54 protein-coding genes (1 of these 54 running past the window's edge) are annotated in these 57,671 nt (G+C 61.4%); 19 read left to right on the forward strand and 35 right to left on the reverse strand.

Translation table 11 applies throughout. The features are described 5' to 3' along the window. Window positions 1–174: 174 nt before the first annotated feature. From J2Y41_RS14950 to J2Y41_RS14960, 3 genes are all read right to left on the reverse strand, one after another. A complete protein-coding gene (locus tag J2Y41_RS14950) occupies window positions 175–528 on the reverse strand; it encodes a helix-turn-helix transcriptional regulator (RefSeq protein ID WP_309929647.1) in 354 nt (117 codons plus the stop codon). After that, window positions 521–1,645 carry a tyrosine-type recombinase/integrase gene (locus J2Y41_RS14955; RefSeq protein ID WP_309929649.1) on the reverse strand — a complete coding sequence of 375 codons (1,125 nt, stop codon included), beginning with the start codon at window positions 1,643–1,645 and terminating at the stop codon, window positions 521–523. Before J2Y41_RS14955 ends, J2Y41_RS14950 begins: the two co-directional genes overlap by 8 nt. A gap of 222 nt (window positions 1,646–1,867) precedes the next feature. Next, window positions 1,868–2,713: a sigma-70 family RNA polymerase sigma factor gene (locus tag J2Y41_RS14960; protein ID WP_309929651.1), complete on the reverse strand. Its 846-nt coding sequence runs from the start codon at window positions 2,711–2,713 to the stop codon at window positions 1,868–1,870. A 100-nt stretch (window positions 2,714–2,813) separates the two neighbouring features. On the opposite strand from J2Y41_RS14960, the gene J2Y41_RS14965 reads away from it, so the two are divergent. Then, complete coding sequence (locus J2Y41_RS14965; protein ID WP_309929653.1) at window positions 2,814–3,797, forward strand: Lrp/AsnC family transcriptional regulator; 984 nt, start codon at window positions 2,814–2,816, stop codon at window positions 3,795–3,797. 75 nt (window positions 3,798–3,872) lie between these two features. Here J2Y41_RS14965 and J2Y41_RS14970 read toward each other — a convergent pair whose 3' ends face one another. Continuing rightward, window positions 3,873–4,301 (reverse strand): VOC family protein, encoded by a 429-nt coding sequence (locus J2Y41_RS14970; protein ID WP_224090433.1) that lies wholly within the window; start codon window positions 4,299–4,301, stop codon window positions 3,873–3,875. Window positions 4,302–4,388: 87 nt separating this feature from the next. After that, entirely contained in the window at window positions 4,389–4,847 is a 459-nt protein-coding gene (locus J2Y41_RS14975; RefSeq protein WP_309929657.1) for a VOC family protein, read from the reverse strand. Between the two features lie 206 nt (window positions 4,848–5,053). Here J2Y41_RS14975 and J2Y41_RS14980 point away from each other — a divergent pair, with 206 nt between their 5' ends. Beyond that, window positions 5,054–6,238 (forward strand): transposase family protein, encoded by a 1,185-nt coding sequence (locus J2Y41_RS14980; protein WP_309929659.1) that lies wholly within the window; start codon window positions 5,054–5,056, stop codon window positions 6,236–6,238. A 173-nt stretch (window positions 6,239–6,411) separates the two neighbouring features. On the opposite strand, the gene J2Y41_RS14985 is transcribed toward J2Y41_RS14980, so the two are convergent. Next, on the reverse strand, window positions 6,412–6,789 hold the full coding sequence (locus tag J2Y41_RS14985) for a VOC family protein (protein ID WP_309929905.1): 378 nt from the start codon (window positions 6,787–6,789) through the stop codon (window positions 6,412–6,414). A 131-nt stretch (window positions 6,790–6,920) separates the two neighbouring features. Here J2Y41_RS14985 and J2Y41_RS14990 point away from each other — a divergent pair, with 131 nt between their 5' ends. Both J2Y41_RS14990 and J2Y41_RS14995 read left to right on the forward strand, forming a co-directional pair. Then, window positions 6,921–7,310: a DUF3054 domain-containing protein gene (locus J2Y41_RS14990; protein ID WP_309929661.1), complete on the forward strand. Its 390-nt coding sequence runs from the start codon at window positions 6,921–6,923 to the stop codon at window positions 7,308–7,310. A 73-nt stretch (window positions 7,311–7,383) separates the two neighbouring features. Next, on the forward strand, window positions 7,384–7,662 hold the full coding sequence (locus J2Y41_RS14995; RefSeq protein ID WP_223932953.1) for an Lrp/AsnC family transcriptional regulator: 279 nt from the start codon (window positions 7,384–7,386) through the stop codon (window positions 7,660–7,662). Between the two features lie 17 nt (window positions 7,663–7,679). Here J2Y41_RS14995 and trpD read toward each other — a convergent pair whose 3' ends face one another. Beyond that, window positions 7,680–8,747, reverse strand: a complete 1,068-nt coding sequence (gene trpD / locus J2Y41_RS15000; protein ID WP_309929664.1) for an anthranilate phosphoribosyltransferase — start codon at window positions 8,745–8,747, stop codon at window positions 7,680–7,682. A gap of 148 nt (window positions 8,748–8,895) precedes the next feature. On the opposite strand from trpD, the gene J2Y41_RS15005 reads away from it, so the two are divergent. From J2Y41_RS15005 to J2Y41_RS15020, 4 genes are all read left to right on the forward strand, one after another. Then, a complete protein-coding gene (locus tag J2Y41_RS15005; RefSeq protein WP_309929666.1) occupies window positions 8,896–9,534 on the forward strand; it encodes a heme-copper oxidase subunit III in 639 nt (212 codons plus the stop codon). 87 nt (window positions 9,535–9,621) lie between these two features. Further along, the gene (locus J2Y41_RS15010; RefSeq protein WP_224090444.1) at window positions 9,622–10,410 is read left to right on the forward strand and encodes a c-type cytochrome; all 789 of its coding nucleotides are present in this window, start codon (window positions 9,622–9,624) and stop codon (window positions 10,408–10,410) included. Window positions 10,411–10,509: 99 nt separating this feature from the next. Continuing rightward, window positions 10,510–11,580: a ubiquinol-cytochrome c reductase iron-sulfur subunit gene (locus J2Y41_RS15015; RefSeq protein WP_224090445.1), complete on the forward strand. Its 1,071-nt coding sequence runs from the start codon at window positions 10,510–10,512 to the stop codon at window positions 11,578–11,580. Beyond that, window positions 11,558–13,231, forward strand: coding sequence for a cytochrome bc complex cytochrome b subunit (locus J2Y41_RS15020; protein ID WP_224164438.1), 1,674 nt, complete (start codon window positions 11,558–11,560; stop codon window positions 13,229–13,231). The genes J2Y41_RS15015 and J2Y41_RS15020 overlap by 23 nt, the downstream gene beginning before the upstream one ends. 100 nt (window positions 13,232–13,331) lie before the next feature. Here J2Y41_RS15020 and J2Y41_RS15025 read toward each other — a convergent pair whose 3' ends face one another. Further along, a complete protein-coding gene (locus J2Y41_RS15025) occupies window positions 13,332–14,120 on the reverse strand; it encodes a GntR family transcriptional regulator (RefSeq protein ID WP_224090447.1) in 789 nt (262 codons plus the stop codon). Window positions 14,121–14,284: 164 nt separating this feature from the next. On the opposite strand from J2Y41_RS15025, the gene J2Y41_RS15030 reads away from it, so the two are divergent. Next, window positions 14,285–14,578 (forward strand): HPr family phosphocarrier protein, encoded by a 294-nt coding sequence (locus J2Y41_RS15030; RefSeq protein ID WP_224090448.1) that lies wholly within the window; start codon window positions 14,285–14,287, stop codon window positions 14,576–14,578. A gap of 65 nt (window positions 14,579–14,643) precedes the next feature. On the opposite strand, the gene J2Y41_RS15035 is transcribed toward J2Y41_RS15030, so the two are convergent. The 5 genes from J2Y41_RS15035 to J2Y41_RS15055 form a co-directional block, all read right to left on the reverse strand. After that, window positions 14,644–15,045 (reverse strand): cytochrome c oxidase subunit 4, encoded by a 402-nt coding sequence (locus J2Y41_RS15035; protein ID WP_224090450.1) that lies wholly within the window; start codon window positions 15,043–15,045, stop codon window positions 14,644–14,646. After that, window positions 15,042–16,763 carry a cytochrome c oxidase subunit I gene (gene ctaD / locus J2Y41_RS15040; RefSeq protein ID WP_216925611.1) on the reverse strand — a complete coding sequence of 574 codons (1,722 nt, stop codon included), beginning with the start codon at window positions 16,761–16,763 and terminating at the stop codon, window positions 15,042–15,044. Before ctaD ends, J2Y41_RS15035 begins: the two co-directional genes overlap by 4 nt. A gap of 10 nt (window positions 16,764–16,773) precedes the next feature. Next, window positions 16,774–17,646, reverse strand: coding sequence for a cytochrome c oxidase subunit II (gene coxB, locus J2Y41_RS15045; RefSeq protein ID WP_224090452.1), 873 nt, complete (start codon window positions 17,644–17,646; stop codon window positions 16,774–16,776). 182 nt (window positions 17,647–17,828) lie between these two features. Further along, window positions 17,829–18,218 carry an iron-sulfur cluster assembly accessory protein gene (locus tag J2Y41_RS15050; protein ID WP_216925609.1) on the reverse strand — a complete coding sequence of 130 codons (390 nt, stop codon included), beginning with the start codon at window positions 18,216–18,218 and terminating at the stop codon, window positions 17,829–17,831. A gap of 198 nt (window positions 18,219–18,416) precedes the next feature. Further along, entirely contained in the window at window positions 18,417–19,889 is a 1,473-nt protein-coding gene (locus J2Y41_RS15055) for a dipeptidase (protein ID WP_309929676.1), read from the reverse strand. 118 nt (window positions 19,890–20,007) lie between these two features. Between J2Y41_RS15055 and J2Y41_RS15060 the strand changes: the two genes are divergently transcribed. Continuing rightward, entirely contained in the window at window positions 20,008–20,601 is a 594-nt protein-coding gene (locus tag J2Y41_RS15060; protein ID WP_224090454.1) for a DUF3043 domain-containing protein, read from the forward strand. A 113-nt stretch (window positions 20,602–20,714) separates the two neighbouring features. Here the strand turns inward: J2Y41_RS15060 and J2Y41_RS15065 are convergent, their stop codons facing one another. Then, complete coding sequence (locus J2Y41_RS15065; RefSeq protein WP_309929679.1) at window positions 20,715–21,794, reverse strand: quinone-dependent dihydroorotate dehydrogenase; 1,080 nt, start codon at window positions 21,792–21,794, stop codon at window positions 20,715–20,717. Window positions 21,795–21,862: 68 nt separating this feature from the next. On the opposite strand from J2Y41_RS15065, the gene J2Y41_RS15070 reads away from it, so the two are divergent. The 3 genes from J2Y41_RS15070 to J2Y41_RS15080 are packed head-to-tail and all read left to right on the forward strand — an operon-like array spanning window position 21,863 to window position 25,629. After that, complete coding sequence (locus J2Y41_RS15070) at window positions 21,863–23,542, forward strand: FAD-binding dehydrogenase (RefSeq protein WP_309929681.1); 1,680 nt, start codon at window positions 21,863–21,865, stop codon at window positions 23,540–23,542. A gap of 9 nt (window positions 23,543–23,551) precedes the next feature. After that, window positions 23,552–24,559, forward strand: a complete 1,008-nt coding sequence (locus J2Y41_RS15075) for an alpha/beta hydrolase (RefSeq protein ID WP_224090458.1) — start codon at window positions 23,552–23,554, stop codon at window positions 24,557–24,559. Continuing rightward, window positions 24,556–25,629, forward strand: a complete 1,074-nt coding sequence (locus J2Y41_RS15080; protein ID WP_309929684.1) for an alpha/beta hydrolase — start codon at window positions 24,556–24,558, stop codon at window positions 25,627–25,629. Before J2Y41_RS15075 ends, J2Y41_RS15080 begins: the two co-directional genes overlap by 4 nt. Window positions 25,630–25,642: 13 nt before the next feature. Here the strand turns inward: J2Y41_RS15080 and J2Y41_RS15085 are convergent, their stop codons facing one another. The 3 genes from J2Y41_RS15085 to leuA form a co-directional block, all read right to left on the reverse strand. Continuing rightward, window positions 25,643–26,467 carry an isoprenyl transferase gene (locus J2Y41_RS15085; RefSeq protein ID WP_224090459.1) on the reverse strand — a complete coding sequence of 275 codons (825 nt, stop codon included), beginning with the start codon at window positions 26,465–26,467 and terminating at the stop codon, window positions 25,643–25,645. A 2-nt stretch (window positions 26,468–26,469) separates the two neighbouring features. Beyond that, on the reverse strand, window positions 26,470–27,225 hold the full coding sequence (gene recO, locus J2Y41_RS15090; RefSeq protein ID WP_224090460.1) for a DNA repair protein RecO: 756 nt from the start codon (window positions 27,223–27,225) through the stop codon (window positions 26,470–26,472). 86 nt (window positions 27,226–27,311) lie between these two features. After that, a complete protein-coding gene (leuA, locus tag J2Y41_RS15095) occupies window positions 27,312–29,051 on the reverse strand; it encodes a 2-isopropylmalate synthase (RefSeq protein WP_309929688.1) in 1,740 nt (579 codons plus the stop codon). Window positions 29,052–29,302: 251 nt separating this feature from the next. Between leuA and J2Y41_RS15100 the strand changes: the two genes are divergently transcribed. After that, entirely contained in the window at window positions 29,303–31,255 is a 1,953-nt protein-coding gene (locus J2Y41_RS15100) for a M13-type metalloendopeptidase (RefSeq protein ID WP_309929690.1), read from the forward strand. 127 nt (window positions 31,256–31,382) lie between these two features. Here J2Y41_RS15100 and J2Y41_RS15105 read toward each other — a convergent pair whose 3' ends face one another. From J2Y41_RS15105 to J2Y41_RS15125, 5 genes are all read right to left on the reverse strand, one after another. Then, window positions 31,383–32,954 (reverse strand): LCP family protein, encoded by a 1,572-nt coding sequence (locus J2Y41_RS15105; RefSeq protein WP_309929692.1) that lies wholly within the window; start codon window positions 32,952–32,954, stop codon window positions 31,383–31,385. A 104-nt stretch (window positions 32,955–33,058) separates the two neighbouring features. After that, a complete protein-coding gene (gene era, locus J2Y41_RS15110; RefSeq protein ID WP_224164447.1) occupies window positions 33,059–34,021 on the reverse strand; it encodes a GTPase Era in 963 nt (320 codons plus the stop codon). Beyond that, window positions 34,005–35,336, reverse strand: a complete 1,332-nt coding sequence (locus J2Y41_RS15115; protein ID WP_309929694.1) for a hemolysin family protein — start codon at window positions 35,334–35,336, stop codon at window positions 34,005–34,007. The genes era and J2Y41_RS15115 overlap by 17 nt, the downstream gene beginning before the upstream one ends. After that, the gene (ybeY, locus tag J2Y41_RS15120; protein WP_309929696.1) at window positions 35,333–35,806 is read right to left on the reverse strand and encodes an rRNA maturation RNase YbeY; all 474 of its coding nucleotides are present in this window, start codon (window positions 35,804–35,806) and stop codon (window positions 35,333–35,335) included. The genes J2Y41_RS15115 and ybeY overlap by 4 nt, the downstream gene beginning before the upstream one ends. Next, window positions 35,803–36,888 (reverse strand): PhoH family protein, encoded by a 1,086-nt coding sequence (locus tag J2Y41_RS15125; protein WP_224090480.1) that lies wholly within the window; start codon window positions 36,886–36,888, stop codon window positions 35,803–35,805. Before J2Y41_RS15125 ends, ybeY begins: the two co-directional genes overlap by 4 nt. Before the next feature lie 422 nt (window positions 36,889–37,310). Here J2Y41_RS15125 and J2Y41_RS15130 point away from each other — a divergent pair, with 422 nt between their 5' ends. Next, window positions 37,311–38,183 carry a GerMN domain-containing protein gene (locus J2Y41_RS15130; RefSeq protein ID WP_224167532.1) on the forward strand — a complete coding sequence of 291 codons (873 nt, stop codon included), beginning with the start codon at window positions 37,311–37,313 and terminating at the stop codon, window positions 38,181–38,183. 43 nt (window positions 38,184–38,226) lie between these two features. Here the strand turns inward: J2Y41_RS15130 and J2Y41_RS15135 are convergent, their stop codons facing one another. From J2Y41_RS15135 to hrcA, 3 genes are read right to left on the reverse strand one after another with little or no spacing between them, the layout of a single operon-like run. Continuing rightward, entirely contained in the window at window positions 38,227–39,000 is a 774-nt protein-coding gene (locus J2Y41_RS15135; RefSeq protein WP_224164449.1) for a 16S rRNA (uracil(1498)-N(3))-methyltransferase, read from the reverse strand. A 2-nt stretch (window positions 39,001–39,002) separates the two neighbouring features. Continuing rightward, window positions 39,003–40,130, reverse strand: a complete 1,128-nt coding sequence (gene dnaJ / locus J2Y41_RS15140; protein ID WP_216925593.1) for a molecular chaperone DnaJ — start codon at window positions 40,128–40,130, stop codon at window positions 39,003–39,005. A gap of 49 nt (window positions 40,131–40,179) precedes the next feature. Continuing rightward, window positions 40,180–41,187, reverse strand: coding sequence for a heat-inducible transcriptional repressor HrcA (hrcA, locus tag J2Y41_RS15145; protein WP_224164450.1), 1,008 nt, complete (start codon window positions 41,185–41,187; stop codon window positions 40,180–40,182). Window positions 41,188–41,349: 162 nt separating this feature from the next. Here hrcA and J2Y41_RS15150 point away from each other — a divergent pair, with 162 nt between their 5' ends. Together J2Y41_RS15150 and J2Y41_RS15155 are read left to right on the forward strand one after the other, a co-directional pair. Further along, entirely contained in the window at window positions 41,350–42,213 is an 864-nt protein-coding gene (locus J2Y41_RS15150) for a DUF3097 domain-containing protein (protein WP_309929909.1), read from the forward strand. Window positions 42,214–42,349: 136 nt separating this feature from the next. After that, window positions 42,350–42,763: a DUF4870 domain-containing protein gene (locus J2Y41_RS15155; RefSeq protein ID WP_309929700.1), complete on the forward strand. Its 414-nt coding sequence runs from the start codon at window positions 42,350–42,352 to the stop codon at window positions 42,761–42,763. Window positions 42,764–42,793: 30 nt separating this feature from the next. Here the strand turns inward: J2Y41_RS15155 and hemW are convergent, their stop codons facing one another. Further along, on the reverse strand, window positions 42,794–44,023 hold the full coding sequence (gene hemW / locus J2Y41_RS15160; RefSeq protein ID WP_309929702.1) for a radical SAM family heme chaperone HemW: 1,230 nt from the start codon (window positions 44,021–44,023) through the stop codon (window positions 42,794–42,796). Then, entirely contained in the window at window positions 44,024–45,877 is a 1,854-nt protein-coding gene (gene lepA / locus J2Y41_RS15165; protein ID WP_216925590.1) for a translation elongation factor 4, read from the reverse strand. 183 nt (window positions 45,878–46,060) lie between these two features. Between lepA and J2Y41_RS15170 the strand changes: the two genes are divergently transcribed. Next, entirely contained in the window at window positions 46,061–46,615 is a 555-nt protein-coding gene (locus J2Y41_RS15170; RefSeq protein WP_309929706.1) for a type II toxin-antitoxin system PemK/MazF family toxin, read from the forward strand. A 167-nt stretch (window positions 46,616–46,782) separates the two neighbouring features. Continuing rightward, the gene (gene rpsT / locus J2Y41_RS15175) at window positions 46,783–47,043 is read left to right on the forward strand and encodes a 30S ribosomal protein S20 (protein WP_223932984.1); all 261 of its coding nucleotides are present in this window, start codon (window positions 46,783–46,785) and stop codon (window positions 47,041–47,043) included. 94 nt (window positions 47,044–47,137) lie between these two features. Here the strand turns inward: rpsT and holA are convergent, their stop codons facing one another. The 8 genes from holA to J2Y41_RS15215 form a co-directional block, all read right to left on the reverse strand. Further along, window positions 47,138–48,031, reverse strand: a complete 894-nt coding sequence (holA, locus tag J2Y41_RS15180; protein ID WP_309929709.1) for a DNA polymerase III subunit delta — start codon at window positions 48,029–48,031, stop codon at window positions 47,138–47,140. Then, window positions 47,991–49,871 (reverse strand): ComEC/Rec2 family competence protein, encoded by a 1,881-nt coding sequence (locus tag J2Y41_RS15185; RefSeq protein WP_309929710.1) that lies wholly within the window; start codon window positions 49,869–49,871, stop codon window positions 47,991–47,993. Before J2Y41_RS15185 ends, holA begins: the two co-directional genes overlap by 41 nt. Further along, window positions 49,864–50,727 (reverse strand): helix-hairpin-helix domain-containing protein, encoded by an 864-nt coding sequence (locus J2Y41_RS15190; protein ID WP_309929712.1) that lies wholly within the window; start codon window positions 50,725–50,727, stop codon window positions 49,864–49,866. Before J2Y41_RS15190 ends, J2Y41_RS15185 begins: the two co-directional genes overlap by 8 nt. Window positions 50,728–50,789: 62 nt before the next feature. Next, window positions 50,790–51,770: a DegV family protein gene (locus tag J2Y41_RS15195; RefSeq protein WP_224090513.1), complete on the reverse strand. Its 981-nt coding sequence runs from the start codon at window positions 51,768–51,770 to the stop codon at window positions 50,790–50,792. Between the two features lie 67 nt (window positions 51,771–51,837). Beyond that, window positions 51,838–54,366 carry a leucine--tRNA ligase gene (gene leuS, locus J2Y41_RS15200; RefSeq protein WP_309929715.1) on the reverse strand — a complete coding sequence of 843 codons (2,529 nt, stop codon included), beginning with the start codon at window positions 54,364–54,366 and terminating at the stop codon, window positions 51,838–51,840. Window positions 54,367–54,671: 305 nt separating this feature from the next. Then, entirely contained in the window at window positions 54,672–56,186 is a 1,515-nt protein-coding gene (glpK, locus tag J2Y41_RS15205) for a glycerol kinase GlpK (RefSeq protein WP_309929717.1), read from the reverse strand. Window positions 56,187–56,256: 70 nt separating this feature from the next. Then, window positions 56,257–57,009 (reverse strand): MIP/aquaporin family protein, encoded by a 753-nt coding sequence (locus J2Y41_RS15210; protein WP_224090521.1) that lies wholly within the window; start codon window positions 57,007–57,009, stop codon window positions 56,257–56,259. 185 nt (window positions 57,010–57,194) lie between these two features. Beyond that, window positions 57,195–57,671 carry the 3' end of a glycerol-3-phosphate dehydrogenase/oxidase gene (locus J2Y41_RS15215; protein ID WP_309929718.1) on the reverse strand. 1,305 nt of this gene lie beyond the right edge of the window, so only the last 477 of its 1,782 coding nucleotides appear in the window; the start codon falls outside the window, past its right edge; its stop codon occupies window positions 57,195–57,197.

Consider the following 57,671-nt stretch of genomic DNA (forward strand, 5'->3'; position numbering starts at 1 on the left):
ATTCCCGGAAGAACACCTTCATGGCCGCAGGCGCAGACCCCGCGGGTGCGCTTTGCCTGCTGATAGCAGTAGCCGCAAACGCCGCCGTCTGGCCAGCGCGCGACCGTTTGGTGGTGCTGGCCGCAGCGACTGCAGGGAACCGGCCAGCGGATCGGGTCCTCTGCTTTGCGTGGCCTACTCACCGTCTTCGGGAGCGACGAGGCGGACACGTCGTGCGATGGGGTTGCCTGGTTGGATGCCGAGGTCTTCACTGCGCTTCGGGGCGTTCGCTGTCGCCGCGGCGCGCATCTCCACGAATGGTTCGAACAGGTCGTTGGGTGTGCAGTCCAGGATGTCGCAGAGCGCCGCGAATGTCTTGGCCGGAATGCGCTCCGGCGTGGAGGTGACCAACCTGTAGACCTGGCTTTCGGAAAGGTTGATGCCACGGGATTTCAGGAGCGGCATCAGTTCGGTGGTCTTCCACAGGTTCTGCTTTGCCATCAGGGCTCGCAGGTTCCAGCGGTAGCCGATCCGGCGCTGTTCAGGCATCTGGGTCCTCCAAGTTCGCGATGCGGCGTGCAATCATCTGCTGCACGGATTTCTGCTTGAAGTCCGACGATACCGACGTGTAGAGCCCGGTGGTCGAGGCGTAGGAGTGCCCAACCTGAGTCTGCACGAAGGCCGCGTCATAGCCGGCTTCGATCAGGTGGGTCACATAGGAATGCCTGAGGCAATGCAGACCCAGCTCCTGGGGCAGACCGACGGCATCCCGCGCGGCTGCGAACGCATCCCCGAAAGAGCCCAGGGACATCCGGGCGCCACGCTCGCTCGGCCAAAGAGCCGAGGACCGTTCAGCGGTCGGAAACTGCTGCCGCAGCCCTCCGGATGTCCAGGTCTTGAGCTGGTCCACGACCCAGTCGAACTCCGGAACGGTCAACACTGTGCGCCGTCTGGGTCCTGAGCCTGCCGTGCCTTTAGCGAATCGAACCTGGAGGGCTCCGAACCGGCCGTAGTCACTGACGTGCGGGTTCGGGCCGAAGTCTTCCAGGTCCAGCATGGTCATTTCGCGGCGGCGAAGCCCGTAGGCGTAGCAGACCTTGAACGCCACCGAGTCGCGGAAAAGGGGCAGCCATCGTTTGCTGCCGGCGGCGTATTCCCGGTCGACAAGGTCATCGATGTAGTCGAATAGTCGCTGCAGTTCCGCCTTGGTGAAGGACCGCTTCTTCGCCGGGACGGCATCATCGGTGGTGTGCCGTGGCATGTTCCACTCGAAGCAGATCTGGCTCGGAATATCGCCGAAAGTCCGTTCGCAGAACTCGCCCCAGCCATAGCCAGGATGCGTCAAGTAAGAGCAGAACATCGCCACGGCGTTGCTGTACGAGCGCAACGTTTTCAGGCTGATTGGCTTGTCGCCCGAGCGCAGATCGGCCAGGAAATCATCGATATCGGCGGGACGCCATTGCCACGGAAATTCACCCGTGAAGCGCTGAAAACGCTCCAGCAGCTGGCCGCGCTGCTTGATGGTCTGAGTCGTGAGGCCGCGTGCCAGCATCTGCGCGCGCCAGCCATCGAGCATGGCAGTGAAAACCCGTTCATCAGCCCGGAACAGCCCAATGTCCGGATCCACCAGCATCCGCGGGACGAAACCCGGAACGGCATTACCCACCACGCCCCCTAAACCATGGAAACATGCATTAGATGCAGGAAACCTATAGCCATAAGCGATCCGAGGGCAAATTCAGTCGTTGGCGTGAGGAATGCGCGCGCCGGGCAAAGCCCGGCTGACCTGCGGAAACGCTGGATTCGTCATGGGGCGGGAGTTCTCGCAGCTGCTTCTACTCCCGTTGTTTTAACGCCGATAATCTACATTATGTAAAGTAAACGTTGATTACAGCACTCGCGCCCGTTTCATTCCTGACTGAACTTCCACCAACTCGGCCAACACCCCTGCGCAACGCAGGCAATCGTCCAGGTGCCGGCGAACTTTCTCCTGGGCGGCCTGGCGCACGGCATTTCGGACGTATTTACCGAAGTAGCGTGAAAAGTCCGTGCAGGGGTCCGCAGCTGATTCCTGCACGTGTTTTTGGAGGTACGCCTGCCGGAGACACTCCCGTGCGCGGATGAGCAATGACGACACAGCGTTTGGAGTCAGGTCCATGGCTTGTGCCGCTGCAGCCGGCTTCGAGTCTTCAACGTCCACGTGCCAAAGTACGGTCTGCCAGCGGGATGGAAGGGAACGGAAAGCCAGCATAAGGATCGTATTCTCGAAGTCTTTGAGCACAGGATCATCATCGATAACCACGACCTGACCCGCAACGCCTCTCACCGTCGTCGTTGCCCGTCCGACCTGCAGATTTCGGCGGTGCGACATTCGCCGAACGGTGGTCACGAGATAAGCCCTGAATGAGTCCACGGGTCCCCTGCCCGCCAGCAGGGATTCCAGGATCGATGCAAACGCCTCGGAGACCACGTCGTCGGCATCCATTGGATTATCCGATTCAGCCCGGGCAACATGGGTGGCAATGCCTTGGTACCGGCGGAAAAGTTCCTCGTAGGATCCAGAGTCGCCCCCACGCACGGAAGCGAGCAGGATTGTGTCACTCTCCCCCGCCGCCAACGAGTGTTGGCCCGCTCCCCTCCCCTGGTGACTTTGTGCAGGATTGGGAAGCACTTGTACTCGCTGAGCCGTCGACGAAGATTGGACGCGGCCGAACGGCCGGACGGGAGCAAGCATGGCTGCCTTCCGAAGTGCTTGAGCAATGACGCCTAGAATCTAGGCAGCAAGTGATTGGTCACACTCAAAACGCAGACAATTTGTTGGAAGTAGACGTTCCATGCAGGATTTCGACTTTGATGAACGGGACCTCAAACTCCTGCACGCCCTTCAAATCCGTCCCCGGGCACCATGGACGGCCTTGGCACCCGGGGTGGGTGCCGATGCAGTCACCTTGGCCCGACGCTGGAATTTTCTTTCTGCGGAAGGGCTGGCATGGGTAGCGACCTACCGTGGCATCGGTTCCAATGTCGCTTTTGCCCTGGTGGAAATTGAGTGCGCACCTGCCCACATGTCAGGCGTGACCGAAGAGCTTGACGCCGATCCGGACGTGCTCTCGATCGATCACACCGCAGGTGGCAGGGACATGGTCATCACCGTCGTGAGCCGCGATGAAGCTTCCCTCGCACGATTCGTTTTGGACCGCTTGCCAGCCATCAAAGGAATCCGCAGTACAAGAACGCATCCAGTCATCAATCTCCTGGCGGATGCGCGGAGTTGGCGGTTGCGCTCCCTGCAGGACCACGAGGTAAAACTCATAGAGCGCGAAGCACCTCAACCACGTGCGGCCGCGAAGGGCGCATCGGCAGATCTGGAAGAGCGGCTTTTTTGGATCCTTCGCGCTGATGGTCGAGCCTCGATAACTGAAATATCCCAAAAGTTGGGAATCAGCCCCCCGCGCGCGAAGAGCGCTTTGGATGCGGCCCTGGCCCAGGACCGGCTGGTGGTTCGTTTGGAAATCGCCCGTTCATTGTCCCCTTGGCCGGTCAACGTTTGGTATTTCCTCCGCGTACCAGCCACGCAGACGGAGGCAGTGGCGGGCCGGTTGGTGGGTCTCGGAGAAGTGCGTCTGGTAGCCACCACAGGCGGGCTGTATTCGATTGTGATGTCAGTCTGGCTGCGCCGTCTCGATGACATGACCATTCTCGAGCGGCAACTGGGTGAAAAGTTGCCCATGGTGGAAATCATGGACCGCTCGGTCGTACTGCGAACACCAAAGCATGTCGGCATCAGGCTGGATTCTTCCGGCCGCCGCATCATGTAAGGCCTTAATGGGAATGCCTCGTCCAACGCGTGTCGGACGAGGCATTCGCTTCTATTTTGCTCCGGGCTTGGTCTGCTACTGCCCCTGTTGCTCACCTGCAATATTGACCAACCAGGCGATGCCGAACTTGTCCACACACATCCCGAAGGTGTCGCCCCACGGTGCGCTTTCGAGCGGCATGGTGACGGTACCGCCGTCGGCGAGTTTGTCCCAGTAACCACGAAGTTCGGCTTCATCCTCGGACTGGCCGCTTAGCGACACCGAGATGTTGTTGCCCGGGTTGTAGTCCATGCTGTTCGGCGTGTCGGCAGCCATCAGCGTCAGGCCGTTGGGCGTTACCAGCATTGAGTGCATGACCTTCTCCGCTTCGGCGGGGTCTTCGCTTGCCTGATATTCGCCAAAAGTGCTGAGCGTCAGTTCGCCGCCGAAGACGGACTCGTAGAAGTTGATTGCGTCCCTGGCATTATCGCGGAACGAGATATATGGGTTGAGGCGGGTTGTCATTAGTCAGTTCTCCTCATGGTTGTAATAGGTGCGCACGTCACCGTGCGGTAATGCTGGCAGCGCCAAAGGCGCCTGTCCCCCGAACTTTCAGTCGCCGTCGTACGCCTTTTGCAGAACGTTGATGTCAAGCTTCCGCATCTTCAACATGGCTTCCATTGCCCGCTGGGAACCAGCCGGATCCGGACCATTCAACAGGCCCGGCATCCCAACAGGGACGATCTGCCACGACAAGCCAAACCTGTCCTTCAACCATCCGCATTGGCTTTCTTCTCCTCCTCCTTCCAAGAGCGCATTCCAGTAGCGGTCCACCTCGTCCTGCGAATCGCAGTTCACCACGAGGGAAACTGCCTCGTTGAAGGTGAAAGCTGGTCCCCCGTTCAGGGCCATGAACTGACGCCCTTCAATCTCAAAGTCGACCGTAAGAACGTCTCCGCCTGGACCCGGCATCGATGTCAGGATGGATGAATCATCAAATGTCGACGTGTAGAACTCCGCCGCCTCCGCCGCCCGGCCGTCAAACCACAAACAGGTGGAAATCTTCTGCATTCTGCAAGTCCTCCAGGATCGTGAGGAACCCCTTGTCCCCCGACTGAGGCTAGTCGCGTGGGTTCCACCACACAACGCCCCGCGTTGACTCATTGAAAACCTCCGCGTAGCCGGATACGTTGCCTCATTTGAAAACCTCCGCGTAGCGGCGTGGTTCGCAAGGGTGGCGGCGGTCGGGGGCTATGCCCGTTTTCATGGAGCTAACGATGGCCCAGCGGCAAGCTGTGACGAAGAAGAAAGCCCTCGCGTATAAGGGTGCTGATCGTGCCGGGAAGTCCCGGATCCTGAACGAACTGGTCGACCTGACCGGATGGCACCGCGACTACGCCCGGGCGGCCTTGCGGGATGCCCTGGTATTGAAGATCGTCAGGCCACGCCCGGGCAGGACCCCGGTGTACGGGCCTGATCTGCTGCCTGCCCTCATCAAATGCTGGGCCGTGCTGCGCGCCCCTGCCGGCAGGCTGCTGGCCCCGATGCTGCCTGTCCTGGTGCCGCTGCTGCGCCGGGACCGGGAGCTTGAACTGACCGATGGGCAGGCCGGTCTGCTGATCCGGATGAGCGCAGCGACCATCGACCGGAAACTCGCGGGCGAGCGGGCGAAACTTTTCCCGCGGGGACGGTCCCATACCAAGCCGGGCACGCTGCTCAAATCCCAGATCCCGGTCCGCACCTGGGCCGAATGGGATGACGCCGTCCCGGGGTTCGTGGAGATCGACCTGGTGGGCCACGAGGGAGGCAACAGCTTCGGCGAGTTCTGCTGCACCCTGACGGTGACGGACATCGCCACGGGCTGGACCGTGAACCGGTCGGTGCGGAACAAGGCCGCCAAATGGGTCTTCGAGGCGCTCGAACATGTCACTGCCGTGTTCCCGTTCCCCATCATCGGCATCGATTCAGACAACGGTTCCGAGTTCATCAACGAGCATCTGCTGGCCTACTGCCACGCGCACGAGATCACCTTCACCCGCTCCCGGCCCGGCAACAAAAACGACGGAGCCCACGTGGAGCAGAAGAACTGGGCCCGGGTCCGGGAACTGGTCGGCTACCTGCGCTACGACACCGCCGAGGAACTGGCCAAACTCAACGAGATCTGGGAGCTGGACCGTGTCTTCACCAACTACCTGCTGCCCCAGCAGAAACTACTCTCCAAGCAGCGGCACGGCGCGAAAGTCACCAAGAAACACGACGCCCCCGCCACACCCCACCAACGCGCGATCCGGCATGAACGGATGCACAAACGCCTGGTCATCCAGATGAACGCCGCCTTCAAAAGCATCAAGCCCGGAGCCCTCTCACGCCAGATCCTGGCGCTCACCGGACAGCTGGAAACACTGGCCCTGGCCAAGAAACCAGCACCCATCAAACCCGTAAACCGCGCCTGGAACCACTAGGCCTCCCGGAGGCACTTCACCGAGGCAACGAACCCACCCATCCGGAGGTTTTCAAATGAGGCAACGTATTACTCTTCCCGGAGGTATTGCAATGAGGCGACAGGCGCCCGACGGCGGTTGTCGCCGGATGCGTGATGCGCACCAGCCGGCGCGGCCGGCAGATCAAGCACGAGTTAGTCTCCTGCCGTCCTGATCCGGCTGACCAGGCCTACGGTATTGGCCTCGCTGTCCTCGATGAAGGCCATCCACTCCTCTGAATCGGCCGGTCCGAGGAGGTCATCCTCATGGGTGAAGATGATGTGCGGCTCCGAAATGATCTTCACACCCCTGCTCCTCATTGCCGCCACCGTGCCATGCAGGTCTCCAACCTCGAAATAGAGCAGGGATGATGGCGCTCCCTTCTCCAGCAGAAGCCGCACGCCACCGACGTCAAAGAAGAGGAGCCCGGGAGGGTCGTAGAAGGCCTTGGGATCGGCGCCCAGCAGTGCAGCGTAGAAGGCCGCCGCGCGCTTCAGGTCCTCGGCGTGCTGGGCTACTTGAACGAATCGCATGATCTCCTCCAGTAAGTGGGGTGCGTCCTTGTTCCTGTCAGTCATCGTGGACGCAGCAGAAACCAAGCGCAAGAGAGAACCTGCGGCCCGTCAACTTCGCGCCAGCACTTCCACCCGGATAATGTCAGAACATGCCATCATCGCCCAGATCCTGGATCCCTGCTGCCGCCGCCGACCTCGTATTGATTCTTGTCTTCGCCGCAATTGGCCGGGATGCCCACGCCCGGGGCGACATCGTCACGGGTGCCTTTGTCACAGCCTGGCCCTTCCTCGCCGGTGCCGGCGTTGCCTGGCTGGTCGCAAGGGTTTGGCGTGCGCCCTATGCCCTCTGGCCTTCCGGCGTTTCTGTCTGGATCGGTGCCGTAGTGATCGGCATGCTGCTCAGGGCGGTAACCGGCCAGACGGTGGTGTTGCCCTTTGTCATCGTGGCACTAATCAGCCTGGGTGTTTTCCTGCTCGGCTACCGCGCCATTCTCGCGCTAATTCTGCGTGCGTCACGAAAGCGCCACTCCAAGGCCTGAAAAGGTTCCCCGGCTTCTCCCATGTACTAGGCTGAAGTGCGTCCGCAATGAAGCTTTTCCGGAAAGGCCCCACGTGATCACCGCTTTCGTCCTGATCAAGACCGACGCTTCGCGCATTCCGGAAACCGCCGAGCAGATTTCGGCCATCCAAGGCATCAGTGAGGTCTATTCCGTCACTGGAGAATGGGACCTGATCGCTGTAGCCAGAGTGTCCAAGCATGAAGACCTCGCGGACGTCATTGCTGACCGCCTGTCGAAGGTGGATTCAGTGGTCCACACCACTACGCACATAGCGTTCCGTGCGTACTCGCAGCACGATCTCGACGCCGCCTTTGCCTTGGGATTCGAATAGGGCCAAGAACCCCTGGACTAGCCCTTGGAGGCCTGGCTAAGGGCAATCCACTTGGTCAGGACACCGGCGGCCTTACCTGAATCAACGGAGTCGGCTGCCAGTGTGAAGGCAGCCCGCATCCGATCCAAAAGGTCACCGTCGGCGTTCAGATCAACGGACACCAAGCCAGCGGCGGCATTCAAGAGGACAGCATCACGCACAGGACCTGTCTTGCCGTCAAGGACCTCACGCACAACCACTGCATTTGCAGCGGCGTCCCCGCCCCGCAGATCCGCAACGGTGGACGGTTCGATACCGAGCTCAGCGGGTGAGAAGACCTGTTCAGTGACAGTTCCGTTCCTAATCTCCCAGACGGTCGATGGGCCTGTGGGCGTCAATTCGTCCAGCCCATCGTCACCGCGGAACACGAGGCCGCGGCTGCCGCGACGGGCAAGGACTCCCGCTACCAGAGGAGCCATCCGGTCGTTGGCGACGCCGACTGCCGAGGCCTGGACATGAGCAGGATTGGTCATGGGGCCGAGAAAATTGAAGGCCGTGGGCACTGCCAGCTCCCGCCGGGGTACCGCAGTATGACGGAACGAGGGATGGAAAACCTGCGCAAAGCAGAATGTGATTCCCGCCTCCTCCGCATTCCGGGCAACCTGCTCAATGGAAAGGTCCAGGCGGACACCCAGGGCTTCCAATACATCAGCAGAGCCGGACGTAGACGACGCCGCCCGGTTTCCGTGCTTGACGACTTTCGCGCCCGCACCGGCCGCAACAAGGGCTGCCATGGTTGAGATGTTGACGGTGTTGAGCCTGTCCCCGCCCGTGCCCACGATGTCCAGCTTTTCACCGGAGATCTGTATCGGGTTGGCATTCTGGAGCATCGCCTCCACAAGACCGGCCAGTTCTTCCACTGTTTCGCCCTTAGCGCGAAGGGCAACCAGGAAACCCGCGATCTGGGCAGGAGTCGCTTCGCCGGCCATGATCGTGTTCATGGCCCACTCAGTGTTGCCCACTGAAAGGTCGTCGCCGTTGATCAGTGCTGAGATGAGCCCTGGCCAGGTATTGCTGGCTGCAGGTGCCGATGCCGGAGAAGTCACCCCCTGATGCTATCGACCGGGCTACGTCGATGACCAATGTGAACCTGACCGGGAACTTTTCCGCGCGATTTCGCGTCTTTGTAGAAAAAGTCTCCCGAATCGGTGGTTTGCATTGGGAACTCTGGACTTTTACAGACATAATGTCCTTGTGACATCTGCGACCCATGCCCCCAGTACCCCGGCGCACCCGACGCTGAACCGCCCCAATCTGGTTTCTGTTGGAACCGTTGTTTGGCTGTCCAGTGAGTTGATGTTCTTCGCCGGTCTCTTTGCCATGTACTTCACCCTGCGTTCCACATCGGGACTGATGTGGGCCGAGGAGTCGGCCAAGCTCAACTTCCCGTTTGCGCTCGTCAACACGATCGTCCTCGTGGCCAGTTCCTTTACTTGCCAGATGGGCGTCTTCGCCGCTGAGCGGCTTGAACCGCGCCGCACCGGCGGACGCCTGCAGTTCACCCGCTGGGGCATGAGCGAATGGTTCGTTCTCACCTTCATCATGGGTGCCTTCTTCGTGGCCGGACAGACAACGGAGTACGCCATGCTCGTCTCCGAGCACGTTTCCCTGTCATCCAATGCCTACGGTTCCGCCTTCTACATGACCACAGGCTTCCACGGCCTGCACGTCATCGGCGGTTTGATCGCGTTCCTGTTCATTATTGGCCGCGCGTTTGCCGCCAAGAAGTTTGGGCACTTTGAAGCGACATCAGCGATCGTCACCTCGTACTACTGGCACTTCGTTGACGTCGTCTGGATTGGCCTCTTCCTGGTCATCTACGTCCTGAAGTAGCCCGGCTTTGACTCTTTTTCTACAAGAGGCAGAATTTCAAGAAGCGGCTCGCGGAGCCGACGCAGGATCGAATAAAGGAACCACCACGTGAAGGCACTCTCGCAGAAGCGACGTCACCCACTGGCAGCCATTGCGCTGCTGCTGATGGGCCTCCTCCTCACTGGTGGGCTGTACGCCGTTGCCACATCTGTCAACCAGGCCAAGGCCGACACCACCAGCTACAGCGCAAGTGACGTAGAACAAGGCGGCAAATTGTTTGCTGCCAACTGCGCCACCTGCCACGGCATGGGTGCAAGCGGAACCAAGGACGGCCCCTCGCTGGTCGGCGTGGGTGCCGCAGCAGTTGACTTCCAGGTTGGCACCGGCCGTATGCCCATGCAGATGAACGGCCCCCAGGCGCAGAAGAAGCCCGTCCAGTTCAACGAGGAGCAGACCAGCCAACTGGCCGCTTACGTTGCATCGCTCGGCGCAGGCCCTGCGATTCCGGAAGAGCACCTCCTTGACGAAAAGGGAGATGCAGCCAATGGTGGCGAGCTCTTCCGAGTCAACTGCGCCATGTGCCATAACGCTGCAGCAGCCGGTGGCGCCCTGACGCGCGGCAAGTTCGCTCCGGCGCTGGCCGATGTCACTGGAAAGCACATCTACGAAGCCATGGCCACAGGCCCGCAGAACATGCCTGTGTTCAACGACTCGAACGTCTCCCCCGAAGGTAAGCGCGACATCATCACCTTCCTCAAGACCATCGAAGCCAACGGCTCGCCGGGCGGTGCCGATCTCGGCTCCCTTGGCCCCGTATCAGAGGGTCTCTTCGTCTGGATTGCCGGCTTGGGCGTCATCATCGCCTTCACCATCTGGCTGACGTCACGCACGTCATAGTCCGGACGAGACAACAAACTTCTGCTGCATGGTCAGCAGTTTCGAACTGAAAATTAACTCGGCTCAGGCCGAGACAACGAGAGAAGGATGAGGCGAATTATGGGCAACCATAGTGACGGCAGTCCGAACCACTCGGGCACCGTAGCTACGGCTGGTCAGAATGAGGTGGAGAAGTTCCAGGATCCTGGACTTCCTCCGCATCGTTTGCGCCTGGCTGACACGGACCCGGTAGCCGCAAAGCGAGCCGAACGTCAGGTAGCCATTTTGTTTGGCACCTCCGTCATTGGCACGCTGATCTTCCTGGTGGCGTACTTCGCCATCGATCTGGGCGACGATTCGACGATTGCAAACATCCGTACCCAGAACCTGCTCCTGGGCCTGGGTACGGCGTTCGCAATGCTCGGCATCGGCACTGGTATCGTGCACTGGGCCAAGGCCCTGATGCCCGATCACGAAGTGTCGGAGGAGCGCCACGCTATCCGTCATGAGGAAGATCGCCAGGCTGCAGTGCGTATCGTCGACGACATCGTCGAGGAAACCGGCATTAAGCGCCGCCCGCTGATCCGCAACACCCTTCTTGGTGCCGTTGCCCTTGCTCCGCTCCCTGCCCTCGCCATTTTCGGCGACTTGGGACCGCGTCCGGATGACAAGCTCGCACACACCATGTGGGCTCCTGAAGGTGGCAAGCTCAAGCGACTTACCCGCGACCCCGATGGCACTCCCATCAAGGCTTCGGATGTCACCATCGGTTCGGCCTTCCACGTCATTCCCGAGGGCCTCAACGAACTTCACGAGGGCAAGCTGAACGAAAAGGCCAAGGCCGTCGTTCTGCTGATGCGTTTGGATCCGAACTCGCTGAACCCTTCCGAGGGCCGCGAGGACTGGAGCTACAACGGCATTGTTGCTTACTCCAAGATCTGCACGCACGTTGGTTGCCCCGTTGCTCTTTACGAGCAGCAGACCCACCACCTGCTGTGCCCGTGCCACCAGTCCACGTTCGACCTCACGCAGGAATGCAAGGTCATCTTTGGACCGGCCAGCCGTCCGCTCCCCCAGCTGCCCATCGCAGTTGACGCAGAAGGCTACCTCGTCGCTACCAGCGACTTCAAAGAACCTGTAGGACCGAGTTACTGGGAGCGTGACGAGCATGAGCGCCTCATCAACAGCTGAAGCCCCCTTCGTAGCGAAGACCAAAGTTGGCCGTTTCACTGACTTCGTAGACGAGCGTGTAGGCGGTTCCGGCATCCTGCGCGAGTTCGGCCGGAAGGTGTTTCCTGACCACTGGTCATTCATGTTCGGTGAGGTGGCGCTGTACTCCTTCGTCATCCTGCTGATGTCGGGTACGTTCCTGACCTTCTTCTTCGACCCCTCGATGGCTGAAACCCACTACCAGGGTTCCTACACGCCGTTGTACAACGTCGAAATGTCGGTGGCCTACAGCTCATCGCTGAACATCTCCTTCGATGTCCGCGGTGGCCTCTTCATGCGTCAGGTGCACCACTGGGCGGCACTGCTGTTCGTGGCATCCCTTGGTGTCCACATGCTGCGTGTGTTCTTCACTGGCGCGTTCCGCAAGCCCCGTGAAATGAACTGGGTAGTGGGCGGCGTCCTGCTGATTCTGGCCATGGCTGCCGGCTTCACTGGCTACTCCCTCCCCGATGACCTCCTTTCCGGCAACGGTCTGCGCATCATCGATGGCGTTATCAAGTCCATTCCGGTCATTGGTACCTACATCTCGTTCTTCCTCTTCGGTGGAGAATTCCCGGGCACAGCGATCATTGGTCGTCTGTATGTGCTTCACATCCTTCTGGTCCCGGCACTGATTCTGCTGATGATCGTGATTCACCTGTTCATGGTTGTCGTGCACAAGCACACTCAGTACCCCGGCCCTGGGCGCAATGACGGCAACGTCGTCGGCTACCCCCTCGGCCCGGTTTACGCTGCCAAGGCCGGCGGGTTCTTCTTCATCGTCTTCGGTGTGCTGGCCCTCATGGCAGCTGCCTTTACGATCAACCCGATCTGGAACTACGGTCCCTACGACCCCTCACCGGTTTCCGCAGGTACCCAGCCTGACTGGTACATCGGATTCGTTGACGGTGCACTTCGCCTCATGCCTGGTGTCGTCAACAACTTCCACTTTGAGTACATCGTCTTCGGACACACGCTGACCCTGAACGTCCTGCTCCCGGCACTCGTGCCTGCCGGCATCATCTTCACCGTGCTGTTCATGTACCCGTGGATTGAACGCTGGGTCACCAAGGACAACCGCGAGCACCACGTCCTTGATCGTCCCCGCAACGCACCTACCCGTACCGCGATCGGTGTTGCCGGTTTCACCTGGTACTGCGTCATGTGGGCTGCGGCAGGTTCGGACCTCATCGCCACGCATTTCCACGTATCCCTGAACGATGTCACGTACTGGCTGCGCACACTGTTCTTTATCGGCCCGGTTCTCGCTTTCATCGTGACCAAGCGAATCGCACTGGCACTGCAGCGCAAGGACCGCGAGATCGCCCTCCACGGGCGTGAGACCGGCCGCATCGTACGGCTCCCCCACGGTGAGTTCATCGAAGTACACGCTCCCCTGGACGAGTACAAGCGCTACAAGCTCGTTGGATTCGAATCTCCGGTTCCGTTGCCGGCGACGCCGAACGAGCACGGGGTGGTAACCCGCAAGGAAAAGCGCCGTGCAGCACTCTCCAAGTGGTTCTTCGAAGACCGTGTTGCTCCGGCAACTCCGGCGGAACTCGAAGCAGCCCACGCGCATGGCCACCACGAGGCCATCGAAGCTGGCGAGGACCAGAAGAGCCTCAGCCACTAGTTACGGCTTGAAAACAGGGAAGGGCACGATCCATAAGGATCGTGCCCTTCCCTGTTGTTTTTGCAGTGTGTGATGGACCCGATACGGACCGCTCCCGGCTCTATTGGGTTCGGTAACCGGAGGAGTAGTTGCGTGTGGGCCGGACCCCTGGCCGCTGCAGCGGAATCCAAAGCTTGTAGCGGTCGGCCCGGTAGTAGGAAACGGAGTAGTCCACCATTGCCCGGGCCACGAAGGCATGGCGCTGGATCTTTAACAGGGGTGAGCCCACGTCCACGTTCAACAACCTCGCCGTTGAAGGGGATGCCGCCGTGGCCTCAATCATGTCCTCGCCCCATTCCATGACGAGGCCGTAGCGTTCGCTGAGCACGTTGTAGAGCGAAGTGGGGGGCGCCTCATCCAACAGCCCCGGGACGCGGTGTGCCGGAATGAAGTTCTCGTCGACGCTCATGGGTTCGTTGTCGGCCAACAGCAACCGCCGGAAACGGACCAACGGCGTGCCTTCCTCAAGCTGAAGCTCCCGCGCCAGAAAAGCACTGGCGGCAATCTGTTCAAAGCTCAACACCTTTGCAGCCGGAACCATCCCTCGTCGTTGCATCTCCTCGCTGTATGAGGTCAGCTTCACCTGGAGATCGAGTTTGGGCTTCTTAACGAACGTACCGAGTCCCACCACCCGCTCAATGACTTCCTCACCCACCAAGGCATCAATGGCTTGCCGTACGGTCATCCTCGCAAGACCGAATCGTAGGGAAAGGTCCCGCTCAGACGGCAGCGACGAGCCTGGCGGACATGACTGGGCTATGAAACTCCTCAGTATCTCCCGGAGCTGGATGTAAATGGGGGTGCTGCTGGTCCGGTCAATTTCACCGGCGATACTCGTGGCTTCAGGCATGACGAGCTCCCAACATCAAATAGGTCATGCCTTAAGGGTAGATCAGCCAGGGCACAGGTCTAGACCAGCCGCACTGAGCGATATGGAGAGCTGGCCCGCGGGCGGCTACGCTTGTATGGATCAAATTTCACGGACGGCTATTCCGTCTTAGCAAAGGAGCTGGCTTGCCGCAGCAGAAATCCTTCGTCGCAGCAGAAATTGGCTTGCATGCTCGAGCAGCAGCGGTATTTGTCCGGGCAGTAACCGAGACAGGCCTGCCCGTAACAATACGGAAGCAGGATGGCCTTCCGGTCGACGCCCGCTCGCTCCTTGAAGTCATGACAGAAGACTTTGGCCATGGCTGCGAGGTACTCCTTGAGGTGGCCGTGGAGGCCCTCCAGGACGATCAAACTGTTTCCGAAGCCGACAATGCCCTCGTAGGCCTTTCTGCCGTTCTGGAGGGCACTCAGGCCCGTTGACGCCCCAAACACGAGAACGGGCCCCACCAAAAGGTGGGGCCCGTTCTCGTTATGTTGTTGTGCCGTTAGTGTGCGTGGTCGCCACGGCTGTATTCGAACACCCAGCCGACCAGTGCCACAACGGCAAGGCCACCAGCGATGAAGGTGATCCAGAAGCCCACGGCAAGGCCCAGGAAGCCGCTTGCGCACGCAATGCCAAGAACCAGCGGCCACCAGCTCCACGGGCTGAAGTGCCCCTGCTCGCCCGCGCCCTCGTGGATTTCAGCATCCGGGCGGTCTTCCGGACGCATGCCGATCCGCTTGCCGGTGAAGCCCAAGTAGGCGCCGATCATGCCTACGAGACCGCCAACGAGGAGAATGCCCAGAACGCCGACCCACTCATGCCATTCCGTCAGGAGGCCGTAGGCGATGGCGACGGGGACGAAGAAGAATGCTCCTGCTCCAAAGAGCCACGATTCGATTTTCACTTGCGAACGTCCTTCTGGTCAGCGTTGCCCAGCAGCACTGCTGCGGGGTCCGGGGACTGGGCGGTGTGGACCTGGGCCAACTCAGGGTGGTGCAGGTCCAGTGCCGGGCGCTCCGAACGGATACGGGGCAGCGACGTGAAGTTGTGGCGCGGCGGCGGGCAGGAAGTCGCCCATTCAAGCGACGCTCCAAAGCCCCAGGGGTCGTCAACTTCAACCTTCTTGTTGCTGCGCCACGTGATGTAGACATTCCAGAAGAACGGCAGCAGCGAAGCACCCAGGACGAAGGACGAAATAGTGGAGAACTGGTTCATCCAGGTGAAGTTGTCCTGCGGCATGTAGTCGGCGTAACGGCGGGGCATGCCTTCAACACCCAACCAGTGCTGGATAAGGAAGGTGCCGTGGAAGCCAAGGAAGAGAAGCCAGAAGTGAATCTTACCCAGGCGCTCGTTCAGCATCTTGCCGGTCCACTTCGGCCACCAGAAGTAGAAGCCGGCGAACATGGCGAACACCACCGTACCGAAGACCACGTAGTGGAAGTGGGCCACCACGAAGTAGGAGTCCGAGACGTGGAAGTCCAGTGGCGGCGACGCAAGGATGATACCCGTGAGGCCACCGAAGAGGAAGGTCACCAGGAAGCCGATACTCCAGAGCATCGGAGTCTCGAAGGTGATGGAGCCCTGCCAGAGGGTACCGATCCAGTTGAAGAACTTCACGCCGGTAGGCACGGCGATCAGCATGGTCATGAAGGCGAAGAACGGAAGGAGCACGGAACCGGTCACGTACATGTGGTGTGCCCAGACAGTGACGGACAGTGCGGCAATTGCGATGGTTGCGTATACAAGACCCTTGTAACCAAAGATCGGCTTCCGGCTGAACACCGGGAAGATCTCGGAGACAATGCCGAAGAACGGCAGGGCGATGATGTACACCTCGGGGTGGCCGAAGAACCAGAAGAGGTGCTGCCAGAGGACGGCGCCGCCGTTTTCGGGGTCGAAGATGTGAGCACCAAATTTGCGGTCGGCACCGAGGGCGAACAGGGCAGCGGCCAGCGGCGGGAACGCCATAAGGACGAGGATGGACGTCACGAGGGCATTCCAGGTGAAGATCGGCATGCGCCACATGGTCATGCCGGGGGCGCGCATGCAGATGATCGTGGTGATGAAGTTCACTGCACCAAGGATGGTGCCGAAGCCGGACAGTGCAAGGCCAAAGACCCATAGGTCACCGCCGACGCCGGGCGTAAAGGTGGTGTTCGACAGTGGCGCATACGCGAACCAGCCGAACGATGCAGCACCCTGCGGCGTGATGAATCCGGACACTGCAATGGTGGAGCCGAAGAGGAAGAACCAGAAGGCCAACGCGTTCAATCGCGGGAAGGCGACGTCGGGAGCGCCAATCTGCAGGGGCATGATGACATTCGTGAAGCCCGCAAACAGCGGCGTCGCGAACATCAGCAGCATCACGGTGCCGTGCATCGTGAACATCTGGTTGTACTGTTCCTTGGTCTGCAGGATCTGCATGCCAGGTTCGAACAGTTCAGCACGGATCAGCAGCGCCATGACGCCACCGAGGCAGAAGAACACGAAGGACGCAATGAGGTACATGTACCCGATGGTCTTGTGGTCCGTGGAGGTGATCCAGTTGACGACTATGCGTCCCTTGGATTTAGGAACTACGGGAGCCTCGAGGGTCCCGGCGGATTGAGTGTAAGTAGCCACGTCGCTCCCCTTACTTGGTTTCGGTCAGGTCCGGGTTGCGGTCGTATTCCGCACCGAGCAGGCCCGTGTTGCCGTCCTGGCGAAGCTTGTCCATGTGGGCCTGGAATTCAGACTCGGAGACAACCTTGACCCGGAAGAGCATTTCGGAGTGGTATTCACCGCAGAGTTCGGCGCACTTGCCATCGAAGGTGCCCTCTTTGGTGGGGGTGAACCTGATGTAGTTGGTCTTGCCAGGGATCATGTCCCGCTTCTGAAGGAAGGCCGGAACCCAGAAAGAGTGGATGACATCGCGGGAGTTCAGCTCCAGGTCAACCGACTTGCCAACGGGCAAGTACAGCGTGGGGAGCAGTTCCTTGTTGACTTCGTTGCCGGTCAGGTGGGCTTGAACGCCGGCCTCGTGGAGGTCTTCGTTGATGACCTCGCCCTTTTTGTAGTTGAAGTCCCAGGCCCACTGCTTGCCGCGGACGTCAACGACGACGTCTGCCGGCTGTGAGCGGTCATCGATCGCGCGCTGGTCCTGGTCGGTGAAGTAGAAGAACACCAGCACCATGAACAGCGGAATAGTCAAATAGAAGACCTCAAGCGGCAGGTTGTAGCTGAGCTGCTTCGGGAATCCCGTGGTGCCCTTACGGCGGCGGTAAGCGATGATGCACCAGACCAGAAGGCCCCACGTGATGATACCGACTGCCAAGGCGGCGATCCATGAGTTGACCCAGAGGTCCATGATCCGGTCAGTGTGGTTGGTCGTGCCGCGCTCAGTTGGCAGCCAACCCTTCTCTACCTCTGGTGAACATCCGGTCAAAACCAACGCGCCGGCTAGTGCCAAGCCAGTGATCGAGGTGATCTTTATGCGTCGGCTGCCGGTTCGGTTCTGCGAACTCACAGACGGCCCTTCCTCTTGTTGCTGTCTCCCGGCAGGCCAAAGGCCACCGGGCACACTAAAAGTTTTACTACCCGATGTAGAGCTTACCGCTATGAAGCGGTTTTCGCGCACATGTCGGCGCCGTGGCTCCGAATGCGTTGGAACGCATACAGAGGGGCGCCGACATGCGGCGATAGCTCACGTCAGTGGAACGAGTCGCCGCAAGCGCAAGACCCGCCGGCGTTCGGGTTATCAATGGTGAAGCCCTGCTTCGAGATGGTGTCCTCGAAGTCAATGCTTGCCCCACTCAGGTAGGGCACGCTCATCTTGTCCACTACCACCTCGACGCCGTCGTAGTCGCGGACGGCATCGCCGTCGAGAAGGCGCTCGTCGAAGTAGAGCTGGTAGATCAAGCCCGAGCAGCCACCCGGCTGGACTGCAACGCGCAGACGCAGATCGGTGCGCCCTTCCTGTTCGAGGAGGCTACGGACCTTGCCTGCTGCGACATCGGTCAGATTGACCTCGTGCGTGGGAAGCTCCTCGTCGGGGACGAGCTGTGCTCCGGTGCTGTTTTCGTTGGTTGCAGTGCTCATTGGCCTACCTTCTTATGACGCTCCTGGCGGCGGCGCCGGAACGCAGCCTGCCCTTACCCAATTACGTACGGGTTATAGCTCCATGCTACGTCGCGCAGACGCTGAGCTATAACTTCTGACGTAACCACGGACCGCATTCACTTGTTCCCGGCCTGCCCCGCCACCCATAAACGACACCCTGTAACGCCATTGCGCTGCTCAGCCATCAAGGCCTTCGGCGTTAAGCCGCGCCAGCATCAGCGACTCGGCCAGCACAGCATTACGGAAATCGCCGATGTGCAGCGATTCGTTGGCACTGTGGGCGCGGGAATCCGGATCTTCTACGCCTGTCACCAGAATCTGGACGTCGGGATACATCTCGGTCAGGTCGGCGATGAACGGGATGGAACCGCCGATTCCCATTTCCACTGGTTGGACTCCCCAGGCTTCCCCCAAGGCCCAGAGTGCCACCCTGGCAGCTGCCGACGAGGTATCGGTCGAAAAGGCATTGCCGCTCTCCCCCGGCGTGAATGTTACTTCGACGCCAAATGGTGCGTGGGACTCAACATGGCTCTTCAAAGCCTCCATAGCGGCGTCGGGATCCTGTCCGGGAGCCAGGCGCATGCTGAATTTGGCGCGGGCTGAGGGAATGAGCGTATTGGAGGCAACGGCAACGGCAGGAACATCCATGCCGATGATGGACAACGCCGGCTTGGTCCACAAACGCGAACCGATCGTCCCGCTGCCGGCGAGTTTGACGCCGTCGAGCACTGAGGCGTCGGCGCGGTATTCGGCCTCCGTCAGGTCAACCGCTACGTTGTCATTTCCAACGAGCCCGGCCACAGCGACATTACCTTCGTGGTCGTGGAGGGTCGCGATGAGGCGGGACAGCAGGGTCGGAGCGTCCAGCACCGGGCCACCGTACATTCCCGAATGCACCGCATGTTCCAGCACACGGACTTCGAACGTGCCATCCACGAGCCCACGCAGGCTGGTGGTCAAGGCAGGAATGCCGACCTTCCAATTGCTGGAGTCCGCCACGACGATTACATCGGACCGGAGAAGCTCGCGATGTTCCTCAAGGAATGTCCTGAAGGTGGGCGAGCCCGCTTCTTCCTCGCCTTCAAAGAAGAGCGTCACGCCGAGGCCAAACTCATCCCCCAGGACCTTTGTCGCAGCCGCGTAAGCAGCCAGATGGGCCATGACGCCGGCTTTATCGTCAGCCGCGCCGCGACCATAGAGCCGGCCTGCCCGCTCCTCCGCGATGAAAGGCTCGGAAGCCCAAAGCGCCCGATCGCCTGGCGGCTGGACGTCATGGTGCGCGTACAAGAGAATCGTGGGCTTGCCCTCGCCGGCCGGACGGCGGGCGACGACGGCGGGACCCCCGGGCGTCCCGTCCGGTTTGTCGCAGCGCAGAATTCGTACGTCATCCATTCCCGTTGCCCTTACCAAGGAGGCGACAGCTTCGGCGCTGCGATCCAGTTCGGCGGGTTCGAAGCTTGGCCACGCGATTCCCGGGATACCGACAAGGTCCTTCAGGGCGCCAAGAGTCGCGCTGAATGACTCATCGACTGCTTTGGCCAAAGCGGCCACGACTTCGGAGCGGATGGTCTCGTTCGACGACGGGCGCTCAGTGCTGTGGCCGGAGTTCCGTCGCTGATTCTGCGGGATCTCCGCATGTTCTGATGTCATGCCCAAACTTTACAGCTGACTTCGGGAAGGCAAAGGAAGGCGCGGTGGGCTGCCAGGCTGGAGGGAGACCACGGCCGTCCGTAATCTTCGCCACCTTCCTGCGGGGTATTCTGTATGGGTGTTCGGACGCAAAAAGGAAGAGCCCAGCGCTCAAGCAGTAGTAGACCAGGCCCAAGCCGCCGCCCAGGAGCCGGGTGCCGGAAAGGGCGCCCCTACCCCCAAGCGGAAGGACCAGGAGGCAGCCCGCAAGCGCCCACTGGTGCCCAACGACCGCAAAGCTTCCAAGGAGGCCGAACGCGTCGCGATTCAGGACCAGCGCCAGAAGATGCGGCAAGCGCTGGATACAGGTGACGAAAAGTACCTGCCCCTGAGGGACAAGGGTCCCCAGAAGCGCTTCGTTCGGGATTATGTGGACGCCCGGTTCAGCCTCGGCGAATACCTGATGTTCGGCGCCCTGCTTTTCGTGGTGATCTCGCTTATCGTCCCGGCCAACAGTGCACAGATTACTTATGTCCTGGTTGGATTCTGGATCATGTTCCTTGCCGTCTTCGTGGATGCTTTCATCCTTTCACGCAAGCTCCGCAAGCGCCTGGGCGAGAAGTTCGGCGAAGTCGAGCGCGGTGCAATCTGGTACGGATGCATGCGTGCCCTGCAGTTCCGCAAGCTCCGCCTCCCCAAGCCACAGGTCAAGCGAGGCCAGTACCCCGCGTAGCGGCACGCCAAAAAGGCCCGACCCCACTACTCATACGAAGAACCCCGGACCATTGGTCCGGGGTTCTTCGTATGGGGCCTTCGTTTCAATTCGTTCACAGGTGGACGTTTTGACTAGCGGGAGTCCCGCTTCCGGATCTTCACGAGGCCCTTGTTGATGCGCGATGCCCAGAACGGGCCCTCGTAGAGGAACGCGGTGTAGCCCTGCACCAGGGTTGCCCCAGCATTCAAACGGTCCTGGACATCCTGGGCCGACTCCACGCCGCCCACGGCAATCAGTACCAGCTGGTCACCGACGGCGTCCTTGAGTCGTCGCAGGACCTCCAGTGACCGCTGCTTCAGTGGGGCACCTGAAAGCCCACCGGCTCCCAGCGATCCAACCTTCGCAGCATCAGTGACGAGGCCGTCCCGGGCGATGGTGGTGTTGGTTGCAATGATGCCGTCCAGCTTGAGGTCAAGCGCAAGCCGGGCGACGTCGTCGATGTCCTCGTTGCTCAGGTCAGGCGCTATCTTGACGAGCAGGGGAACATGGCGGCCAGCAGCTTCATCTGCGGCATCCCCCACGGCCCGGAGCAGCGGCCGAAGAGTTTCCACGTTCTGGAGAAGCCGTAGTCCCGGCGTGTTGGGGGAACTGACATTGACCACGAGGTAGTCGGCAGCGGGAGCGAGGCTCCGGGCGCTGACGAGGTAATCCTCTGTGGCCTCCTCCAGCTCAACAACTTTCGTCTTGCCGATGTTGACACCAATCACGGGCCGTACATCGGCGTGCATGCGCTGCAGTGCAGCTTTCGCTGACTTGAGTCGCGGAGCAACTGCTGCTGCGCCGTCGTTATTGAAGCCCATCCGGTTGATGACGGCGCGGTCCTCAATTAATCGGAACAAACGCGGCTTTTCGTTGCCAGGCTGCGCCTGCCCGGTGATGGTTCCCACCTCCACGTGGCCAAATCCCAGATCGGCCAGCGCTTCGATTCCGTGGCCTTCCTTGTCAAAGCCGGCTGCCAAACCGAAGGGAGAGGGGAACGTCAACCCAAGCGCCTCGGTTCGAAGGGATGCATCCGGAGCTGTGATCCTGGCAAGAACCCTGCCTGCGCCGGTGCGGTGGGCCGCCCGGATCGCTTGAAAGCCGATCTTGTGGGCTTTCTCGGCATCCATCCAGGAGAAGGCGAGCTTGAAGAAGGTGGGGTAAACACGCATGGTCCTAGTTTTCCGGTTTACTGACAACACACCAAACCCGTGACCTTGCCTGCGGCTAGCATGTACGCATGCCGCTACAAGATCGTGATGCAGATCATGGGAATCCAATCCTCGCCGACGTCATCGTTGTAGGTGCAGGCTTGTCCGGACTGGTAGCGGCAGCAACCGCCTACGCGGCAGGCAAGCGCGTGGCGGTCCTGGACCAGGAGCCAGCGGCATCCCTGGGTGGACAGGCACATTGGTCCTTCGGGGGCCTGTTCATGGTCGACACGCCGGAGCAGCGCCGGCTCGGTGTCAGGGATAGCGCTGAATTGGCGCTCTCGGACTGGGTGGCCTCCTCAGGCTTTGACCGGCCACACGATGCAATGGCGCGGCAGTGGGCCGAAGCTTATGTCCACTTTGCCTCCGGTGAGAAGCGCGCCTGGCTGAAAAGCCTCGACGTCGGCATCTTCCCTTTGGTGCAATGGGCAGAACGCGGAGGTTATGGCCCCCAAGGACACGGAAACACCGTTCCCCGGTTCCACGTCACGTGGGGAACGGGCCCCGCCCTCGTGGAACCGTTTTTGGCCAAGGTGCAGGAAGGTGTCCAGACGGGGAGGGTATCGCTGCACTTCCGGCACAGGGCTACTGGGCTGTCGACGACGGCCGGCAGGGTGGCAGGTGTCACGGGCCAGATTCTGGAACCCTCGACGGCGGTGCGCGGCCAAGCGTCCTCGCGAACCGCCGTCGGGGGTTTCGAGGCCAGGGCGGGCGCTGTCGTAGTGACTACAGGCGGCATCGGCGGCAATCACGAGACCGTGCGCCGGCAATGGCCGGACAACGCTGCACCGGCTGACATGCTCAGCGGTGTTCCCGCTTCAGTGGATGGTAATTTCTTTCCAGTTGTGGAATCCCTCGGTGCATCGTTGGTGAACGGAGACCGCATGTGGCATTACCCCGAGGGCATCCATAACTACGATCCCGTGTGGCCCAAGCACGGCATCCGCATCCTTCCCGGTCCGTCATCCCTGTGGTTGGATGCCGATGGGCAACAGCTGCCGGCGCCTCTGTTTCCAGGCTTCGATTCCCTTGGCGCGCTGCGCCACATCGTCGCCACCGGTCACAGTTATTCGTGGTTCGTCCTGAACCGTACCATTGCGCTCAAGGAACTCGCGCTTTCCGGATCCGAGCAGAACCCGGACCTGACCGGGAGGGACGTTTCACTGCTCGTTTCCCGACTGAAGCCAGGCAGCGATACCCCCATACAACGTTTCCTGGACAAAGGCATCGACTTCATTCAGGCATCCTCGCCCCATGATCTGGCCGGGAAAATGAACGCACTCACGGGCAATCAACTGATCAGCGCTGACCACCTGGATGCGCTGGTGCGCGCCCGCGACCTTCAAGTGGCAAGCGGACTGGGCAAGGACCCCCAATTGGCTGCTATCCGCGCGGCCCGCCGTTTTGCCACTGACAAACTGATGCGCGTCGCTCCCCCACACCGCCTGGCCGATCCTGCCCACGGACCGCTCATTGCCATCAGGCTGTCCATCCTCACAAGGAAAAGCCTGGGAGGGCTGAAGACTGACCTCAGGTCCCGGGTCCTGGACCAGGAAGACCGGGTGATCCCGGGCCTTTATGCAGCCGGTGAAGCGGCGGGCTTCGGCGGAGGCGGCATCCATGGGTACAGGGCCCTGGAGGGAACCTTCCTGGGTGGATGTCTTTTCACAGGCAGGGCCGCGGGACGCGACGCAGCGGCGAGTGTCTAAGCTGAAGGCATGGATTGGTCGACCGACATACTGGGAGTGGACTTCCAGTCATGCGCCTTGGACGTGGAAGGGCCTGACGGCGTGGTGCGCCGTGCAACCCTGGTCCGTCACCGGCCGGAGTCGACCACCCAGGAGGGCCAGGCCACGCACGGCGCGTTGCTGTTCCTGCATGGCTGGAGCGACTACTTCTTCAATGTGGAACTTGCCAGGTTTTGGGCAGGGCACGGGTACGAATTCTATGCATTGGACATGCATAACCATGGAAGGAGCCTGACTTCAGGTTCGCCGGGCGGGTACGTGGCCAATCTTGGGGACTACGACGCCGAAATCAGCCGTGCCCTCGAGGTCATCCACAGCGACAGCACGGGACCTCTCAGAAATGGTGTTGCCCTGATGGGCCATTCCACCGGGGGCCTCATCGCAGCACTGTGGACGAGCAAGCACCCAGGCCGGGTGCAGCACCTGATCCTCAACAGCCCTTGGCTTGAAATGCATGGCAGCTCACTTGTCAGGCGCGCCGCCCAAGCAATGGTGGGACCCATTGCCAGGGTCCGGCCCGAGATGGTCTTAAGGCTGCCGGAGCGTGGATTCTACTTCCGCAGCATCAGCAATACCGCCGAAGGCGAATGGCCGCTGGATGAAAAGTACCGGCCACCCCTGGCCTTTCCCGTCAGAGCCGGTTGGCTGAGCGCCGTCCTGGCCGGCCACTCACAGGTTGCACGCGGCCTGGACCTGGACATCCCGGTGCTGGTTCTGACATCGACAGCCAGCGCCAACGGAATGGTGTGGCAGGAGTCCATGCGGCGTTCGGATGCTGTATTGGACGTCGGCATCATCGCACTGCGTGCCATGGCATTGGGTCGCAGTGTGACTCTGGAAAGAGTGGATGGCGGGCTGCATGATGTCTTCCTGTCCGCACCCAACGTCCGGGCAGATGCCTACGCGAGGCTTTCACGATGGATTCGCGGGTACATGGAGAGTGACTTGCCGCAGGTACGGCAGGAGGGGGACGCATGACCACCACCGAAGAATCGGTACATCTTTGGCAACCGGACATCCTGGGCACCGGATACGAACGACTGGAACTCCCCCTGTCTCCTGACGAGGAGGGCCCCGTCAAAGCAACACTCGTCAGGCATGCCCCGCCCGTCACAGCCGCAACCCCTCACGGCATCCTTGATTTCTTCTCCACCTTCACGCAACGCAGGCGTCGTGCGGCGTCCATGGATCCCACGGGGGCACCGCGGGTGGTCCTCTACCTGCACGGCTGGGCTGACTACTTCCTCCAGACCGAACTCGCCGAGTACCTGACGGCGTCCGGCTTTCATTTCTACGCGCTGGACCTTCGGAAATTTGGGCGCAGCCTGCTGCCTGGTCAGACTCCCGGATACACAACCGATCTGGCTGTCTACGACGAAGACATCGAAGCAGCCTTGCTGGAGATCGAACGGGACGTTGTGGCCAGGACCAACAGTCCGGCGTCGCCAACGATCCATATGCTTGCGCACTCCCTGGGAGGTCTGATTGCTTCTCTGTGGGCGGACCGCCATCCAGGCAGGATCGGGACACTTGTCCTGAACTCGCCATGGCTGGAGCTCCAAGGCAGCAGCCTGATTCGCAGCATCGCCATGCATGTGGTGGAGCCCTTCGCGCGGACCGACCCCAAGCGCCCATTCAGGTTCCCTGAAATGCCTGCGTACTGGGAGAGCGTCAGTAACCAGGCCCACGGCGAGTGGCCGCTGGATCCCGTCTGGCGTCCGCGCGGCTCATTCCCCATCCGCGCTGGCTGGACGAAGGCAGTGCTTGCCGGCCACAAAGCGGTAGAGCGCAAACTCAATATCGATGCCCCGGTGCTGGTCCTTTTATCGGGCCGGACCCGGATCCAGGCCGAATGGACGTCGGACCTCATGAGGGCCGATGCCGTGATCGACGTCGAGGAGACATCCCGGCGCGCGCTGGGCCTGGGGAGGCGTACAGCTGTGTTCCGCTACCCCGGGGCGCTGCACGACATCTTTTTGTCGCGGAGGACCATCCGCCAACAGGCGTACCGTGATGTGTCGGTCTGGCTTTCGTCCTACCCGTATTGAAGTAGCGGGCCCACTACTTTCCGGCTGGGGCCGCGTCAACTGCCCCGCCGTAGCGGCGGTCCCGCTTGGCATAAATCTCGACGGCGTCCCAGAGCGTGCGCCTATCCACGTCCGGCCACAACGTGTCCATAAAGACGAATTCGGCGTATGCGGACTGCCACAGCAGGAAGTTTGACAATCTCTGCTCCCCGGAACTGCGCAGGAAGAGATCTACGTCGGGGAGGTCGGGCTCGTCCAGGTACTTCTGGATGGTCTTCTCCGTCACCGATCCTGGCTTAAGGCGCCCGGCGGCAACGTCCTCAGCTATGGCTGAGACGGCGTCGGCGATTTCCGCCCGGCCACCGTAATTAACACACATGGTCAACGTGCAGGTGTCATTGGCCTTGGTAAATTCCTCGGCCTCTTCAAGCTCACGGATCACCGAGCCCCAGAGCCTGGGGCGTCGACCGGCCCAGCGGATCCGGACTCCCCATTCATCGAGCTGATTGCGTTGGCGACGTAGCACATCCTTGTTAAATCCCATGAGGAAGCGGACTTCCTCCGGGGATCGCCGCCAATTCTCCGTGGAAAACGCGTACACGCTGACGTACTTGATGCCTAGCTCAATGGCGCCGGCCATAACGTCCAGCAGTGCCGGCTCGCCGGCCTTGTGCCCCTCGATTCGCGGCAGTCCCCGCTGGTTGGCCCAACGTCCATTGCCATCCATGACAATCGCTACATGCTGCGGAATAAGTTCACTTGGAATGTTGGGCGGAACGGCACCTGAAGGATGTCCGTAAGGGGCCACTACGGGCGAAGTCCGCGCCGGGGTTGTCTTGCTTTTCTTTCCAAGTGCCACAGTCAGCTTCGCTCCACGTGTTTGAGTGATTTCAAGGCGCGTTCCAAATGCCATTGCAGGTAACTGGCCACCAGTCCGGCTGCTTCGCGTCGATGCCTCGGGTCCGAGGCGTCAGCTACGCCCCAATCCCCGGTCAGGAGGGCTCCGAGCAACACCACGGTTTCCGGCGCCGGAGCCGGTGAGCCAGGCGGGCGGCAATCGCCACACACCATACCCCCGAGTGGCGCGGCAAAGGCCGTGTGCAGTCCGGGCTTGCCGCACCGGGCGCAATCAGTAAAGCTCGGCGCCCATCCGCCTGTGGCCAATGCGCGCAAGAGATAGGAGTCCAGAATAAGTTCGGGGGCATGGTCCGAGCGGCTGAGCGCCGCCAAGGCACCTACCAAGAGGTTGTACTGGGCCGTGCCGGATTCGGCGTCCGCGTCCGTAAGCTTCTCGGCCGTCTCTGTCATGGCAGCAGCTACAGTGAAGCGGCCATAGTCCGCCGCAATGCTGCTTCCATAGGCGCCTTTGGCAACAGCCTGGGTGACGATATCCAGGGTTCGGCCAGAGATGAGCTGCAAGTCGGCCACCATGAACGGCTCCAGCCGGGCGCCGAAACGGCTGGTGGTCCGCCGCACACCTTTTGCGACCGCACGTACTTGCCCGTGATGCTTGGTCAGCAGGGTAATAATCCGATCTGCCTCGCCCAACTTATGGGTGCGGAGCACAACGGCATCGTCCCGGTAGGACCGCGCTGCAAATGAGGAGGGATTGGCCACAACTAATCTTCGCACTAAGCCAGTGGCCTGGAAGGACCACAAGACCGTGTGGTGACGGTATTTCCCGTCACCACACGGTCTTGGCGTTAGGCCTGGGCGTCCCGAACTGCCCGGTTTACAGCCGAGATCAGCGCCTTCAGCGAGGACGTCGTGGTGCTGGGATCAATTCCCACGCCCCAGAGGACGCGTTCGCCCACCGCGCATTCAACATAAGCAGCCGCACTTGCGCTGCCGCCCTCTGACAATGCGTGTTCGCTGTAGTCGAGCACACGGACATCAACGCCGTCGTGGTGCAGGATGTCCAGGAGCGCGGCGATTGGACCATTACCGTGGCCGGTCCTGCGCACCTCTACGCCATCAATCCGCAGGTTTGCGTTCATGGTCATAGCGCCGGACTCATCCGTTTCCGTGCTTACGCTGCCCAGGGAGTACCGGCCCCACTGGGCTTGTTCCTCATCGGAGGGCAGGTATTCGTCCTGGAAGATCTGCCAGAGCTGCGCCCCGCTGACCTCGCCACCAACAGCATCTGTGCGGCGCTGGATGACGCCGGAGAATTCAATCTGGGCGCGCCGCGGCAGATCGAGATTGTGCTCGTTCTTCAGCAGGTAGGCGACGCCGCCCTTGCCGGACTGAGAATTGACCCGGATGACAGCTTCATAGCTTCGGCCCAGGTCCTTGGGGTCGATAGGCAGGTACGGAACTTGCCAGGTGAACTCGTCCACGGGCACCCCTGCCGCAGCCGCATCCTTCTCGAGTGCTTCGAAGCCCTTCTTGATGGCGTCCTGGTGCGAACCGGAAAAGGCTGTGAAGACGAGGTCGCCACCGTACGGCGAACGTTCGGGAACGGGCAACTGGTTGCAGTACTCAACCGTGCGGCGGATCTCGTCGATGTCGGAGAAATTGATCATGGGGTCCACGCCCTGGACAAACATGTTCAGGCCCAGGGTGACGAGGTCAACGTTTCCTGTGCGCTCACCATTGCCGAACAGGCAGCCCTCAATGCGGTCTGCTCCAGCCAGGTAGCCGAGTTCCGCGGCAGCAACGCCGGTACCGCGATCGTTGTGCGGGTGCAGTGAAATGATGATGCCCTCGCGGGGATGCAGATTGCGGTGCATCCACTCAATCGAGTCGGCATAGACGTTGGGGGTTGCCATCTCCACCGTGGCCGGCAGGTTGATAATGACCTGCTTGTCCGCTGACGCTTCAAACACATCTGCGATTGCATTGCAGACCCGGGCTGCATACTCCAGCTCGGTTCCCGTGAACGACTCCGGAGAGTACTCGTAGGTGATGTGGGTATCGGTCAGCGTCTCTTCATACTTTTTGCACAGCCGGGCACCCTGCAGGGCGATATCGAGGATGCCGTCCTCGTCCTGGTTGAAGACAACCCGGCGCTGCAGCACCGAAGTGGAGTTGTACAGGTGCACGATCGCCTGCTTGGCACCCACCAAGGACTCATAGGTCCGTTCAATCAGGTGTTCACGCGCCTGGGTGAGGACCTGGATAGTGACATCGTCCGGTATATGGCCGCCTTCGATCAGCTGCCGAACGAAATCAAAGTCGGTCTGGGAAGCGGAGGGGAACCCAACCTCGATCTCCTTGAATCCCATGTTGACCAGCAGCTGGAACATCTTCAGCTTGCGCGCCGGGCTCATGGGATCGATCAGTGCCTGGTTACCATCGCGCAGGTCCACTGCACACCAGCGCGGGGCCTTGGTGATGACTTTGTCCGGCCAGGTACGATCCGGAACTTCGACAGTGATCTGGTCCTGGAACGGCAGGTAACGGTGAATCGGCATACCGGAGGGCTTTTGTGCATTACGCATGTCGTGTGGCCTTTTCTCTAAGATCTAAATGAAAGCTTAGCCGGGCACAACGAAACTCCGCGGCGAGGGTGGCCCAGCTTTTCAGATAGCTTTCAGGCCTCGCCGCGGCAGCTAAGAAGAAGCATTCCCGCACGCACAAGTTCACAGTAACACGATGCGTATGATGACATTGCAACACCTCATGCAACGTCCACTATGCAGACGCAGCGACGGTGGCAACGCCGGCTGCAGCGTCCATTCAAGGAGCCACAGTGCCACAGTCGGGGATCACTCTTTCCAACATCGATCACAGCGTCCGGCCGCAGGACGACCTCTACCAGCACGTCAACGGTGCGTGGCTGAACAGCACGACGATCCCTGACGACCGCCCGCTGGAAGGCACCTTCACGGCTTTGCGTGACGAGGCAGAACTGGCCGTCAAGGCGATCATCGAGGAAGCCGCCAACAAGGGAGCATCGGCCTCCGGCATCGAACAGAAGGTCGGCGGACTTTACGCGAGCTTCATGGATGAGGCCGCGGCAGAGGCGAAGGGACTCGAGCCCTTGCGGGAGCGACTGGAGGAAGTCCGGTCAGTGGGTTCCGCAGAGGAATTTGCGGCGTTGCTGGGCCGGCTGTTCCGGTGCGACGTTTCCGGCTTGTTTTCCATCTACCCGGCACCTGACGCCGGAAACCCGGAGCGGATTCTTCTGTACATCGGACAAGGCGGCCTCGGCCTCCCGGACGAGTCCTACTACCGCGATGAAAAGTTTGCCCCGATTGTGGCAGCCTACGGTGAATACGTCGCCAAGTTGCTCGGCCTCGCCGGCGTTGCTGACGCAGAGGGCGCTGCTGGTCGCATCGTTGCCTTGGAAAAGGCCCTCGCATCCCACCACTGGGACAACGTCACGCTTCGGGATCCCCAAAAGACATACAACCTGAAAACGGCCGAAGAAGCAGCGAAGCTGTTCCCGCTATTGAATACCTGGTTTGAGGCCGGCCGCGTCGATGCCGGCAAACGCGGCGAAATAGTAGTCAGCACGCCGGACTTCTTTGCCGGCGCGGCCGCGCTTCTCGAATCGGAACCCCTTGCCGTCTGGAAGGAATGGCTGACCGTAAGGGTGCTCAACTCAGCGGCGCCCTACCTCTCCTCGGAGTTCGTGGACACGAACTTCGACTTCTACGGGACCACCCTCAGTGGCACCCCACAGAACAAGGAGCGCTGGAAGCGCGGCGTAGCCGTCGTCGAAGCAGCACTTGGTGAGGCGGTGGGCCAAATCTACGTGGAGCGGCATTTCCCCGGCGGACACAAGGCCAGGATGCAAACCCTCGTCGCCAATCTGATCGAGGCCTACCGGGACAGCATTTCTTCCCTTGAGTGGATGGGTGAGGACACAAAGGCCGAAGCCCTGAAGAAGCTGGACGCGTTCCGCCCCAAGATTGGTTTCCCGGAAAAATGGATCGATTACTCCGCCGTTGAGATCGACGCCAACGACCTCTTGGGCAACGTTGAGCGGGCCCACGACGCCGACGTCGATCGACACCTGGACGAGATCGGCAAGCCGGTGGATCTGGACAAGTGGCTCATGACCCCTCAGACCGTGAACGCCTACTATCACCCGATGCTGAACGAAATCGTGTTCCCCGCCGCCATCCTGCAGCCGCCGTTCTTCACGGCAGAAGCAGACGACGCCGTGAACTATGGCGGGATTGGCGCGGTGATCGGACATGAGATCGGCCATGGATTCGATGACCAGGGATCCCAATTCGACGGAAGCGGCGCCCTCCGCAATTGGTGGACCGAAGAGGACAGGACGGCCTTCGAAGCCCGCACGGCAAAGTTGGTTGCCCAATTCGATGCGCTATCCCCCTACGCAGCACCTGAGCACAAGGTCAACGGCAAACTGACGCTGGGTGAGAACATCGGTGACCTGGGCGGCCTCACCATTGCTTACAAGGCCTACCTGATCAGCCTCGATGGTGCCGAGCCTGAGGTCCTGGATGGTTTCACAGGCCAGCAGCGGTTCTTCATGTCCTGGGCTGCCGGCTGGCGCCAGGTGATCCGTAGCGAGGAAGCGATCCGCAGGCTTGCTACCGATCCACACTCCCCCAACGAGTTCCGCACCAATGCCATTGCCCGGAACCTCGATGCCTTCCACGAAACTTTCCAGGTCAATGACCAAGATCGGATGTGGATGGCACCTGAGGACAGAGTCAGCATCTGGTAAAGCCACTACGACGAATGGCCGGCCCCCTGGATGACCCGGGGTCCGGCCATTAGTCTTTGGCCCTGTTCTATGCTGCGGAGTTACCCTGCCGCCCGGCGCCCTGGGCCTGATTGCCCTGCTGTGACGGCTATTGCGTGATGTAGAGCGGGTTCACCTGTTGGCAGACTGCTTCTTTGGCCGTCTGGTTGACAACATCGGGCGGGACCGAGGCCGCTCCATAGGCGGTCCCCGTTGCAAAGTCGGTGCCCACGTAGAGCTGCACGCCCGAGACTCCCTGGGCTTGCTGAACCTGTGCCGCAGGGATGCCGAACAGCGTGGCAACGTCCGTAGCAACGTCAGCGAAGTCCTGACCGTAGTAGACCACAGTCTTCTCCACTGGGTTTGCCAAATATGACACCGACTGTGTAAATCCATTGCCGGTCAACGTTGCCAGGATTTCCTGTGCTCTGGTCCCAACTCCGCTGCCGTTGGCGACTGCCACGGGCTGGATGGCTTTGTTGTACGCCGGGACTGTCGGGGCAGCAGTGGTTGGAGCCGCCGAAGGTGTTCCTTCCGCAGGCGCTGTTGGAGCTGGACTGGACGTCGCCCCGGGATTCGTCAGGTCCAGATCTGCGCGAAGGGCCGCGAAAAGCTGTGATGCCTGGGGCTCCACGAGCTCCAACCGGTTGGGGTCCAACGTGGCAGGCTGCGTGGGTACCGCGACAAATGCGACCTTGGAGACATCTATGTCCTTCAGCCTGCCACCGATCGTCAACAGCGATGGCACAGATGCCAACCCGTCATCAACGGTGAGGTTTTGCGTGACGACGTCAGCGATCTGCAGGAGCCTTTGCGGGTTGCCCAGCGTGCCGTCCGCCTTGAGCTTACGTGTCAGCGATGAAAGAAATGCCTGCTGGCCCTTGATTCGGCCCAGGTCGCCACCATCTCCAAAGGCATGCCGGGTTCGCAGGAACGCCAGCGCCTGCTCGCCTTCGACCTGGGAATTGCCCTTCGCCAAACGAAGACCTGAGTCCGGATCAAAGACGGGATCACTGACACAAACATCCACTCCGCCGACGGCTTTGGAGAGTTCCTTCACCGCGTTGAAGTCGGCCATCATGAAGTGGTCAATTTCCAGGCCGGTGAGCTTATTGATGGTGTCCACCGCGCAGCCGATCCCGGCTTCTGCCATGGCTTCGTTGATCATCACACCGCTCCGCGCGGGGAACGTCTGGTTGTTGGTGTGGTCCGTGCACTGGGGCACGTTAACCAGGAGGTCACGTGGGAAACTCATGACGCTGACCCGTTTATTGTCCGCGGAAATGTCCAGCAGCATCATGACATCCGAGTGGCCGTAGCCTGTGGAATCGTCCGCGTTGCCGTACTGGGAGTTTTTCCCATCGCGGGTATCCGAGCCGAGGATAAGAATTTGCAGGCGGTCCGATTTGTCATTAACCACGGCATCACTGCTATCGCGTGATTCGGCCGCCGATAGCGGGGCCTTGGTGATGTTGGTCTGTAGTCGGATAAACCAGAAGGCTGCAAAAGCAACGCCGGCAACGAGTGCCACCGACACGAGGCCGGTCACAATCTTCAGCCACAAAGGCAGCCCCTTGGGCGCGTTCATGTGGCGCGGAGTTCCCTCGGGGTCCTCCCCATGGCGCGCCGCATCGGGAGCAGCGGTGCCGGGGCCCAGCGGGCGGGCGTCACGACGTCGCACTATTCGGTTACCTTTCCTCAAACACGTGGATCCCCGCAATCATAGTGGCCGATTCTGGGAAGTTCCTTATCGAGCCCCAGCCACGCCGTTGCCGTGACGCCGGATCAGAAGCCGAGTTTTACCAATTGTTTGGGATCCCGCTGCCAGTCTTTGGCAACCTTGACATGCAAATCGAGGTAGATCCTGGTTCCCAGGAGCGTCTCGATTCCCTTGCGCGCGTTGGTTCCGACTTCCCGCAGCCTGCTGCCACCCTTACCGATGATGATGGCTTTTTGGGAGGGCCGCTCCACGTAAAGGTTCACCCGGACGTCCAGCAAGGGGTTGTCCTCCGTGCGTCCTTCACGGGGCACAATTTCCTCAACGACAACGGCAAGGGAGTGGGGAAGCTCATCCCGGACACCTTCGAGGGCGGCTTCGCGGATGAGTTCAGCGATCATGACGGCCTCGGGCTCGTCGGTCAGTTCACCATCCGGGTAAAGAGGGGGCGATGACGGCATGTGCCCGATAAGGACGTCGGCAACAGTGGATACCTGAAAACCGTCGGCGGCAGAAACGGGAACGATATCCGCCCAGCCCTGGTCTCCGAGGACTTCACGGCCCAAGGCAGCAACTGCGAGCAGCTGCTCCGTCAGGGCCTGACGGTCCACGAGGTCCGTCTTTGTCACAATGGCAACGATCGGCTTGCGGCCCACGGCAGCCAGCTGGGCGGCGATGTACTTATCGCCAGGACCGATTTTCTCATTTGCCGGCAAGCAGAACCCGATCGCGTCCACCTCGGACAACGTGTCAGCCACGAGGTCGTTGAGCCGCTTTCCCAGAAGAGTGCGGGGCCGGTGGAGGCCCGGGGTATCAACCAGGATCAGTTGTGCATCCTCGCGGTGGACGATGCCACGAATCGTGTGGCGCGTGGTCTGCGGTTTGGCCGATGTAATGGCCACCTTCTGCCCCACCAAGGCATTTGTCAGCGTGGACTTTCCCGCGTTGGGGCGGCCAACAAGGACCGAGAATCCGGCGTGGAAGCCACCGAAATTGTCATCGGCGTCGAATTTCTTACTTTGCTTGCTCACGTGGAACTCCCTGTTGCGTTGTGTCTGCCTCATCGAGAAGGTCTTCAAAGTCAGTGTCTTCCTTTGGCATGGCTGCCGCAATGATGTGGCTGACCCGGTTTCGGCGACCCTCAAGCCTATCTGCCTTTAGCGACACACCGTTCACTTCAACGGAGCTCCCGACGATCGGAACCTGGCCGAGGGCCTTGGCAAGGAGGCCCCCAACGGTGTCCACTTCGTCGTCGTCGAGGTCGATATCGAACAGCTCCCCGAGGTCATCAATGCTCATGCGGGCACTGACACGGTAGGTTCCATCGCCGAGATCCACCGCTTCTTCCGCCGCAGAATCGTACTCGTCAACGATCTCTCCTACGATTTCCTCGATAAGATCCTCCAAAGTCACCAGCCCCGCGGTGCCGCCGTACTCATCGATAACGATGGCCACGTGCGTGGATTCCTTCTGCAGTTCCTTCAAGAGGTCGCTCACGGGCTTGGATTCCGGGACGTACCGAACATCCCGGGCGAGGGAATCGACGTCGTGCGGTTGCAGTCCGGGTTCGCCGCGATGCATCGCCGCAGCAACGTCCTTGAGGTAGAGAATGCCGCGGATCTGGTCAGTGTTCTCACCAATGACCGGTATCCGGGAGTAGCCGGACCGGAGGAAAAGGGCCATGGCCGCTTCAAGGTCCGAACCGGTCCCAATGCTGACGATGTCCGTGCGCGGAACCATGACCGAGCGAACCAAGGTGTCGCCGAAGTCAAAGACCGAATGAATGAGCTCTGCTTCGTTGTCTTCGATCATGTCCGACTCTGCCGCGCGGTCCACGAACTCGCGGAATTCTTCCTCGCTGACGAACGCGTCATCACCGCCGGGGGCGCCGGGCGCGACCGCGCTCCCCAACGCGACAAGCCAGCCGGGAATCGGTCCGAGGATCCAGCAGAGGAACCTGATCAACGGCGCGGTAAACCGGACGATGGGGCCGGAATGCGCGCGTCCCAACTGCCGGGGCGAGACGCCCACCAGAACGAACCCGATGACGGCCATGATGCCAGTCGCCGCCAGGCCGGCGAGCCACACGTTCTCCAGCAAACTGTGCATAACGACAGCGACGGCGACCGCTGCTGCCATCTCGAACCAGACCCGCCAGAACCGCAGGGCACGCATATGGGCGACGGGGTTCTTCAGGATGCTTGCCAAGGCCTTGCCCTTGCTGCGGACTACCGATTGTTCAGCTTCGTGCCGGGGCAGGAAATTGAACGCAGCCTCAGCTGCCGTCAGCAAGGCGACGAAACTGAGGAAAACCAGCGCCATGCCGACAAGGATGAGCGAGGTCACTGCATGGTCTCCATGGGGGCATCCTTGCCCAGGAACTCAGACAGCAACTCACGCTGCAGACCGAACATTTCTTCCTTTTCCTCCGGTTCGGCGTGGTCGAAACCAAGGAGGTGGAGGATGCCATGCGTGGCGAGCAACAGCATTTCGTCCTGGGTGGTGTGTCCAGCGTTCCGCGCCTGCACCTCGGCCACCTGGGGACATATGGCAATGTCTCCAAGCATTCCCTGCGGCGTGGGCTTGTCGGGCGTGCCCGGCGTCAACTCATCCATGGGCACCGAGAGCACATCCGTGGCGCCTGGTTCGTCCATAAGCTCAATGTGCAGCTTCTCCATTGCGGGTTCATCCACCAGGAGGATGGACAGCTCAGCCTGCGGGTGGATGTAGAGGCGCTCGAAGATGAACCGGGCCAATGTCACCAGTTGGGCTTCGTCCACCTCCACGCCGGATTCGTTGTTGATTTCAATGCTCATTTTCGTTCTCCACGTTTGTGATGTGTGCCGGCAGCCCCATCCGTACGGTGCGCGTCATCCCACCTGCTGTAGGCGGAGACGATGTCTGCAACCAAACGGTGCCGGACGACGTCCGCAGCCTCCAGGATGGAGAAATTGACGTCATCGATCCCGGTGAGGATTTCCCGTACGATCCGTAGACCGGAAGTGGAGCCAAAAGGCAGGTCGATCTGCGTTACGTCTCCTGTAACAACCATCTTGGAACCGAATCCGAGACGGGTCAGGAACATTTTCATTTGTTCAGGAGTGGTGTTCTGGGCCTCGTCAAGGATGATGAAGGCGTCGTTGAGCGTCCGTCCACGCATGTAGGCCAACGGTGCGACTTCGATGGTGCCGGCAGCCATCAGCCGGGGAATGGATTCGGGATCCATCATGTCGTGCAGGGCGTCGTAAAGCGGCCGCAGGTAGGGGTCGATCTTGTCGCTCAGCGTTCCCGGCAGGAAACCCAGCCGCTCCCCCGCCTCAACAGCGGGCCGGGTCAGGATGATCCGGCTTACTTCCTTGAGTTGCAGAGCCTGCACGGCCTTGGCCATGGCGAGGTAGGTCTTGCCAGTACCTGCCGGGCCAATACCGAAGATCACCGTGTTCGCATCGATGGCATCCACATAGTTCTTCTGGTTCAGGGTCTTGGGCCGGATGGTTTTGCCACGGCTCGACAGAATGTTGTGGGTAAGGACATCCACGGGATTCTGGACTGACTGTGTCCTCAGGAGGGAAACGAGCTGCTGGAGGACATCAGGCGTAACGACGGTTCCCCTGGCAACCAGTCCGCGGACCTCCTCAAGGAGGCGCATGATGCGCGGAATGACCGTGGAGGGACCGGACATGGACAATTCATTGCCGCGAACGTGGAAATTGACGTCCGGGAACTGCTCCTCGATGTAACGCAAGGCTTCGTCATGGCTGCCCAATGAGTGAACCATCTGATCGGAGTTGTCGAACGTGACGATTTCCGTGCGCGTGCCCGGTAAGGTGTGCGGGAACTCGGTGGTGGCTGGGTTCCCGTTTCCGGTCCGCAACCGCCCATTCAGGGATTCACTCATAGTGGTGGCCGTGCGGCCTCTTCTCCTCCGGTCGGAATACAGTTGGTCCATCGTTTCGACAACGGGACTGGCTGAACCGCCAGGCCATATGCCGGAATGCCTTCAATCCTACGCCAGCCCGGAACGACAAGAGCGTACACGCGGGCTTCGTCCACCTTGCACGGGCCGCGGGGGGACGACTTTTTGTCTCAACTCGGCATCAAGCGGGTATCAATCCTGTTTCAGTTGCCGCCAGTGCCCGGAAACCCTGCCAGCCGCCGTCGACGATATGCCAAGCTGGCAGAGCGGGTAGTCAGACTACGCCCGTTCGACGCGTCGGCGACAACCACCGGCCGCAAAGGCAAGGAACCCCCATCGTGCAGTCAGTAAGCCATCAGCCCGGCGGGCGAAAGCGGAAAAAGTCCGCCGTCGCCGCGCCTGCGATGCTTGCTGTCCTTTTGCTGACCGGCTGTATCGCCAACGGTGGACCCACCCAAGCTACCTCCAGCGCGCCGCCCGTCAGCGTCCAGGAAGCTCCGGCCAGCAATGCTCCCCTGGAGACCACCCAGGCGTCCACCAAGATCCCGGTTTACTGGATTGGACGGAGCAAGGAAGACGTCTACCTGTACCGCGAATTCAGGGACATCTCCGGCGACGGAAACCCCGTCACCACAGCACTGCGGATCATGATGGCCGAAAAGCCGTTGGACCACGACTTCTTTACTCCCTGGCAGGACCCAGGCAGCCTGGCAACCTCCATTTCGGGCAAGAACGTGATCACGGTTGATATCTCGCGGGACGCCTTCAATTCCAACCTCGATGCAGGGATGGCGCAACGGGCTGTACAGCAGCTGGTCTACACGGCCACCGCAGCGGCGTCGTCGTCGGGCTTGATCAACTCAGGGCAGCAAATCCAGGTGGTCATTCTGGTCGACGGCCACACGGATTTCATGGCGTTCGGCCAGGTGCGGCTCGGTCAACCAATGGCCAGGGACGCTTCCTTGGTCGCGCCACTGTGGATTATCGACCCGCAGGAGGACACCTCGCTGCCCGCCGGCGCCGTTAAGTTCAACGGCCGCAGCACTGACAGCTCCAAGCCGGTCAGCTGGCAGATTCTCCGGGACAACGGCAGCGGCGAGAAAACCAGCCTGTTGACCGGCCAGACAAAGGCCACCGGCGAGCCGGGACAATTCGGTGTGTTCTCCTTCAGCGCAACCCTGAAACCAGGGAAATACGAATTACGCGTGACCCAGGTTCAGGACTCCGGGCAAGCAGACACATCCACCACGGATACGCGTCTTTTCAGCGTCGGCTAAAGCCAGGGTCCCCAGGGTAGTTTCGCCTGCCAGCCCCCACGGCCTACCAACGGCCCAGGACGTCGGAGGCGAGTACGACGGCGGCGGGTCCCGCCGTCGATGACCTCAGGACGTGGTGGCCCAAGAGAGCCGTGACCGCCCCGGCGTCGCTGAGGCGCGTCACTTCGCGCGGCGAGATGCCACCTTCCGGCCCCACGATCAAGAGGACTTCACGCGGCGACTCCAGCCCGCCGCCTTCAGCCACGAGCGGCGCTTCAAGGACGGTCCGCAAAGGGTTCTTGGCGTCCTCGTGAAGGATCACAGCCAGGTCTGCGGCAGCAACAGCCTTTGCCAGCGCCGCGGAATCCAGGATGGGACGTACCTCGGGTATCCATGCCCTGCGGGCCTGCTTGGCCGCGGCAGTGACCACAGACTGCCACTTGGCGTGGGCCTTTGCAGCGCGATCCCCCTTCCAGCGGACAATGGATCGCTCGGCCTGCCAAGGGATCACTGCATCAATGCCCAGTTCGGTGGCCGTTTCAATAGCCAACTCGTCGCGGTCACCCTTGGCCAATGCCTGGACAAGCACCAAACGCACATCCGGCTGGTCCTCGAAAATCACACTGGATGCCATGACGGACAAACTTCCAGGGCCGGCCTCTGCCACCGTGCCTGTCAGGCGGGCTCCTGCGCCATCGGCAATGTCCACGGCCTCACCGACGGTGAGGCGCTTCACCGTCACGGCATGCCGGGCTTCCGCACCGTCGATGACGAACAACGCGCCCGGCTCAACACCGTCCAGGGTCCCGGCAGGCGTGAAGAAAACGGGGTTGCTCACCGCTACAGGTTACCGAGCTTGTCCCGCAGCTTGGCGAACATGCCGCCGCTGGCCACGAGTTTGCCTTCGCTGAACTGCTCGCCCCGCAACTTGGCAAGCTGCTGCAGAAGCTCTTCCTGTGCCGGATCCAGCTTGACCGGCGTCTCAACGTGCAGGTGCACCTTGAGATCGCCGCGACCGTAGCCCCTGAGGTGGGTAACACCCAAACCGCGAAGCGTGATGACCTCGCCGGACTGGGTGCCGGCCTTGACGTCGATCTCCTGGGGCCCGTCAAAAGTTTCCAGGCTCAGTTCCGTACCCAAAGCAGCGGCCGTCATCGGAACGCTCAGTGTTGCGTGCAGATCGTCGCCTTCACGGATATAGGTGGAGTCACTGTTGACGCGGATCTCTACGTAGAGGTCGCCGGCAGGTCCGCCTGCCGGTCCTGCTTCGCCCTGGCCGGAGAGCTGGATCCGCGTACCCGTGGCAACACCGGCAGGTACCTTGATGGTGAGGGACCGGCGGCTACGGATGCGGCCCTGGCCGTTGCACTCATTGCAGGGATCCTTGATGACGGTACCGAAGCCTTCGCAGGAACCACAGGGTGCCGTGGTCATGACCTGGCCCAGGATGGATCGAACGGCCCTCTGGACCTGGCCACTGCCGCCACAAATGTCACAACGCTCCGGGTGGGTGCCCGGCCGGCAGCAGCTGCCATCACACGTGGGGCAAACCACTGCCGTATCAACTTCGAGCTTCTTGTTGACACCGAACACGGCGTCTTTGAGGTCGATGCGGACGCTGATGAGTGCATCCTGGCCCCGACGCACACGGGAGGCTGGTCCAGCGTGTCCGCCGCCACCGCCGAAGAAGGTGTCGAAGATGTCCTGGAAGGCAAAGCCTTGGCCTGAGTAGCCGCCGCCGAAGCCGTTGTCAGTGCCATTCTCGTTGCCGGTGGCATCGTAGACGCGACGCTTCTGGGGGTCGGACAGCACTTCGTAAGCATGCGTCACGGCTTTGAACTGCTCCGCGACATCCTCCCCGGGGTTGACGTCCGGGTGAAGCTTTCGCGCCAACTTGCGGTACGCCTTTTTGATCTCTTCCCCGGTGGCTTCCGGCGAGACTCCCAAAACGTCATAGTGGCTGCTCAAAGTCGGTATCTCTTCCTTGTTGTAAAGCGGTTCTTACCTCGGGCTGGCGTCAGCCGCCGAGAATGCGGGAAAGGTAGCGGGCCACGGCGCGCACGGCAGCCATGGTGGTGGGATAGTCCATCCGGGTCGGTCCGAGGATTCCGACCTTGGCTCCGGAGCCGTACCCCGTTGCCACGACCGAGGCCTCGGCCAGGCCATCGTAAGGATTCTCGCGTCCGATGCTGACTGTCACGCCGCGGGGATCATCCCCCATATCGGACAACAACCGGAGCATGACAACTTGTTCCTCAAGAGCTTCCAGCACTGGCCCGATACTCAACGGGAAATCCACATTGGAGCGGGCAAGGTTGGCTGTTCCGGCCATGACGATGCGCTCTTCACGGCTGGTGTCGCTCAAAGCCTGGAGACCATGGGCAAGATGCTGCGCGAGTGCGCGAAGGTCCGGCGGGCACAGCGCCACGACGGATGGCAGCACCTGCGGCAGCAGCGCCAGCTGGGTTCCCGCGATACTGCCAAGGAACCGGGAGCGCAGGGCCATCAAGGCCTCGTTGCTGACATCGGAGCCAGCCTCGATGACCTTCTGGCCAACGCTTCCTGTATCTGCGATGAGGACCACCAGAACCTGCTTGGGCGCCAGGAGGACAAATTCAACGTGACGGACAAGTGCGCGGTTGGAGTGCGGGTACTGTACGACGGCGACCTGGTTGGTCAGTTGCGACAGCAGCCTGACGGTGCGCTCAAGGATGTCATCGAGGTCGTCCGGCCCTTCCAGCAGCGAGTGGATGGCTCGACGCTCCGCGGCGGACAACGGCTTGACCTGCGAGATCCTGTCCACGAACAGCCGATAGCCCTTGTCCGTTGGGATCCGGCCGGCACTGGTGTGCGGCGCCGCGATCAGGCCCTCTTCTTCAAGTACGGCCATGTCGTTTCGGATGGTGGCGCTTGAAACGCCGAGATGGTGCCGCTCCACAAGTGCCTTGGATCCAACAGGCTCGCGGGAATGCACATAATCCTCAACGATTGCGCGCAGCACCTCAAGCTTGCGTGGCTCACTCATTGCAACACCTCCTGACGACTGTCCGGGCCTACATCGGACCAATACTTAGCACTCAACATGCCTAAGTGCTAACAAGTCTAGTATGAGCCAGCACGTTGCTAGCATTGAAACCGCCCGCGGGAGTTATTCCCAGCACAACCAGCACAAAGGGGTATGAAGTCCTTGGCTTTCGATACGTGGGGCCCGCAGGATCTGTCCGCTCCTGCCCAACGCCAGCTCCCCGAGGTAGCCGTCCAGCGCGGGATGGTCCTTGAAGACGTCCAGTCCGGCTGGGTGGGCGAAGTCACCCGCGTGGAGAAATCGGGGGGAATGCACATCGTCTCCCTTGAGGACCGGCGTGGTAAAACCAAGTCCTTCCAGCTCGGATTCGGTTTCCTGCTTGAAGGACAGGCCATCCGCCTCATGCCGCCGGCGGCAAAGGCTCCTGGTTCGGCTTCTGGTTCATCTCTGCAGCCGGGTCGAACGGCATCCGGGTCCGTCAGGGTCCTGGGCCAGCGTGCCCAGGTGGCCAAGGCGAGCCGTATTTGGGTGGAAGGCAAGCACGACGCCGAACTGGTGGAGAAAGTCTGGGGCGATGATCTCCGCATTGAGGGCATCGTCGTAGAGCCGCTGCACGGCGTGGACGACCTCAAGTCAGCGATCGCAGAGTTCTCACCCGGGCCCGGCCGCAGGCTTGGGATCCTGGTAGACCATCTGGTAGCGGGCTCAAAGGAATCACGCATCGCCGCAGAAGCCATGACGGTGCCCGGAGCCGCCGGAAACGTGCTGATCGTGGGCCATCCGTACGTAGACGTCTGGCAAGCGATCCGGCCAAAAGTGCTGGGTATTGAGCGGTGGCCGGACGTTCCACGCGGCACTGACTGGAAGACCGGAATATTGACCGCTTTCGGTTGGCCGCACGAAACCGCCGAAGACATTGGACTCGGCTGGCAGCGCCTGCTTGGTGCGGTCCGCACCTACGCCGATCTGGAAGCCTCGCTGCTGGGAAGGGTGGAGGAAGTCATCGATTTCCTCACCACTGCCTGACGGTCTTGTCCTGAATTTACGTTTCCTGAACGCACTTTTCCCGGGGACGTAACGGGGCGTTGGTCCCGGGATGACCCGGAACCCAGTATTCTGGGACAGCAACACTGCAGCATCTTTACAGCAAAGGGAAGACACCGTGGCAGAGAACGCTCCTGAAGAACCGGGCAGCGCCGCAGGCCAGCCCCAGTACCATGGCGCGCCCGCAAACGCACTCCCACTGACGGCAAGCGAAGACCGCCAGTGGGCCACCCTTGCGCACTTCGGGGGAATTCTGGGATGCCTGCCCTCCCTGCTGATCTATCTGATCTTCCGTGATCGCGGGCCGTTTACGGCGCAGGAATCCAAGGAAGCCCTGAACTTCACGCTCCCTCCGACCATCGCAGCAGTCCTGGCGAATATCCTTGTTCTGCTTCCATTGGTGGGAAATATCTTTGCAGTCATCGCCACGGGCATCTGGGTAGCACTTACGTGCTTCTCAGTCTCGGCTGGTATTCGTGTCAACCACGGGCAGCCCCACCGCTACAAGCTCAACCTGCGCTGGATTAAGTAGTCCCGGGCCTCCGCAGGATTCTTCCGACGGTTAGTCCGGCAGAATCCTGCGCACCACGGCGTCCGCCAGTAGCCGGCCTTTGAGCGTAAGAACCAGGCGACCCTTGAAGGCCGCAACCGGGTCCACCAGCTCTTCAGCGATAAGTCCCGCCATCGCATGGCGGCCGACTTTGTCCAACGCATCCACCGCTAGCCCTGTACCGAGCCGCGCCTCAAGCATGATGCGCTCGACTTCCCGGGTGTCGGCGTCGAGGGTTTCCCTGCCGGCTGCCGGCGAGTCTCCTGCAGCCAGCCTGTTGGCGTAAGCCGTGGGGTGCTTAACGTTCCACCAGCGGACACCGCCCACGTGGGAGTGGGCGCCGGGACCAATACCCCACCAGTCATCGCCCCGCCAATAGGCAAGGTTGTGACGGCAGGCTTGTTCAGGCGTTTTCGACCAATTGCTGACTTCGTACCACGTCAGGCCGGCTTCGGAGATCAATTTGTCAGCGAGCTCATATTTGGCGGCGTGGTCGTCGTCGTCGATTCCGGGGACTTCGCCGCGGCGGATTTGGGCCGCCAGCTTTGTGCCGTCCTCAACGATCAGGGCATACGCGCTGATGTGGTCGGGTTCGTAGGAGAGGGCAGTCTCAAGGGACAGTTGCCAATCCGCCATCGACTCTCCCGGCGTGCCGTAGATGAGGTCAAGGCTAACGGCCAGGCCAGCCTCGCGCGCCCACTGGACCACCAGCGGAACACGGCTGGGCGTATGGGTGCGATCCAGCACTTTGAGCACATGCGGTACCGCGGACTGCATGCCGAAGGAGACGCGCGTAAAGCCGGCATCAGCGAGCACCTTGAGCGATTCCGGCGTCACGGAGTCGGGGTTGGCTTCGGTGGTCACCTCTGCGCCCGGCTCAAGTCCCCAATGCCCGACGGCGGCGCGCAGGATACGTGCCAAGTCCTTGGCAGGGAGCAACGTGGGTGTTCCCCCGCCGAAGAATACGGTGCTCAGGGGCCGCTCCGGCAAGCCGGAAGCATTCAGGGCCGTTGCCGCGAAGTCCAGCTCGGTGACGGCCGTTTGGGCATAAGCATCCTGCGACGCCCCACCGCCGAGCTCCGTGGCCGTATAGGTATTGAAGTCGCAATAGCCGCACCGCACCGCGCAGAACGGGATATGCACATACAGCCCGAACTTGCGGTGCTCGACGCCGGTCAGCACCTGCGGAGGCAACAAGCCATCCGCAGGTGCCGGGTCGCCCAAAGGAAGGACGCTGGGCATCTACTTCTTGGCCTTGTCCTTGGACTCGTCGGTGGTCAGCGCGGCAATGAAAGCCTCCTGGGGCACTTCAACCCGGCCCACCATCTTCATGCGCTTCTTGCCTTCCTTCTGCTTCTCAAGCAGCTTGCGCTTACGGGTGATGTCACCGCCGTAGCACTTGGCAAGAACGTCCTTGCGGATGGCCCGAATGCTTTCCCGGGCAATGATGCGCGATCCGATGGCAGCCTGGATGGGCACCTCGAACTGCTGACGCGGGATGAGTTCGCGCAGCTTGCCGGTCATCATCACACCGTAGGCGTAGGCCTTGTCACGGTGGGTGATGGCACTGAAAGCATCCACTTGCTCGCCCTGGAGAAGGATGTCCACCTTCACAAGGTCCGCGACCTGTTCGCCGTCGGCCTTCCAGTCCAGTGATGCGTAACCGCGTGTCTTGGACTTCAGGAGGTCGAAGAAGTCGAAGACGATTTCGGCCAGCGGGATCCAGTAACGGAGCTCCACGCGGTCTTCGGACAAGTAGTCCATGCCACGCATCTGGCCACGGCGGCTCTGGCAGAGCTCCATGATGGATCCCACGAACTCGTTGGGCGCCAGGATCGTAGCGGACACCATGGGCTCGCGGACTTCTGCGATCTTGCCTGTGGGATATTCGCTGGGGTTGGTCACGTGGACCACCTTCTTGTCCTCCAGCGTGACCTCGTACTCAACGTTGGGAGCTGTGGAGATGAGGTCCAGGTTGTACTCGCGCTCGAGGCGCTCACGGGTGATTTCGAGGTGCAGCAAACCCAGGAAGCCCACGCGGAAGCCAAAGCCCAGGGCGGCGGACGTCTCGGGCTCGTAGACCAGGGCGGCGTCGTTAAGCATCAGTTTCTCGAGGGCATCGCGGAGAACAGGGTAGTCAGTTCCATCGAGCGGGTACAGACCCGAGAACACCATCGGCTTGGCGTCGGCGTAGCCGCTGAGCGACTCCGATGCCGGCTTGGCAAGGTTGGTTACGGTATCGCCCACCTTGGACTGGCGAACATCCTTCACACCGGTGATGAGGTAACCCACTTCACCGACTCCGAGGCCCTTGGACGGTGTAGGCTCCGGGGAACTCACACCGATCTCCAGGAGCTCGTGCGTGGCCCGTGTTGACATCATCTGGATGCGTTCCCGCGGATGCAGCATGCCATCCACTACGCGGACGTAGGTGACCACGCCACGATAGGTGTCATAGACGGAGTCGAAGATCATGGCACGTGCCGGTGCGTCGGGATTGCCGACGGGGGCAGGGAGGTCGCGGACGATCTTGTCCAGCAACGCTTCCACGCCTACACCGGTCTTACCCGAAACCTTGAGGACATCTTCCGGGTCTCCGCCAATAAGGTTGGCCAGTTCTGCCGCATACTTTTCAGGCTGCGCAGCCGGAAGATCGATCTTGTTCAGCACGGGGATGATGGTGAGGTTGTTCTCCATCGCCAGGTAGAGGTTGGCAAGCGTCTGGGCTTCGATGCCCTGCGCTGCATCAACCAGCAGCACGGCGCCTTCACAGGCAGCCAGGGAGCGCGATACCTCATAGGTGAAGTCGACGTGGCCAGGAGTATCGATCATGTTGAGGGCATAGCTGGTGCCATCGAGTTCCCATGGCATACGTACTGCCTGGGACTTGATGGTGATGCCGCGCTCACGTTCGATGTCCATACGGTCCAGATACTGGGCCTTCATGTCGCGCTGTTGAACGACGCCGGTGTACTGCAGCATGCGGTCGGCCAGGGTGGACTTACCGTGGTCGATGTGGGCAATGATGCAGAAGTTCCGGATGATGGCCGGATCTGTTGCGGCGGGCACCGGTGCGGTGCGGGCCATGGGAGACACGCAGGATCCTTACTGTCGACACTCACGCGGCAAATCCACCGGCTGGGCAAAGGCCAGCCGGGACACGCCGCGCATCTGATCCTCTAGTCTCCCACGAACCTGCGGTTCCCCGTACATTCCTGCCGGTCTCCATGAAGCGCTGCATACGTTCGCCCGGCAGACCATCGCGGTAGCGTTGTCCGCATGGCTTTGGACTTGCGCCCATTGGGCAAACTCATCCTTCGATCCCTCAAGACACTTGGCGGCAGCAGCACCAATAGCAGGAACAACGCTCCCGCTGGTTTCCCGAGGCAGAAGAGCCGGCAATCCGCCGTCGGGCCTCAACCGGCTGCCTACCCGGGCGACTACCCGGGCGACTTCGTGGGAGCAGCAAAACTGCACTACTCCCCCAAACCGGATGGGCGGCCCGATCCGGGAGAAATTGTGTGGACCTGGGTCCCGTTCGAAGAGGATTTCTCGCATGGCAAGGATCGCCCTGTGCTGTTGGTTGGCAGGGATGGCGAGTGGCTGCTGGGCCTCATGCTGACGTCCAAGGACCACGACAACGGCAGGCGCGCCGGGGATTACGTTGATGTTGGAGTGGGCCAGTGGGACCGTCAAGGGCGCCCGAGTGAAGTCAAACTTGACCGTGTGATCCGGGTGAACCCGGAGGCGATCCGTCGTGAAGGTGCAGTCCTCGGCAAGCCGGCGTTCCTTGAGGTTTCCCGTGCCCTGAGGGAACTTCATGGCTGGAGCTGATCAATCGGTCACACTGGGCCCCGCTTTCTGCTATCCTTTATAGCTGTGTGTCCGTGCAGGTCGACGGCCACTCATGGTTGGCTGCCATAGGCATCCCCACGCCGCTCAGTCGATGGCCAACCTGAAAACCCTCTAGACCATTTCCGCATTAAAAAGAGAGTTCATACGTGGCTAATATCAAGTCCCAGAAGAAGCGCATCCTCACCAACGAGAAGGCTCGTCTGCGTAACAACGCCGTCAAGTCCGAGCTGAAGACGGCCATCCGCGCCGTTGCCACCGCCGTTGAGTCTGCTGACAAGGATGCTGCTGCAACTGCACTTGTTGCTGCCAGCCGCAAGCTGGACAAGGCTGTCAGCAAGGGCGTTATTCACAAGAACAACGCTGCAAACCGCAAGTCGGCGATCTCCAAGAAGGTCAACGCACTCTAAGGTTTTTCCAGTTCGACTGAGCTGATCAAAAGGCCGGCACCCTCGGGTGCCGGCCTTTTGGGTTTAACCGAAAGCCGGCGCGAATGCGCCAGCTTCAGCGGCGGCTGGCCGACGTGGCGATCACCGTGACCGCGTGCTCCACGGCGTAGACCGGATCACGCGACTCACCCTTCACCTGGGCATCCGCCTCGGCGATGACCTGGATGGAGCGGATCAGGCCGTCCGGGGTCCAACGGCGGACATCGCGCTGGGCCTGCTCCACAAGCCACGGCTGCATTCCCAGGTTCCTGGCGATGGTGGCCGGCGACCCGTTCGCCCCAGCCACCTTTGCCAGCGTCCGCAGTTTCGCCGCAAGCGCAGCCACCAAGGGGACTGGATCAACCCCGGTGGACAGGGCATGCCGCAAGGTGGACAAAGCCACTGGTCCGTTACCGGCCATGGCAGCATCGGCCACCTTGAAAGCCGTAGCTTCCACCCGGCCACCGTAGTAGCGCTCCACGGTTTCGGCCGTAACAGCTGTGGTGGCGTCGGCAATCAGCTGGTTGCAGGCGGCCGCAAGCTCGGACAGATTGGCTCCCACCGCATTGACGAGGGCCTGGACGGCTTCGCCCTCAATCCGGCGACCACCGGCTTTGAACTCCGAGACAACAAACGCAGTTTTGTCCGCATCCTTCTTAAGAGGCTGGCAATCGATCACAGGCCATCCAGCGGATTTCACGGCGTCCAGCAATTTCTTCCCGCGAACACCGCCGGCATGGCGCAGCACCAAAACCACATCCTGCTCGGGATGGGACAAGTAGGACAAAGAGTCAGCCAGGAACGCATCATTCATGGCTTCCAAGCCCTCTACTTCGATCAGCTTTCCCTCGCCGAACAGAGATGGGGTTACGGTCATCGCCAGGGAACCGGCCTCGTAGGAACCAGCATTCAGCCTGCTGAGTTCAACATCAGGTGTTGCCGTCCGGACGAGGGATCTGATGCGGTCCATGGCCCTGATACCGAGGTATTCCTCCGGGCCCGTGATCAGCACCACCGCGGCCGGCGTCGCGTCCCGCCAACTGACGGTGTTGGCAGCGACGCTCTTGGCCCGGGTGTTTTGGGCAGCAGCCACAGTTGGTTCCTTCCGGAGGATTTTTTGCAGACTTCAAGTCTGCCATGCCTTGGCGGTCGCGCGTGGCTCGTCCCACCCTGGGCGGATGCGCAGCAACCCGAACAGGCAGCCGCCTTGCGTTCTTGTCCAGCCTTTCCAACACAACCATCAGGCGGTGGTGAAGGACCATGATCCTCCGGAGCACACCGCTTGGATGCAGGGCTGTCCAGACAACGAGTATGGTGACCACCGAGGAAACGGTCATGGCACCAATGCCCGCCGGACCTTCCGCCCACGGGAGTGCCGCGCCGGGTAGTCCGGCAAAGCACCTTGCTATGCCCGCCACACCGCTGGCGCTGGCACCCGCCAGGGCGATGGGGATTGCCGCAGCCCAGGGATGGATCGCGGAGAGCGGCACGGCCAGGGTCCCCAAAATCGTCACGGGAGCCACGAGCGGACCAGCCATCACGTTTGCAAGGAGTGCGTACGGCGAGAACTGGGGTTGGAGTGCAACGATGACTGGCCCACAGAGCACCTGGGCGGACAGGGGCACGGAAACCCCTACAGCCAACCACTTGGGAATGGTGTCAGGAAACCACGACGCTATCCGGCCCGCGAGCAGCACGATGCCAAGCGTAGCCAGGACGGAGAGGAGGAAGCCAAAGTTGCTGGCAAGGGTGGGATCCAGCAGGAGAAGAACAACCGTAGCCAAGCATAGGAAAGTCAGTGGCCGTCCCCGCAGCCCGCCCGTCAATGCAGCCATCCCGACCAGTCCCATGAGCGCTGCGCGCAGGACGCTGGGCTCCGGCCCTACCAGCACTACGAACGCAGCAAGCCCACACCCTGCGAAAGCGGCAGCGAAAGGACGAGCCAGTCCCAGGCTTCTGGCAACCAGGATGAATCCGCCCAAAATTAAGCTGCAATTCGCCCCGCTTACAGCTGTTAAGTGGACCATCCCGGTTGTCTTCATGTCCGCTTCAAGGCTCTCCGAAAGCTCGCTGGTGTCGCCAGTCACCATTCCTGGCAGCAGACCAGCAGCATCGGGAGGCAACCAACTTGCAGTATCGCGTAAGTGCCCGCGCAGCTGGGCGGCCACGTCTTGCAGGTCGAAGGCAGAGCCCATCACAACCGGTCCGGTGGTGGCTGTCAGTATCGCCGTTTCTGATTGTCCGGGCCGGATCTCCTTCAGCGTGCCGGTTGTTCGCACGTGCCGTCCCGGGCGTACGTCCCGCCACGCATCGTCGCCAATGACCACAAGGGAGGCAGAACCTCGAATGACATTCCCTCCGGAGGTAAGGTCGACCAGGCTGGCCGGAACCGACCATCGGGTGTCGCCGGAGTGCCCGGGTTGGGGCGCCTCTGCAGGACTGCCAGTGACCCGGACCTGGATGACCACGCCAGCGTGGGCGTCGACGGCTGCGGCGAGGGGGCCTTGGTCCCGCTTGCCGGCAGCCAAGGCACAATGACCAGCAGCCACAGCACCCAGCACACAGGCCAAGGCGAGAGTGGCCGGAACTGTCCTGGCGCGTGACGTCCCCGTTGCCCGCAGGCGCGAAGAGAGCAGCAAGGCGCTGGCAACACCGGCAAGGACTACGCCTATAGTCGCCGACCACGCAGCGGTGAGAACACCGCAGGCAAGTGCCGCGGCCCAGGTGACAAGAACGGCCGGGACCAGACGGAGATCCAGACGGAGATCCAGACGCCTCAGCAAGGGATTTCCGTGTGAATCCTCAGCCACCCTGCACCGTCACCAAATCCTGGAGCGACTCCATGAGCTTGGGTCCGATGCCATCAATGGCATCCAACTCTTCCACCGAGGCAAACGCTCCGTGCTCCTTGCGCCAATCTACGATGCGCTGGGCCATCACGGGACCAACCCTGGGCAGTGTCCCGAGCTCTTCCACGGAGGCAGTGTTGATGTTGACCTTGGCGCCTCCGGATCCCGGGCTGACCTGGGTCTCTGCCGGCCCACCTGCGCCGTTTCCGCTCCCTGTCTCCTGGGAAGTCTCCTGCTGGGACGCCTCCCCCACAGCCGGAACATGGATCTTTGCCCCGTCTGTGACTACTTCCGCGAGATTAAGGCCATTTAGGTCAGCAGTGGCGGTTGCCCCGCCTGCAGCATCGATCGCCTGAAAGACCCGGCTTCCTTCTGCAAGCGAAACGACACCGGGTTTCTGTACCGCACCGGCAACATGGACCAGCAGCATCTTCGTGTTTTGAGACGGCGGCGTCGGTCCAGTGGAATTCAGCCCGTCACCTTCAGTCACGCTTCCCTCGACCGGTACCGACTGACTCAGGGGCTCTGTAGTGGGTTGTCCGGTGGCCGCCTGGAGAAGGAACCACGCCGCGCAGGCGGCACCAACTACCGACACCGCAACCGCAACCCTCCAGGACGTTCGCCACCGAAACCGCGCCGCCATTGTCTCTTGGCCATGGAGGGGGTCCGAAGCCGAAGCCTCCGGCGCGGGCTCTTCGAGCGGAGGCATGGCAAGCAAGGGAGCTGGATCATCCGGAGGGTTCAGTCCCGCCGCGAGCCGCCGTCTGGCTGCCAGTGCTGCGGCGTCTGGGGACCCATCCCGATTCCAGCGTGGCATGGTTCGAGCCTACGAGGGACGCGAAAGGAGTGCACTGGGCCTCTTGGGCTATGTGGAAAAGCTCACGTGGGTGTGCTGCTCTCCCCCACGATAACCGCCAGTACACCCAAACCCGCGTGCGCCGCGAGGACTGCGGGGAGGGCACTGATCTGGGCGGGAGGACAGTCCGGGCATTTGTCCCGAAGGCGTGCGGCCAACGCTTCGGCCTCCAGCTGGTTACCAAAATGATGAACTGCCAGCCGTTGCTGACCGGCAGGCCTGGAAGCGACATCAGCTGCCACGATCTCCTCAAGCCGGGCTACAGCACGCACAGCGGAGCGGACCTTTTCCAACGGAACGATCCTGCCGCCGTCGACCGCAAGTATTGGCTTGATGGCCAGCACCGTCCCCAGCAGCGATGCCGCGGCTCCAATGCGTCCCCCACGCCTGAGCTGCTCCAGGCTCGGAACGTAGAAGTAGACCTTGGTACGTTCCATGCGCTTTTCCGCAAAAGCGCGGACTTCAGCTGCGGGCAGGCCAGCGGCCGCAGCAACCACGGCGCTCTGCACTCCCATGCCTTGCGCCATTCCGACGGTGCGTGAATCCAGTACCTCCACGGGGATACCAACCCGTGCCGCAGCAAGACGCGCGGCATCGGCGGTTCCGGACAATTCGGCAGAAATATGGATGGACACCACGGCTTCGAACCCGCGGTTCTGCGCGGCACGATAAGCCTGTTCAAACTGGCCGGGCGAGGGCCGGGATGTCTTCACGGATGCGCCCGACGCCAAGGCAACGGCCAACGTTTCGGTGATGTCGTCTTCGCCCTCACCGTAGATTTCGCTCCCCACCATGACCGGCATGGGAACAACGGCCAGGCGCCCGTCCGCGGCAAAGGCCGCCACCCAGTCCGCTGGCAGGGCGGCTGCCGAATCAGTTACCACGGCGGTCTTTACGACGGCGGGAAGCGCCTCATCGGCAATGGGAACCGGGAGCGCCGGCTGCCGGAGGCGGGACAGCCGTTCCTTGAGCCACATCCAGGCAGGTGGTTCTCGCTCGGGCACGCAACCTCCAACAATGGTGACCGGCCGCCGGCACAATGCCGGCGGCCGCAAAGTCCGTGATGCCTGGTTAGGCGGGGACGATGTTCACCAGTTTAGGCGCCCGCACGATTACGGTGCGGATGCCACGGCCGTCCATGGCGCGCTGGACATTTTCGGATGCGAGTGCCAGTTCGCGCAGATCGTCCTCGCTGATGTCCGGCGATACTTCGAGCCTGTCGCGGACCTTGCCCTGGACCTGCACAACGGCGGTGACGGTGTCCTGGACGAGCAGGGCGTCGTCGTGCTTCGGCCAGCCGGCATTGGCCACGGAGGCAGCGTGTCCCAGCGTGTTCCAGAGATCTTCTGCCGTGTACGGGGCAAAAAGGCTCAGGATCACAGCGACGGCCTCAACTGCCTCGCGCACGGCGGGGTCGGCTCCACCCGCTCCGGAGTCGATGGTCTTACGCGTCGCGTTGACCAACTCCATGAGCCGTGCCACTACGACGTTGAACTTGTTGTTGTCCAACAGTTCAGCGGCATCAGCGATGGTCTTGTGGGTCACCGTGCGCAAGGCGCGGTCACCGGCACTGGCATCGGTTCCGGGTTCGCTGGTGACGTCCTGGCCCAGGCGCCAGGCACGGGCCAGGAACTTGGCCGAACCGGACGGCGAGACGTCCGCCCAGTCAACATCGTCCTCAGGTGGCGAGGCGAAGACCATGGTCAGGCGAACGGCGTCAACGCCGAACTTGTCCAACTGCTCGCCAAGGTCCACACCATTGCCAAGGGACTTGCTCATGGCCTTGCCGCCATTGAGCACCTGGCCCTGGTTGAGCAGCGCGCTGAAGGGCTCGCTGGCGTCGATCAGGCCGATGTCCTTGATGACCTTGGTAAAGAACCGGGCGTAGAGCAGATGCAGGATGGCGTGCTCCACGCCGCCCACGTACTGCCCCACGGGCATCCAGTCATTGATCTTCGACGGATCAAACGGGCCCTCGGTGTAGTGGGGCGAGACGAACCGCAGGAAGTACCAGGAAGAGTCCACGAACGTATCCATGGTGTCCGTGTCGCGCTGTGCTGCCCTGCCGCAGTTGGGGCACTCGACGTTGACCCATTCGACGGCGGCGGCCAGCGGTGAGGTGCCCTTGGGCGCCAGCGCCTCTCCGCGCAGGTCTTCGGGCAGCTTCACGGGCAATTGGTCGTCGGGAACGGGCACTTCGCCGCATTCGGCGCAGTGAATGATCGGGATGGGCGTGCCCCAGAAACGCTGGCGGCTGAGCAGCCAGTCGCGGAGCCGGAAGTTGACGAACTTCTCGCCGGTTCCCAACTTCTCCAGAATCCCGATGGCGGCCGGGATGGCCTCCGACTTGGACAGGCCATCCAAGTCGCCGGAGTTCTTGAGCTGTCCTTCGCCCGCGGTGGCCACACCGGTCTCGGCGGGGTCTTCCTCGCCTGTATCAAGTACGGCGCGCACGGGCAGGCCAAACGCCTTGGCGAAATCGAGGTCGCGTTGGTCGTGCGCCGGAACAGCCATGATGGCTCCAGTGCCGTAGTCGGCCAGAACGTAGTCGGCTGCCCAAACGGGAAGCTTCTCACCGTTGAGCGGATTGATGGCGTAGCGTCCGGTAAAGACGCCGGTCTTCTCGCGCTCCGTGGACTGGCGCTCGATCTCGGAGAGGGCCTTGACCTTTTCCCGGTAGGCCATGAGTTCGTCATGCTGTTCAGGTGTAACGAGGTCCAGGGCCAAATGCGCATCCGCAGCAACCACGAAGAATGTTGCGCCGTAAAGGGTGTCCGGGCGGGTGGTGAAGACGGTGACTTCGCGCTCTGCCCGGTCCTGGGTGCCCTCGATGACAAAGCGGACGTGGGCGCCCTCGGAGCGGCCGATCCAGTTCCGCTGCATGGCCAGCACGCGCTCGGGCCAGTGGCCCTGGAGTTGGTCCATGTCCTCGAGCAGGCGGTCGGCGTACTCGGTGATCTTGAAGTACCACTGGTTCAGGGACTTCTTGGTGACTGCCGTGCCACAGCGCTCACAGGCACCGTTGACTACTTGCTCGTTCGCGAGGACGGTGAGGTCCTTGGGGCACCAGTTGACGGGCGAGTCCTTGCGGTACGCCAAGCCACGCTCATAGAAGCGCTTGAACAACCACTGGGTCCACCGGTAGTACTCGGGGTCGGACGTATGCAGACGCCGGGACCAGTCGGCCGAAATGGCGTAGCGTTTGAACGAGGCAGCCTGCGTGTCGATGTTGGCGTAGGTCCACTCGCTGGGGTGGGCGTTGCGCTTAATTGCCGCGTTCTCAGCGGGGAGGCCGAACGAGTCCCAACCGATGGGGTGCAGGACGTCGTAGCCCTTCTGGCGCAGGTAGCGCGCTACGACGTCGCCCATGGCAAAGGCCTCGGCGTGCCCCATGTGGAGGTCGCCTGAGGGGTAGGGGAACATGTCCAGCACGTAGCGGCGTTCCCGCGAACCATCGTCAAGTGGAGTGAACACTTTGAGGTCTTCCCAGACCTGCGGCCACTTGGCTTCCATCGCGGCGAAGCTGTAGACGCCTTCTTCAGGCGCTCCAGCTGCGGCTGTCTGTGCTGTTCCGGTCTCTGTCTCCGGCTGAACGCTCACTGCTGCCCTCTTCTGTTCTTCGATGGCGGTTTTGCCTCCTGCTGCGCTCCGGGTAAAGCCCCGGACACACAAAAGCCCCTCGACAATGGAGGGGCGGCCGCTCGGCTGTTGATTGCCGGGCGGCTAGCTAAGCAGAAGGATCGCACGCATAGATCTACAATAGCGCACGATCATCCTTCCACTCGCCGACAAAGCATGGTTGGCGGCGCAGCGGCCCGCATCAAAAAAGGGGCCGATGACTCCCCGCCATGGTGTGGTGGGCACCGCGAAGCGGGCGGGCGGGAGTCATCGGCCCCTTTTTTGAACTACTTAACGTCCTCGTCGACCCAATCCATGGATTTGGTCACGGCCTTCTTCCAGAGGCGCAGCTGGCGCTCCTGCTCTTCGGCAGGCAGCTGCGGTTCCCAGCGCTTGTCCTCGCCCCAGTTGGCGCTGAGTTCGCCCAGGTCCTTCCAGAATCCGACGGCCAGGCCTGCAGCGTACGCGGCGCCCAGGGCGGTGGTTTCAACCACCTTCGGGCGGACTACCGGTACGCCGAGGATGTCGGCCTGGAACTGCATGAGTGCCTCGTTGGCGACCATGCCGCCGTCGACCTTCAGTTCGGTGAGGGGAACACCCGAGTCAGCGTTGACGGCGTCGAGTACCTCGCGGGTCTGGAACGCAGTCGCTTCAAGGGCAGCACGCGCAATGTGGCCCTTGTTGGCGAATCGGGTGAGGCCTACGATCGCGCCTCGCGCGTCAGCCCTCCAATACGGAGCGAACAAGCCGGAGAATGCGGGGACGATGTACACGCCACCGTTGTCTTCGACTGCGGCGGCGAGTTCTTCCACCTGTGGTGCGGAGCTGATCATGCCGAGGTTGTCACGCAGCCACTGAATCAGGGAACCGGTGACGGCGATGGAACCTTCCAGGGCGTAGTGGGGCTTGTCGTCGCCGAGCTTGTATCCCAGGGTGGTGAGCAGGCCGTTCTTGGAGTGGACGATTTCCTCGCCGGTGTTGAAGATCAGGAAGCAACCCGTGCCATAGGTGTTTTTCGCTTCACCGGCTTGGAACGCGGCTTGACCAAATGTGGCGGCTTGCTGGTCGCCCAGGATGCCGGCTACGGGAACTTCGCGCAGCAACTGGGAGGTGTGGACGTGTCCGTAGACCTCGGAGGAGGATTTGATGGCGGGCATCATGGAGGCCGGGACGCCGAAGACGTCAAGAATTTCCTGGTCCCATTGCAGCGTTTCAAGGTCCATGAACATAGTGCGGGACGCGTTGGTCACGTCAGTGACGTGCACGCCGCCGTCGACTCCACCTGTCAGGTTCCAGAGAACCCAGGCGTCGGTGTTCCCAAACAAGAGGTCGCCGGCTTCTGCGCGTTCGCGGGCGCCGTCGACGTTGTCCAGGATCCATTTGATCTTGGTGCCGGAAAAGTACGTGGCCAAGGGAAGGCCGACCTTTTGCTTGAACCGCTCCGGCCCGCCGTCCTTGGACAGTTCATCGACGATCGACTGCGTCCGTGTGTCCTGCCAGACGATGGCGTTGTAAACCGCCTCGCCCGTGTTCTTATCCCACACCACGGCGGTCTCACGCTGGTTGGTAATACCGACGGCGGCAATATCGTGCCGCGTCAGGTTCGCCTTGGACAGCGCGGAACCTATGACCTCCCGGGTGTTGTTCCAGATCTCGGCGGGGTTGTGCTCGACCCAACCTGCCTGCGGGAAGATCTGCTCATGTTCCATCTGTCCCGTTGACACAATGTTGCCGGAGTGGTCAAAGACGATGGCGCGGGAGCTGGTGGTGCCTTGGTCGATGGCGATGACGTATTGATTCATGGTGACGTCCTTGTCTCAGTGGTTATCTGCGGTTATTGATCTGGTAGGGCGTATTGCCGCGTAAGGCTGTCTAGCCGGCGACGGACGGCATGATCCCTGGAACGATGTTGGCCATGAGGCCTGCCAGCGTACCGCCGACAAGGGGCCCGACGACAGGGATCCAGGAGTAGGCCCAGTCGCTGGAACCCTTGCCCTTGATGGGGAGGATGGCGTGCGCGATGCGGGGTCCAAGGTCACGTGCCGGGTTGATGGCGTAACCGGTGGGGCCACCGATGGACACACCGATACCGACCACGAGCAGCGCTACCGCCAACGGGCCCAGGCCCGAGGGGGTGCCGCCGAAAGTCAGGATGACGAAAACCAGGACGAACGTGCCAATGATTTCGGTGATGAGGTTCCACGGGGTTGAACGGATGGCAGGCCCGGTGGAGAACGTTCCCAGCTTGTTTGCTGCCAGCGGCTCCTCATCGAAGTGCTGCTTGTAAGCGAGCCAGCAAACAACGGCGCCCAGGAATGCCCCGAGCAGTTCGCCGCCGAAGTACGTCAAGGTGGAAGCGAAGTCCACGCTGACATCGGGCGCGTATTCCTTGCTTCCCTTGACGAGCAGGCCCAAGGTGACAGCCGGGTTCAGGTGCGCACCGGACTTGGCGGCCACGAAAACGCCCGCGAAGACCGCAATACCCCAGCCCCAGGTCACCATCAAGAATCCACCGTTGTTGCCCTTGGTGCCTTTGAGCGCAACGTTGGCCACGACGCCACAACCCAGCAGGGTCAGCATCATGGTTCCGAATACTTCGGAAAGGAAAACTATTCCAAGAGACATCTTTGACTCCTCATTTTTCTGTTGTCAGCCTCCTCGCGGGTTGAAGAGGCTGTTGGGACAGTTCCGTTTTCCGCAACCATCCCGGTGTGGTGAGCCCCCAAGGGGCTCACCTACCCCGTTTGCCGTCCCTGTCGCCAGCTTCCTGGCCACACAGTGGGACGATCAAGCATCTTGTGTGACCGGCCTCATGCCACGAGACTGTGCACGTCGACCTTGTGGAACCGCCGCAGCACTTCCTGGGCATGCCGCACTTCTGCGTCACGGTCAGCGGCATCCCACCCAAGCGGTTCAGCCAATGCCGCAGCAATTTCGTTCAGCAACTCGCCGGTCACCAGGCCGCGGAACGCGAGGGACGTCCGCCGGATGAGGACATCCACCAGATGCCCGACCTGCTCGTTTTCGGCCATGAATGCCAACTCGCGAACACTGAGTTCCCGGGTTGAACGAAGCGGCGCGTCGTGTCCTGCGTTCAGGTAATCGATGACGGTCTCTGCCCGTGTTCCATACCGCGTCAGGAGTCCAGCCACGCGGTCCGCGTCCAGTCCGGGCCCCATGTGCTTCTTGATCCACTCCTGCTCACCTTGTTCCGTGGCAGGGAAGCCAGCGCCGCCGCCAATGGCGAGTTTCGCCGTCGAAATTTTCCGTTCCCGACCAAGTTCGCG

This window comes from Arthrobacter sp. 1088, from assembly GCF_031455315.1.
Taxonomy (GTDB): Bacteria; Actinomycetota; Actinomycetes; order Actinomycetales; family Micrococcaceae; genus Arthrobacter.

Excerpts from the sequence above, each read along its gene's own strand:
- J2Y41_RS14990 (WP_309929661.1), top strand. The coding sequence starts at position 6,921 with ATGCCATCATCGCCCAGATCCTGGATCCCTGCTGCCGCCGCCGACCTC.
- hrcA (WP_224164450.1), bottom strand. The coding sequence starts at position 41,187 with ATGAGTGAGCCACGCAAGCTTGAGGTGCTGCGCGCAATCGTTGAGGAT.
- J2Y41_RS15170 (WP_309929706.1), top strand. The coding sequence starts at position 46,061 with ATGGCTTTGGACTTGCGCCCATTGGGCAAACTCATCCTTCGATCCCTC.
- J2Y41_RS15025 (WP_224090447.1), bottom strand. The coding sequence starts at position 14,120 with ATGCCTGAAGCCACGAGTATCGCCGGTGAAATTGACCGGACCAGCAGC.
- J2Y41_RS15130 (WP_224167532.1), top strand. The coding sequence starts at position 37,311 with ATGCTTGCTGTCCTTTTGCTGACCGGCTGTATCGCCAACGGTGGACCC.
- hemW (WP_309929702.1), bottom strand. The coding sequence starts at position 44,023 with ATGCCCAGCGTCCTTCCTTTGGGCGACCCGGCACCTGCGGATGGCTTG.
- leuA (WP_309929688.1), bottom strand. The coding sequence starts at position 29,051 with ATGCGTAATGCACAAAAGCCCTCCGGTATGCCGATTCACCGTTACCTG.
- J2Y41_RS15020 (WP_224164438.1), top strand. The coding sequence starts at position 11,558 with ATGAGCGCCTCATCAACAGCTGAAGCCCCCTTCGTAGCGAAGACCAAA.
- glpK (WP_309929717.1), bottom strand. The coding sequence starts at position 56,186 with ATGAATCAATACGTCATCGCCATCGACCAAGGCACCACCAGCTCCCGC.
- J2Y41_RS15055 (WP_309929676.1), bottom strand. The coding sequence starts at position 19,889 with ATGACATCAGAACATGCGGAGATCCCGCAGAATCAGCGACGGAACTCC.
- J2Y41_RS14960 (WP_309929651.1), bottom strand. The coding sequence starts at position 2,713 with ATGCTTGCTCCCGTCCGGCCGTTCGGCCGCGTCCAATCTTCGTCGACG.
- J2Y41_RS15075 (WP_224090458.1), top strand. The coding sequence starts at position 23,552 with ATGGATTGGTCGACCGACATACTGGGAGTGGACTTCCAGTCATGCGCC.
- J2Y41_RS14950 (WP_309929647.1), bottom strand. The coding sequence starts at position 528 with ATGCCTGAACAGCGCCGGATCGGCTACCGCTGGAACCTGCGAGCCCTG.
- J2Y41_RS15050 (WP_216925609.1), bottom strand. The coding sequence starts at position 18,218 with ATGAGCACTGCAACCAACGAAAACAGCACCGGAGCACAGCTCGTCCCC.
- J2Y41_RS15015 (WP_224090445.1), top strand. The coding sequence starts at position 10,510 with ATGGGCAACCATAGTGACGGCAGTCCGAACCACTCGGGCACCGTAGCT.
- J2Y41_RS14975 (WP_309929657.1), bottom strand. The coding sequence starts at position 4,847 with ATGCAGAAGATTTCCACCTGTTTGTGGTTTGACGGCCGGGCGGCGGAG.
- J2Y41_RS15190 (WP_309929712.1), bottom strand. The coding sequence starts at position 50,727 with ATGCCACGCTGGAATCGGGATGGGTCCCCAGACGCCGCAGCACTGGCA.
- J2Y41_RS15065 (WP_309929679.1), bottom strand. The coding sequence starts at position 21,794 with ATGCGTGTTTACCCCACCTTCTTCAAGCTCGCCTTCTCCTGGATGGAT.
- J2Y41_RS15070 (WP_309929681.1), top strand. The coding sequence starts at position 21,863 with ATGCCGCTACAAGATCGTGATGCAGATCATGGGAATCCAATCCTCGCC.
- J2Y41_RS15080 (WP_309929684.1), top strand. The coding sequence starts at position 24,556 with ATGACCACCACCGAAGAATCGGTACATCTTTGGCAACCGGACATCCTG.
- J2Y41_RS14970 (WP_224090433.1), bottom strand. The coding sequence starts at position 4,301 with ATGACAACCCGCCTCAACCCATATATCTCGTTCCGCGATAATGCCAGG.
- J2Y41_RS15210 (WP_224090521.1), bottom strand. The coding sequence starts at position 57,009 with ATGTCTCTTGGAATAGTTTTCCTTTCCGAAGTATTCGGAACCATGATG.
- ybeY (WP_309929696.1), bottom strand. The coding sequence starts at position 35,806 with ATGAGCATTGAAATCAACAACGAATCCGGCGTGGAGGTGGACGAAGCC.
- J2Y41_RS15125 (WP_224090480.1), bottom strand. The coding sequence starts at position 36,888 with ATGAGTGAATCCCTGAATGGGCGGTTGCGGACCGGAAACGGGAACCCA.
- J2Y41_RS14980 (WP_309929659.1), top strand. The coding sequence starts at position 5,054 with ATGGCCCAGCGGCAAGCTGTGACGAAGAAGAAAGCCCTCGCGTATAAG.
- holA (WP_309929709.1), bottom strand. The coding sequence starts at position 48,031 with ATGGACCGCATCAGATCCCTCGTCCGGACGGCAACACCTGATGTTGAA.
- J2Y41_RS14965 (WP_309929653.1), top strand. The coding sequence starts at position 2,814 with ATGCAGGATTTCGACTTTGATGAACGGGACCTCAAACTCCTGCACGCC.
- J2Y41_RS14985 (WP_309929905.1), bottom strand. The coding sequence starts at position 6,789 with ATGCGATTCGTTCAAGTAGCCCAGCACGCCGAGGACCTGAAGCGCGCG.